This window comes from Myroides sp. LoEW2-1 (assembly GCF_009767705.1).
Taxonomy (GTDB): domain Bacteria; phylum Bacteroidota; class Bacteroidia; order Flavobacteriales; family Flavobacteriaceae; genus Flavobacterium; species Flavobacterium album_A.
In genome coordinates this window covers 1-57671 of sequence record NZ_WSPP01000063.1, presented here as the reverse complement: position 1 = coordinate 57671, position 57671 = coordinate 1, and the positions used below count along the sequence as shown (strand labels likewise).

Below are 57671 nucleotides of genomic sequence, written 5' to 3'. Positions count from 1 at the left end.
TTAACAAAAAACAAGCAATACTACTTAAATACCCTTTTGATAATCAACAATATAACAACCTTATTCTTAAATAATAAGTATCTTTGTACAAAAATTACACTAAATGAAAAAATTAATCTTATTGTGCTTAATATCTATAAGTGCACTATTTACCTCTTGTAATAGTAGTTCCAACGATTATTGGATAGACAATCCAACAGAAGAACCTATCACTGTCTATATCGATGATACTGCTTATGATATTCCACCTGTAACTATGATACAAATTTCCTTGGAATATGGTAAACACCAACTTAAATACAACGATCAAGAAATCACTATTCACAATGGTGGTCGTGTCAATAAAGGACAAGCGATTATCAATCCTACACAGAGCACTTACATATTTTACAAACAACTATTTATAAATGAAAATGATGAACGAGCTACTGAAGAATTCATTGAATGGGCTATAGGAACACAAAGTGACTCTGTTCGTTTAAAAATAAACGATTCTATCGTGACTGTATTTATTCCTTTCAAACCTTGTAATAAGCTAATTATTGACAAACATGACTTTGATTGGAAGTATAATTTAGATGAACCTATGCCTGAAGGTTTAACCTTAACTCCCTCTATTATCACAAGAAGTAACCGCAGTCTATTAAATGACCCTAACTATCAAGCAGGGAAATTCCAAGAGACTGCTTACAAAATATTCAGAGAACAAGAATTTAAAGACTATCTTAAAACGGTGAATGATGCTACAATAGAATTCTTAGTCGAGAAAACACCTTATGCTTCATTACCAAAAGCAAAAATAGATCTAACCTTGCTAAACGATATCTCTGATCCTGAATACAAAAAAGCATTAGAGGCACAAGTACAAAAATTTAATCAATGGTTAGATGCTAAGGGAAGTAAATCTACTGATGGTTTTAAAGAAGTTCTTATGGGAAGTGAACTAAACAAACTAAAATCAGAGTTTGCTAAAAAACACCCTAACGATTTTACTTTCAGTAAAGCAAGTAATGAATTTGAGGAACAAAAAAACATATTCATGAGATATCAACTTAATATTGTAGAATAATACTATATCTCAAAAACAATATTAATAAACTAAGGCTGAGTATAAAACTACTCAGCCTTAGTTTATTCTACTCTATCTGTCTTAATATCCCTGTATCTCTGATACTGCCATCTCTGGATAGAATTAAAGCTTTAGATACAATCTCAATAGTCTTAGGATCATCATCTACAAAAGGTAAGAACAACTTCCCTCTATCCTGTGTATGTACAGGCTCGATATACAAGTGTTTTCCTGGTATCAAGTGAATCACACCACTACCGACATGTAAGCTATAGGTTCCCTTAGTCCCTGTGATAACAAGGTGACGTTCTTTATACACTATGTTTGTTAGTTTCAATAATCGTGCTGTTTCTCTGACAACAGCCATGCGCATCTGTACAGTAGATAGACTCGTCTCTGGATCTACTCCTCCTACATAAGCGACACTTACTACCAAGTCCAGGTCTCTCATTACCTCACTAAAGACAATAGGATTAACCTCTCTTAAGGCAATTACTTCATCCGTAGAAGCTTTAGTGAATAAGATATGTTCTAAGCTGACATAGTCTCCATAATCTGCATTGCTTCCCCCTGAATAGTCAATATAAACTTCAACGCGAATATCCTCATCAAAATACAGCTTACTGTAATTAGCATAATATTCATATTGCCAGTTTCTGGTCTTAAACAATCCTAAAGTCTGATTATCTTTAACCTGATAGCCAGCATAGCGATTAGAACTACCTATACTTGTTTCTTCTGCTTCGTTGTGTAAATACAACTCTCTAAAGACTTGCTTAAAGGGCTGTTCTATTTGTTTATCAAACAAATAGGCCTGTATGTTGACCCACTGCCCACTTTGATATAAATCATAACAATGTGCTATTACGAACTCTTCCTCTCCTTTCACCTCCATTACCTCTCCATCCATAGTAGTAAATACTCCCTCTACAAACAAACCGTAAACCTCACCACACTTAAAAACTAACTTAGCCAAGTGGTGTTTAATAATCGGGTGCAGTAACAACTTCTGCATCTCTGCATAAGAGAACACATCCTGTCTTAGCATGGCCTGCTCTAAGTTCAGACGAGAGCGACTATACTGTTCTTTCAGTGCCTTCTGACGTTCTACTAAATCTATGATTTGTTCATTCTTTTTCAGTTTAGCAGGTATCGCTTTTAAAGGTTTATCCCCTTTACTCTTCACCGTCAACTCTACTTTCCCCTGATCAGATACAGTCAAAGAGAATGTATACTCATCTAATACCAATTCCTTGTAGTTCTCCAGAATAGACTGCACTTGTACACTCTCCATAGACCATTGAAAACGCGTAGCATCAGTATACCCAGCTGCCCTTGCGATGTTCTGCATCGCTACGTTATAGATCTTTAAGTCATTCTCTTGGCGCATAGCTCCATACTTCTTAGAACCTTTTTTAAACTGTTCTAATAACTCATATCTATCCATCAGATCTCCTTCTCTATCTGTCTCAGATAAGGGAAACAAACCACATGCACGTACATAGTTTCTATCGCGTTTAGAGATAACCCTCGTTTTCAAGTCTTTCATAGACACCTTGCCTAACAATACATCTGCATACAGCTTCACACGAGTATGTCCCTCTACTGCCATAAACTTAGTTGAGTCATAAAGCATCTGCCAACGTTCTTCTCCTAATACGTGATAAAAACTAAAGAACCAATCTATATCTACTACACCTGCTTCAAACTCCTCTAACGCTATAGCAGAATAGCGTTGTATCTGTTTTTGTATCTTGTTTCGTTCCTCTTCTTGTTGGTTATCCAGCAGATGAGCGAACAGCCACCATATTGCAGACTCTAATCCTTGCCAGTCTAAGTAAGTCGTGATGTACTTTATCCACTGCGGACATGCTAAAGCCACCTCTATCCATTGTGCTGCACTGAAGTTTATCTCTGCTACTTGTGCATTAAACATCTCTTGAGTATCAGTACTTAGAGGTGTTGTTCTACGAATAAGTTTACTATAGATTTGCCCTAATTCCTTAATCGTGATTTGCATCTCAGCATAGTAATAAATACTTTCTTGTGAAATCCCAGCCGTTTTTACCTTATGCAATAACCCAAAGAAATACTGCATTCCTTCTATCTCCTGAAAGTCAAAGACAATATCAAATACCTTAGTCGTAGGGTTATCCCTATCCATAACCTGTTGTAAATAATACGCTTTAAACTCAACTAAGACTTGCTCTACTTTATCAGTTATAAATCGCTTTGTCAAGGGAGGTAACATTGAACTGAAATAAGTCTTTCTATTATCTATGGCAACTAAATACTGTATAAACTCATCTCGCGTAATTTCATTCTTATCACAGGCAAAAGCCATCAATTCAAAAGGCAACAGATAATAACTATCATCTGCTTTATTACAATTCAATTGACGCCAACGCAATAGTTTGAAATATGCTAAACACTGTTCTTCTGTTAAGTCCTCTATAGATATAAACTCTGCATACCAAGATAAATCTGTATAATCTACCCATGTATAGTTATACTCTTCTCCATAAACACAAGTGCGTATTTCTATATCTAAAACCTCTTGAGTAATACTGTTATAGATTGTTTTTAAACCATCTAAACAATAGGCTGTTTTTTCCCTAAATGGATACTGATAGGTTAGGCAAGTAAACACCGTTCCCATCGCATACCAATAGTTGTCATATTTAGCTGAGAGTTCATTATAAAAATAAGGTAACTTCCCTTCTAATAACGGTTTTACTAAATCTGGAACCTCTGTTTTTAAAGTAGCACAATGCAGTAAGAATAAGTCTAAAGTATCCAACTTACTATCCATGTACCACTGCTGCCATACTTCATACAGTGGGTAATCTTGGAAGTGCTGTTCTGCTGTCCATTCACCATCATCTGCATAACCATGCATCTTCGTGAAGTGCGTTGCTAAGAGTACCTTCTCTGCTTTTCCATAATTAAAATGTTCATATTCATACGTAGCATATTGTTTTATCAACTGCTCAAGACTATCTAACTCATCAACTACCTCCTCCCATTTCTTAGAAAGTCCCCAATTATGTGCAATGCGCTGACTAAATAAAGTATTCTCTTCCACTAAAGGCAATGTGATAGCACTCATCACAGTAGCATCGTATAATGCTATATCTGTATCTTGTCCTTGTTCTGCTTGACGTCCATAGTCGCGCAAGAGTACTAAGTATTCTTCTTCCTGTTTTGAATATTTAATATCCAGAGCATCTAACTGTGCAAGCCAAATACCTAACTGACGATGTATTTCATCTCTCTGAGCAAGCACCAATAGTCCTTCCATTGCGGCTAAGCGTTGATTCACATCTTCACTCAGTATCAATTGCTCTAATAGTCTATCCTTAAAATCATCTTGTCTTGAGATTAATAAACGGATAAAGTGCTGTTGTGCCTTTTTAAACTTTCTTTTAAAGTATGCTACTATTTCTTCTTCGTCTTTACTTGATAAGGTAGCGATTGCTAAAAAGCGCATACAGCCAAAGGCTATTGTTTCTTTGCGCTCTTTCAAATAAGCGAAAGCTAACTCATTTTGTACTTCATAGGTAGACTGTATCTCTCCTGTAAAACTATATCCATATCCCTGAAGCCCATATTCTTTAGCTTCAAACAACAAGACATTTAATAATTCTTCTTTAAACTCTGTAGTAAAAGTGTTTCGCTTATCAATAAACAGTCTCGCCTTTTCTGATGATTCTTCTGTTAGATACAAAAGTGAAGTCAACAACTCTTCTTTATTCAATTCAAAGCTTCTGTAGTAATCTGGTATTACACTACTCTTTAAGATAAGTGTCTCTCCACTTTTATACTGCTTATATAAGTCATAAAATACCTGATAGACCTCCTTATAATTTTCTTGTTGTATAAAATACCTTGAAGATCTGCTTCCTTCCAAATATTGGTTTATTCGGTTTAGAAGCATAGCGATAAACTCTTGATCTCTACTTGCTAATACTTTACTAAATAGAACAGACTCTACCGTATATTCATTAAAGTTAGGTAAGAACTCTAATATTACAAGCTGAAACTTGCGCTTTACTTGCTCAAATGCACTCTCTACAAAGTCAAATGCTATCTCTCTGTGTATCCACAGATAACAGTGCATCAATGCGTAAAACTCTTTTTCGTTGAATGTAGATAATTCTTTATCATCAAAATACTCATGGTGATTTATAGTATAAATCATCAACTCACATAGTCGCTTTACATTATCTTGTTTGTCATCCTCTACATGACTTCTAAAGTGGTATGCTAACTCTGTACGCACTGCTTCATAACGCACTAAGTTATAAGAGAGAATAACTTCTAAAAAATACTTTAAGTTAGCTACCTGTACATGTGATAACAACCTTGTAATATCTTGTCTAATTCCCTCTTCGCGCCCTGCATTTACAAGAATATCTTTTACCTTCTCCCAATACTTTGATTGTTTTGATGCCATTAACATCAATAAAAAAGAAGGTGTCCATCGCCCATACTCATTATCTCCATCACAGATATCCTCAACTGTTTTGCTTAATTCCATATCTCCCTTATCTAAAGCCACTGCCCATAGATAAGGAAGATAGTTAGGTAGCGAGAGGTGCATACTATACTCCACCTGCTTATGAAGTGGCAACTCTACACTATAAGAATCATAATCATAATTATCATAGAACGAAATACCATTTAACAGTCCTGAAATAACATTACATTGCTTTAAGAAAGAATGCTCTTGATTACGCCATGTCGCTTCTTTTATATCATATTGTCCTCCTAAGATATACTGATCCACTCGATCTAATAATTCCTGTACCCAAGGCGCTAACCTCTCTCCAAAAAAGTATACCAATAAAGCGTAATACTCCGTTTCTCTCCACATTCCAACAGAATTACTTACTAATATATCTACAAAACTCTCATCATAACGCGTAAACACCTTAGGGCTATAAATAGAATCTTCTGGATCACTGCTATTGCCAGTAAAATGTAGTCCTAACATAGCAATATGTGGTTCTAATTTCACACCTACATAATCCTCGCTATGCACCATCGCATAAAGCTCTTTATGCATCTCTGCGTAAGTACGGTGATCTACTTGATAGTCTCTTAGTATAGTTACAATATTATTATTCATCGGGGTCTGTTTAAAAACTAGCTTTTAAAAAATTAAGGGGAATAAAGACAAAGGCATCAGTATCATTTAAAACAATGACCTCTTCTAATGACAGCAGCTCTCTCTCTGCATAAAACAATAAGAACAACTGATCTTCATACGCCTGTATCACGCGCTGTACTTCTTCTGCTATATCGATATCTCTGTACTTCTCAGGTGACTTGAAGCGAAGTTTACTACTAAACAAAATAGTATCTAGTGCTTCTTGTGTAGTGCTTAATTGTTCTACAGTATCGCGCTGTTTGAACTTCTGTATGTGTTGCTCTACCTGCTGTATCACTACGGCACTAAGAAACTCTCTTACCGTAACTGCTTCAGTAGGCACTGCTATCACTATCGCCAGTCCCTCTACCTCATCATTTAGTCTATTCAATTGTTTGATCTGTATATTCACTTGCTTTACAGCCATAATCTCTTTCTTTTTCAAAGAGGAAAGATAAGGAATTTGAAATAAAAGTAAAAAGCAATATGTAGTGATAATTTATCACAATAGAATGAATTTCTTAAAGCAAGCAAAGGTTTTAAATCAGATGACAATCTTGCTATTGACAATTTCTACTTTATCAATACTCTCTAACCTTTTAAGAGTTCTAATAACCGTCTCTACCCTAAGACCTGTCATATCAGCAATCTGTTGTCTGGTCAGATCAATTAACAGTCGCTGATTATCATCTCCACTATGTTGGTGTGTCTTTAAATAGTTTAACAAAGTCATGATCCGATTCTCAGAGTCTTGAGTAGCTATATCAGGTGCCATAATAGACTTATAATAAAGGCGCTTTGACAAGCTTTTGTTTATTGCTAAAGAAACCTCATTATTTTCTTGCATCATCACATAGAACTCTGCTTTAGGTAGTTGAATTACTTTGGCTTGGGTAACAGCTATAGCATTAGCAGGATAACATTCGTCTATAAACAAAGGCGGTTCACCAAAACTTTGCCCTGAAGCAAATATATTCTGTATAAACTCTTTGCCATCTGCACTGTAATTATTCATTTTTACTTTTCCCAGAAGTACTTGGTAATAATGACTTGGGTAATGCCCTTCTTGGAATATTACTTCTCCTTTTTTGTATTCTTTAATTTCAGCGCTATACTGAAGTAATAATTCTACACTTATCATGTTTATTTAATTTACTCTTTGTCAAAGCTACTAATAAAGGCTAAACTAATACATTAAAAAAAGCGAAAACACAAAGGGTATTTTCGCTTTCTTAAAGTAAAAAATTAGACTAATGACGCAGGAGAAAACTCTTCATAAAAGATCTGTTGCTCATTTATATTCATGGCTTTTAAATCTCTTAACTGTTTATCTAAAAACGGACGAGGTCCACATAAATAATAATCTGCATTACTGTCAAAAGTATATTCTTTAATAGCAAATAAATCAACTATCCCCGAATAAACGCTTGCTTGAATACTTTCAGTTGGAGTTTGATCATAAAAGTAAATAGGCATTACTTGTGCACAGTTATTACTTATATAATTTAACTTATCCTTGAAGGCTTGAACCTCTTTATTTCTACAGCCGTGAATCCAAACGATATTTTCCTGAGTATTACCACTTAATTCAATTGCCTCTAACATAGATAACAAAGGTGTTTGTCCTATCCCTCCGCTAATAAACACTTTATCTCTATTATTCTCTTGTAAGACAAAATTGCCCGATGGCGAACTAATCATTATAGAATCTGCTTCATTTACATGATCGTGTAAATAATTACTAATCAGCCCATTCATATCCAATTGCTTTCCTACTTCTCTTTTTACAGATATGCGATAGTACTCGTGATTAGGAGCACATGAAATGGAATATTGTCTGATTTGCTCTAAGCCTATTTGCTCTAAAAATACCTTAACACTGATATACTGACCTGGCTGATGTAAAGCAACTAAGGCTCCATCCTTGGGAACTAAATAAAAGGAAGTAATCTCATCTGATTCTTCTACTTTGCTTTTAATGACAAACTCTTTCCATCCTACCCAATTATTCTGCTCATTCTCTTTAGCATGATAAATTTTACGTTCGTGACCTATCATGATATCAGCTAACTGTTGATAAGCTACAGCCCAGGCCTGTACAATTTCAGAAGTAGCAGCACTACCAAGAACTTCTTTAATAGAAGCTAATAGATGCGTTCCTACAATTTCATACTGTTCTGGCTGAATATGTAAACTGGCGTGTTTATGTCCAATCAAATCTACTACAGACATCAACTTTTCGGGTTGCGAAATATTCTCTGCATACCCCAACACAGCCATAGCTAAAGCCATTTGTTGTTTTCCTGCTCGTTGATTTCCCATATTAAATACATTTTTTAACTCAGGATGATGGTCAAACATTCTCAAGTAAAAATGTTTCGTCAACTCTAATCCCCTTTCTCTTAGCAACGGTACTGTTGCTAAGATTAACTGTTTTTGCTCTCCTGTTAACATGTCTTAGTTGTTTTATATTGTAAAATCAAAGTTAGAAGTTATACTACTGCCGTTCTTATGACTATAATCATAAGAAAAGTCAAAATATGTCTTACTTAGCATAAATCCACGAACAAACAATGGAGTTTTCATGACAAAAAGCCTTTAAAAAGACAAGAAAATACCCCTGACTACCATTTTTGCGAATATTTTAATCTCAAAGCCCTTCTTATATAATATATCTAAATAATATAACATTATTTAGAATGAATACAATTAAAAACAAATCAGTATTCTCCCAAATACTCAATATCCAAAATAAAAACAAAAACCTGTATATCAGCAATTTAAACCATCATTGAAAATGCTAATTTTTAACTAAATTTTAAATATTCAGATATTCAATACATTTGCATTTTATTTTAATTAAGTCTAAATAATGAAAACATTATTTCATGTAGTAAAGTCTTTATCTCATTACTTTATTTACATAAGCGTCCTGTTGATTGCAACAAATGTAGTCGCCCAGAGTTCTAAAACATTTACAGGGTTAGTATTAGATGCACATGGTAACCCTTTGGAATTCGCCTCTATCGCTCTTGACAACAACCAAGTGTATTACACTAACAGTACTGGTCACTTTTCTTTTTCAACAAGAAAAGAATTCGAACCTTTTAGTATTCACTATGCCAATAAAAAATCTATTTACATAAAGGATTTAAAAACATATCATTCTTACAATCAATCATTCACTATGATTGACTTATCCATCACCTTAGAGGAAATTAACATCACTGCTCCTATTCACAAAGCTCAATCAGGATCTAACTCTGCCATTATTATTGACAGAGAAAAAATCAGCGAAGCACAAGCTTTCAGTTTAAAAGATGTCTTAAATACTTTACCTGGTCATGCTACAGTAGCTCCTAATCTAAATACAGCACAAACTATCAATTTAAGAGGTGGAAGTTTCGACAAGTTTACAGGAGGTACTTTGCAACAAATGAATAACTCTTTTGGAGTTGCTATCATCATAGACGATGTCACTATCTCTAATGATGCTAATATGCAAACCCGTAGTTTGAATCAATTTGGATTGACTAATGCTTCTAATACAGGAAGTATCGCCAATTTAACCTATCAAGGAGTAGATTTACGCGAAATTCCAGTAGAAAACATCGAAAGCATAGAAGTTGTACAAGGGGTAGCATCAGCCAAATATGGAGAGCTTACCGATGGAGCAATCATCATTAATAAACAAGCAGGAAGAACTCCCTACAGTTTCACTACTAATATAAATAGAGGAGCCACCTCATATAGTTTGTCTAAAGGGTTTGGACTGCCAAACAAATGGGGAGCCATAAACTTATCTGTAAATTACTCCAAGAGTAATAATGACCCTCGAGATAATATCAAAGAATACAATCGCATAAATCAAAGTATACTATGGACAAAATCATTCTCATCCAATGTAAAGAATAACTTAAGTTTTAGCTTTAGTAAGAGGTTAGATGGTGTACGCGAAGATCCAGATGATCAACAAAGTCGAAAACTAAAAGCTACAGACGAATTTTTTAGATGGTCTAATCGTACATCGGTTCAATTCAATTCGCGCATTATTAAATCGTTAAATATTAACCTTAATGGTTCTTATGGAATTAGCAATACATATAATCAAGAGCGAATTAACAAAGGTCCTTTTCCAGTTGCAAACAGAGATACAACAGGGGTATACGAAGGTTATTACGTAGATGGTCGCTATATAGCTGTAGAAGAAATTCAAGGTAGGCCTTTGAGCTTAGGTTCAACACTTAATGTATCCTCTAATACCTTTGGCAACAAATTTGAACACTTAATCACTGCGGGAATTTCTCTTAATTACCACGACAATTTAGGTAAAGGAACAATCTATAAAGCAGATCAACCTCGATGGTTTCAAAACAACAACCAAAATGAACGTCCCTATGATTTCAGGAGAAATGAAGGACAAGCTAACTATGGTATCTATATCATGGACAACTTTAAATCCTATCTCTTTAATAAGCCATTAGATGGTAATATTGGTTTTCGAACAGATATTCAAAATGGAAAAGTTAGCTATCAACCGAGGGTAAATATAGCTTACCAATTAACTCCTAACAGCAGATTGACCTTAGGATATGGTATCGCGAGTAAATCTCCTTCTTTGGCACACCGCTACCCTGCTCCTATTTGGTTAGATTTCCCCCTGTTAAACTTCTTTGATGACTCGAATATTAATAACAGTTTGTACTTGGTTAAGACCGTAAAAATCGAGTCAGACAACAATCATCTTAAACCTTCTACCTCATCACAATTTGAAGTAGGATACACTTTTTCAAACAAATTCTTAACCAATAATTTCTTTGGCTACTTCAAGGATAACAAGAATGGTTTTGGTGTAAAGAAAGAGTATTTCCCAATAGATGTGCCCGAATACAGAGTTATCGGTGAGTTAGAAAAAGGCAAGCCTATCGAATATGAAGCGACTGGTAACTATAATACACTAACGAACTATAGTATACGAAGAATGACCAATAGTGTGCGTTCAAAATCTTTTGGATTTGACTGGACTGTATCTACGCAAAAGATAAAGCCTTTAAATATGTATGTGTCTTTATCTAACAGCCTTTCTTACAGTGAGTATTACGATCAAAATCCAACGTATAATGAAATTTCCGAAGAATCTTACAAACGAGATTACGGTGTGTACTATACTGTCTTTTATCCAGCCAAAACCAAGTCGCTCTCTTTGATGAGTAAACTAAGATTAACCTACCACATTCCTAAAATAGGATTTATCATAACGATGAACAGTGATATCTTTTGGTTTAGAAAAAGTTTAAATACAGAACAGAAATATGCTAATGAATATTTAGATGTTGCTATGCAACCAATTAAAGTCCAACTTCCCGAGGATATTCAACAAACTATTTCTACTGCTGGAAGTAATTATGAACAGCCAACATTCTATGTAATAAACCTCAATGCTACAAAAGAAATACGCAAAAATATAAGAATAGGAATAAACACCTATAACTTCTTTAATATCAGAATAAATAAAGAAAAAAAACTATCTGATGGAACCCGATCAGTGATCAACTACAACGCTCCATTCAGTATAACAGGATCAATATCAATTAAATTTTAACCTAAAATGAGAAACAACGTACTATTAACTTTAGTTCTAATCATTTCAATCTTTACAACAAGTTGTAGTAAAGATGATAACTCAAGTGATTTTGCCAACACACTCAATGTCAAATTTGTTGCATCTGTATCACAAGAACATACAAATTTAACTATTCCATTAGAAGGTACAACAATAGAGTTTACCAATAGAGCTAATGGAAACAAAAACACTGTTACGCTTGACAAAAAAGGGGAAGCAACTGCAAACCTAAGAGTAGGAAACTACAATATCATTGCAAAACAAACAATGAGCAAACAGGCATTTAACCAACTCATTGATGCATCGAAAAGCAAAGAAGATAAAATCGAGGATGACAGCATCACTTTCACAGCGAATATCGACAATCTTGCTGTTAACAATGCTGATGATATTAAAATAGAACTACAAATGAATAAAACCAGTCAATCTGGCTTAATTCTAAAACAAATCTTTTATGCCGGTTCAAGTCTTCAAGATGGTTCTGGATATAGAGATCAATTTATTGAAATCTACAACAATAGTGCAGAAACAAAATATGTAGACGGAATCATGCTTGTCATGCTTCACAATACTACGAATAGTCAAGCAAATGGTCCTGATGATACAAGTTACTTACCTACCCGTCAATACGATTGGACTAAAGCAACTGGTAATACAGGTAAAGGAAACCTAAACAATGACTATGTTTATGCTAAAAAAGTATTGAGATTCCCTGGAACTGGAACTCAATATCCTATTGAAGCAGGTAAAAGCATGATTATTGCATCGACAGCTATAGATCATACCAAAAACTTCATCATCGGTAAACCTTCAGAATTTGTTGACCCAAACAAAACAGTTGATTTAAGCCAAGCTGATTTTGATGTTTACGTCTTAGATTATTTACAAAAAGAATATGGCATAGATATTACTCAAGCAAAATATCGCTACAACCTAAATACTTTAGGTATTGCTAAAATGGAAGTGCTAAGAGTACAACAGAGTGATTTAGCAATGCGATTTGCTACAGATGATGGAATACTATTAGTTCAATTGCCGAAAGAAGTGGCAGTAGAAACCTTCCCTACTATCAAAGCTCCAAAAAATAATGATTCAACACTGTGTTTAAGAATTCCAGTGGAATATGTTTTAGATGGAGTACAAATTAGACATTCGAAAGACAGTCGTGTTGCTCCTCGTAAAGTACCTGAATCTATTGACAGAGGTAGTACTTTTGTTCCAAATGGAACTTATTCAAGTCAATCTCTATTGAGAAAGACAAAATACAAATTAAAAAATGGCCGTCGCGTATTACAAGACACTGACAATTCTACAGAGGATTTTGTAGTCATCGAAAAGCCAATTGTTTCTAAAGGAGAAGACTCTTTCACTAATTAATTCATGAGAACACTATTTATCTTCATCACTCTATTTTTCATTCAAGTACTAAGTGCTCAGAACTATTCTGAGCGCTTAGATCTTTGGCTTATTGAGAAAAACAAACGTTCCTATGTTCCTGAGCACATTCTATTTCTCAATCAACAGACCCAAGAGTATGGTCGTCTATCGATAGATTATACTAAAGAAAAGGGAAATTACAAGAAAAGTCAAGACGCTGAAAGCAATAGAAAATATGCCTTCTCAGCTGAAGGATTTACAGATATAAGTAAATTCAAAGTCTATGGGAAATTCACATATGCCAAAACATTCCATGATAAACTGGCTAATGATCTAAGAGGAGTGAAAGACGAATTTAATCCCTTCTACTTCTATGCCAATCATCCAAACAATTTTCAAAACCAACAATATTTAGCCAACACGTTATTTAGTTATGAGTTAATTAAACAAAGGGTATTTGTAGGATTTGGAATAGACTTTAACTACAATTGGACAACAGGAAATAACGACCCAAGACCCGATGTAGTAAACTACTTCATACGCTATAAAGCAGATATCGCATGGCATATAAACAAACACAAAATAGGAGTAGGATTCGCTTATGGAAAGGTGACGGAGGAAAACAATATTATGTATAAAAACAATGAATACAAAAGCAGTAATAAATACAAAGAACGCTTTTTGAATATCAGTCTTGGATATGGTGATATTGTTTTGAGTGACCAAAATCTCTTATTGGATCGCAAGACCAAAGAGAATTCATACACCTTTGCTCATCATTATAAAGCAAAAAAAGTAGAAACTGCGACTCTTATAAAAATGAGCTATTTTGACCAAAACGCAGAACTAAATAAGTATAAGCAAAGCTTTGATGTCTATAATCAATTTAAAAATGAACAACTTACTGTACAGAGTATACTTACTTTTACTCCTACAGAAAACAATCAATATCAATTAAGCCTAAAATACAACAATTACGACGGTAAAAACCTAAGACAAATAGAAGGTCTTAACTATAAAGTTGATCACTTCAATGCAAATGCTCAATTACTTGCTTCATTTTCTAAACTATGGAAGAATACTGATGTACAAATAGGTATAGATCACACTCTTTACTCTACTATTCGAAAAGATTTCGCCATAGGAGTATACAGCGAAGAAAAGCAATTATTAAACAAGATTATTTTGAATACTATAATTGATCAACCTAATCACTTTTATCAATTTAATATTACTCCCCTATACAGACTCAAGCTTGTTAATGACTTGACCATTCCTGAAACACAATACACTAATTTTACAGATCAAGTAGTCATTCCTAACTACCAATATAACAATGACAATGCCATGGGGCTACAAGGCGAAATTGGCTATGGAAACAAAACTTGGTTAAACCAATACAGTATATACTTGGGATTATCAGGACACTATCTTCAGTCAAAAGGACAAGATCGCAGTAGTATTAATCTTAGCTTAAAACTATATTTATAATGAACAGAGCTATCTATTTAGCTATCTTATTATTTTCTATTTTATTTTTTAGTTTTCATCGAATAGAAAAGCCTTATGCAGAATATCAAACTATTGAAGATTTGCGTCAAGCTTATGAAAAGCCAACGAATTTATGGCCGTCCCCTACATTAGATAGTACGGCAGTTTTCACAGAATTAGGAGCTTTGCTACCTGCTCCAAGACTACGTAAAGAAGATAAGTCAAAAGCAGAATTGGGCAAAATACTCTTTTACGACCCAAGGCTATCCTCATCGAACAAAATAGCTTGTGCTACTTGCCATATTGATACTGCACATTGGGCAGACAAAGAAACCTTAGCAATTGGACATGAAGATTTAGTAGGAACACGAAATACACCAAGCATAGAAAATGTATGGATTCAAAAAGAGCTATTCTGGGACGGAAGAGCTAATAGCCTACAAGAGCAACAAATCATGTCTATCGAAAATCACGTCGAAATGTTTCAAGATATAGATGAACTTCCCAAGAAGATTGCTGCAATAAAAGGATACAAAAAACAATTCAAAAAAGCCTACGGAACTAACAATATCACAAAGGATAAAATACTAAATGCAATTGCCTTATTTCAGCAGACCATTGTTTCTAATCCTACACCTTTTGATAGTTTCATTGACGGTGATTACAAGCAACTATCAGACCAACAAGTTCACGGTCTACACTTGTTTCGAACCAAAGCCAGATGTATCAATTGTCACAGCGGACCTTACTTTACAGATTTACAATATCACAACCAAGGTTTTACATTCTACAAGCGGAAAAGAGAAGACTTAGGGCGATTTAACGTTACACACAAAGCCTCTGATGTTGGCAAAATGAAAACTCCTGGATTGAGAAACGTCATGCATACAGCACCGTGGTTTCACCAAGGTATTTTTCCCAATATAGAAAGCGTCATTGCTATGTATAATGCAGGTATGAATATACCCCACCGCAGAGAAGAATACAAAAATGATACTTTATTTCCTGTTACTTCCCCGTTACTTAAAAGATTGAATTTAACCAAGGAAGAACAGCAAGCAATTATAGCATTTTTAGAAGCATTATCTTCTAAACCTATGCTAATAGAAAAACCAACATTGCCAAAATAAAGTACTGTGAACTAAAAACTCACAGTACTTTATTTTTTTCACTAAGCAATACATTACTAAAACAAAAAACAATACTTCATACCTTTGTGATTACAAAACAAATAACCAATTATTTTTTAATCACAAAGGATTTTTATCATGACCGATATCGAAGATAATTTTGTAATTTAACTCTGTTTTTCAGCACTGTAATATTTTAAATCATGGAAAGAGTTATCAAGCTTGTTTTAGCCATCATGCTATTGTTTTGTTTGTTACAAATGCCTTATGGCTACTATTCTCTATTGCGATTTGCGTGTTTTGCAGGTTTTGGCTTCTTAGCTTATTTAGCTAAAAAGAAGGATAATGATACGGAAATGTTTATTTTTGGAGCCCTTGCGCTATTGTTTCAACCATTTTTTAAAATAGCTTTGGGAAGAGCTCTATGGAATATAGTAGATATAATCGTATCGATTAGCCTTATTTACTCCATCTTAAATCACAAAGAACCAAAAGAAAAATAATATCCAAATGTTCAAAAAACACTTCTTACTTCTCTGTCTTGTCTGTACTTTATCCACTTTTAGCCAAGAAAAAACAGAAAGTGATACTCTAATTGCTTACGAGATAATCTACGTCAATAAAGAGGTGTTTGACAAACAGATTTTTTTGACAAATGTGGAATTGTTTTACACAGAGGAAGGTAAAACTTTTTATTTAGAGGGATTTAATCACACAGGAGAAAAAACTATAATCGCATTGAAATACGCGCAAACAAATAAGGGGATAGATTACTTTGAATTCTTCAACAATGAATATGAATTCATTAACGATGAAGAACAAGCCATTTTTTACTTTAAATCTAAATCTAAGCAAGTCAAAGACACCTCTGACTCCATGTATCGCGTAATACAGATACAAAAAAATTAGTAATCTTCGTACTTACTCTCCTTTTTGTGCTTTCTTGCGTAAAGTATAAAGGTAAAGACTTTCTACTTTCTCTCTGGCCCAAGGAGTCCTTCTCAAAAAAGTAAGTGAGGATTTAATACTTGGATCGTGTGTAAAGCAGCGGATATTAATCTGATCGCCTAACCCTTGAAAACCTCCATAATATTCTACTAATTCCTCTACTATATTTACTAACTTTTTTCCGTGTAAAGGATCTTTAGATTCCTGCATACTTCTTGTTTTTATTCTATGCAAAGATACACTTAATCTTACACCAAAAATCAGTGGCTTCCAATAAAAACCATTGTTGTGACGCACTGTATGTCTCTGAACGGATGCAAGTATTTATCCAAACTACATACACTGTCTATACTTCCCTGCCTCTCAGTTGTGAGCTAAGGGATACTTTCCTACAAACAAACTGGCGATCCAATTAACCATGTTGCAACTAAACACCAAATAAAGAAAAGTTTACATTTAAACAACTAATACAAAAAAGCAATAGCCATCTCCCTAAAAAAGACGTATAGCCAAACATATTAGGCCGGGGTAACTGGTATCGTTATAATAAAATGATATAAACAAGTGTACAGTTAAAATCAGAATTATAAACAATAACTGTACAGCTATAGTAGGACGAGACAGAGATTTTAGGGGGTGGTCGGCTTGTGGTCGCATACTATTGGGCAAAAAACATGCGACCACTATGCAATCAACTTCCCATCACCATGTGACCAATCGCTATCAGAATGCACAAAACCACTGCTCCATTTCTTTTGCCAAACAGCACAGCTTACCAAACAGCAACTTAAAAAAAGTATGAAACATAAAGCCTCCATTTTTCAAACATCAATACGCTGTGTTCAATTAGCTCTCAACAGCACTATAAAAATAAAAGGTCACAAATAGACATCGCCTACTTGTGACCTAACTCATTATATAGAAATGTAGTACTGTTACTACACTTTACATACTTATTTTAAAATGTGTAAATATCCAATGTATTTCCCTGTTCAAATACAACCTCAGCGTGCCCACTTGGTGCATCATAAGGAGCTTTCTCTAAAATAGAAGGGTTAGTTGGATAAGTTCCGTTAGTATACACCATTTTTTTCCACTCTCCACCTGACTTAACATTTAATATTTTCCACTCATTTTCCATAGTTGGCTCAACAAAAACAGCTCCCTCCATCACGGTAAACTTCGTGATCAACTTATACGTTGAATCTAACAACAACATAGTACACCCACCTGAACCACAGAAATATGAACCTGCAAGACTAACAAATATCTCTTTTTTTCCATCGTTGTTTAAATCTACTGGATACATTCTAAACTGGCGATCAGCTTCAGCGACCACTTTTAAATCAGCTTCAGTCAAAAACTCCGTTTTCAAGAAATCACTTACCCCTGTTGCCACTTCTGAAAGTGAAGTTTCAGCTTTTGACTCTTGTTGCTCTGTTACTACCTCTGCAGGAACTACTGTTGCTGCTTTCTGTTCTTTCTTACATGAAACAAACGCTAAACCTCCTAAAAGGATAGCAATCATACTAATTCTTTTCATACTTTAATTTTTTAATACTGACAAAGATGTATATTTAATTGATTGAACAGTGTCTTTTTAACAACAATTTGATAAACTATGCTCTCTTGCAGATTATTGCTTTCGACCTGCTATTCTCAATACATGAGCATTTCCTCTGTGGTAAAGGCCTTCGGTTAGTTCAACCTCTTTTTCCTCTAAGATATAGAAGTCAAAACCTTCAAAATCCTGCATTAATTCCGCTATGCTGTATAGCATTGCAACATTACCTGGACCACCAACATTGGGATTCTCTTTTTGTTTGACTGTATGTTTTTTTTCAAAAGCCTCCACAAGGAGTACCCCACCCTTTTTTAGATAAGTAGCTAATTGGCGATGGTAAGCCCTTCTTCTTTCTTCTGGAAAATGGGCGTAAATTAAAGCTAAGGCATCAAACTGCTCTTCTGTATAACGCAGTTCTTCTATATCACTAACTGTATAATCAATCGATACACTGAATCGCTCTGCTAACTGTAAAGCCTTCTGTTTTGCCTGTTGACTTTGGTCAAAAGCTGTTACTTGCCATCCTTGCTTAGCTGCGTAGACTGCATTTCGTCCCTCCCCTTCAGCGGCCATAAGTATATTTCCCTTAGATTTTATATCCCTTATTACATCACTAAAAAACGCATTAGGTTCAATACCATAGGCATACGTAGCTTCACTATATCTCTTATCCCAAAATTCTTTCATTCTTATTTGCTTTTTGCTTTTGATATCTTGGCTTTTGTTCCACCATTGATGACTTGAGTATATCCTTTGTTTTCTAAAATGCGTTTGGCTTGTCCACTGCGCATACCACTTCTACAAAATACAACAATTTTACTTTGCTGAGGTAATTTGTGTAATTGCCCCTCTAACTTATCCAAAGGAATATTCACTGCACCAGGTACAGAACCACTTTTAAACTCTCCCATTGTACGCACATCTACTAAGATTGCTCCTTCTCGAATATAGTTTGCCAACTGCTCGTTATTCCCGAATCCCAATAATTTATTGATAAAACTGATCATCTCTTTATTGTTTAAAAAGTAAAAATAGAGTTTCTATTCTAGGTTAAGTGTAACTTAGGTTACCCTGCATGAGAATATCTGGTAAAATGAGGCTTTTCAGCAAAAAGTATACGAACCATTTAGATAGGGCTGTGTTTTTGGAGAAGTACTCAAACTTTGGGATTCTGGGTTTTTAAATCAGATAAAAAAAACTTACTTTAGCACAGTTTAAAATTCATATTAATCATATAACAACACGATGAAACAAGTAACTTTAAATCACATACACGAAGGTTTAGGAGCTAAGATGGTTCCTTTTGCAGGTTTTAATATGCCTGTACAATATGAAGGAGTAAATGCGGAACACGAAACCGTAAGAAACGGAGTTGGGGTATTTGATGTATCTCACATGGGAATATTCAAAATCTCAGGACCAAATGCGTTGGCATTAATCCAAAAAGTTACTTCAAATGACGCATCTACTTTAGTAGACGGTAAAGCACAATACTGCTACTTCCCAAATGAAAAAGGTGGTGTTATAGATGATATCATTACGTATAGAGTGAATGAAAGCGAATACTTAATGGTGGTAAACGCGTCTAATATTGAAAAAGATTGGAATTGGGTTACTTCTCACAATGACGTAAATGCGACTTTAGAGAATTTATCAGATGGTTATTCAATTTTAGCTATTCAAGGTCCTAAAGCAATTGAATCAATGCAAAGCTTAACTTCTGTAAACTTAGCTGAGATTAAATTCTACAACTTTGTAGTTGACACTTTCGCTGGAGTAAAAGACGTAGTAATCTCTGCAACTGGATATACAGGTTCTGGAGGGTTTGAAGTTTACGTAAAAAATGAAGATATCGAAACAGTGTGGAACAAAGTGTTTGAAGCTGGTGCAAACTGGGGAATCAAACCAATCGGATTAGCTGCTCGTGATACTCTACGCCTTGAAATGGGGTACTGCTTATACGGAAATGAACTAAATGATGAGATTTCACCATTAGAAGCAGGTTTAGGATGGGTAACGAAGTTTACAAAAGATTTTATCGCATCTGACATTTTAAAAGCAGAAAAAGAAGCTGGTATTAAAAATAGATTAGTTGGTTTTGAATTGATAGGAAAGGGAATCCCAAGACACGACTACGAAATTGTAGATGCACAAGGAAATGTAATTGGAAAAGTTACCTCTGGTACACAATCTCCTTCATTAGGAAAGGGAATTGGTATGGGATATGTTCCTGTAGCATTAGCAACTGAAGGTAGTCAAATCTTTATCCGCATCCGCAAAAACGATGTTGAGGCAAAAGTGGTAAAAACACCTTTTTATAAAAAATAAGACAAAGTAAATGGGAGTTTAAAAATAAGCTCCCATTTTTTTTATGATATATATGAATAATACTATATTTTTGCACTATTAAAATTAAGTAACAATTTATTATGGGAAGAGCGTTTGAATTTAGAAAAGGACGTAAGCTAAAACGTTGGTCTGCTATGGCAAAAACGTTTACAAGAATCGGTAAGGACATTGTAATGGCTGTAAAAGAAGGTGGACCGAATCCCGAAGCTAATGCTCGTCTACGCGCTGTAATACAAAATGCTAAGGCAGCAAATATGCCTAAAGACAACGTAGAACGTGCCATTAAACGTGCTACAGATAAAGATACTGAAAACTATAAAGAAGTAATCTTTGAAGGATACGGTCCTCATGGTATTGCATTCTTGATAGAAACAGCAACTGACAACAATAATCGTACAGTAGCTAATATTAGAAGTTATTTCAATAAGTGCAATGGTACATTAGGTACTCAAGGATCAGTTGAGTTTATGTTTGACCACACTTGTAACTTCCGAATTCCAGCAGAAGAAGGCAGAGATTTAGAGGAATTCGAATTAGAGTTAATTGACTTTGGTATTGATGAAATTTTCGAAGATGAGGATGGAGTAATGATTTATGCTCCTTTTGAAAGTTTTGGTGCTATCCAAAAAGAATTGGAAGGTAGAGGAATTGAGATTTTATCTTCTGGATTTGATAGAATCCCACAAGTAACAAAAGAGCTTTCTGAAGAAGAAATAGCTGATGTGGAAAAACTATTAGAGAAAATCGAAGAAGATGACGACGTACAAAACGTTTTCACTACAATGGCATAATTTTGCGGCTTCGTTTGTATTAAAAAAAGACGAAATACTTATAATAGAGTATTTCGTCTTTTTTTATTCAGTCGTACTTAGTCAAATGAAATCGCTTAGGAGAATATCCAAAGTGCTTCTTAAAAGCTTTAGAGAAAGTTACAGAAGAAGAATAGCCTAAATCAAAAGCTATCTCTGCAATAGTATGATGTGCCTCTTCTAATTTCTTTATAGCGATATTCATTCTTCTATGTTGAGCATATTCAAATAAACCAAAATTGTATAAATGCTTAAACCCTCTCTTTAATTTATATTCATTTATAAAGAATAATTTAGATAGCTCCTCAGTAGTATAAAATTCGCGATAATTATGGTCGATGAAATCTTTTATATTAGATAATACTAATTCGTCTTCTATTGTCAGCTTTACGCCTAATTGTGACTTAGAACACTCCACTCTCCCTTCCTCTTTCTCATGTAATAACACAGATATTACTTCTAACACTTTGCCTTTTATATACACCTCTTTTGCTATCCCTTTGTAACTACATGTTTTAATCTCATTTAGTAATACTAAAAGTTCTTGTGTTACTTTAATATCCTTAATTAATCTACAGGTCTGGTCATTTTTTATCGCAGTAGTAAACTCTATAATAGTCTCATCATGCTGGCTCCATTCATTAAAGAACTCTAAAGGGAGATAGATATCTAGATGTTCATATATAGCATCTTTTTCAAATATAACATCCGCAATAGATCCTGTACTTAAATAAGTTAAATAACAATGAAAAGGCAAATACATATTAGGTATTCCATTTATAACATCTCTGACGATATGTTTGCCGAAAAAGAAACTTAACTCAACATACTCTATTTCTTCAAAGACATAGTGTAAGGCATAATTTTGTGTATATTTCAGATAATATTGGCGAATAACAATATCTGCAGAATCAAAAATATGATAGGTTACAAAAGTTCCTGAGTCATTAATTAATTCTTTTTTACTCTGGTTCATCTCGTTAGTTACCATATTCTCTAACTCAAAAAACTCAACGATCTGGTCACCTTTTTCCATAAAGCTACCTATTGATTACTAAACTGCTAATTTTTACTCCCTTTTGGCTAAGTCATTTCATAATATAGAGTCTACTTTTGCTTCCATATTCAAATTTATTAAATCTAAATTAATTATACGATGAAAAGATTCTTTTTAATCAACACAAGTAATAAACTCTTACTTTCAGGTCTATTATTGATCAACTTAAGTGTTTATGCCCAAGAAAAAGGAAACATCAGAGGAACAATAGTAAGCCATACTCAAGAAAAATTAGCGGGAACTACTGTTTCTTTAAATAACTACTCTTATAAAACAATATCAGATAATAACGGATATTATCTTTTAGAAAACATAGAATCAGGTAAATACCTTATCACTCTACAGTACAAAAATACAATTGCAAAAGACAGTATTATAATATCCGCAAATCAAACTACTACAAAAGATTTCATGCTATTTGATGATAACAGTGAAACTCTTGAGACAGTAGTGATTAATACTAACAAAAATATCCGCTCTTCTTCTTCTTTGCGAACAGCAGCTAACTTATTAGATGTTCCACAAAATATCCAAGTGATTGACAAAGGGTTAATGGATGATCAAATTAGTATGACAATGAGTGATGCTATTGCCCAAAATGTCAGCGGTGTAAGATCAGTATTGCATCAAGAACAGGCAAGTGCAGGAATATATGTACGGGGTTATAGTGCCAGTAACTTAAGAAATGGAATGGATATCTCTGGAAGTTTTGGTCCTATTAGAGAAGACAATACCTTCATAGAACGTGTTGAATTTGTAAAAGGACCTGCAGGCTTCATGATGGGAAATACCCAACCAGGTGGTTTCTATAATATCGTAACCAAAAAGCCAAAGGGTAGTAACAAAACGACTGTTAAAACTATTTTAGGTAGCTTTAATCTATATCGAGCAGAGGTAGATTTGGATACTAAACTAACAAAGGATGAAAAGCTTCTGTTCCGCATTAACGCAATGGCTACCAAAGCAAGTTCTTTCCAACTATATAATAAAAACAACTATTTATCCTTAGCACCTTCATTAAAATACAATATTAGTGATGATACAAATATTACCTTTGAATACATATTCAACTCTAATGAGTTTGAAGGTGGGTTTTCTAAATATGCTTATTCTAAAAAAGAGTTTAAAGAACTACCTCGCAAATTCACTTTTACTGACCCTATCGTAGACCCTACTATAGTTAAAGAACACAATGTATTTATTAATCTGAATCACAGATTAAGTGACGATTGGAATCTTACAGCCAAACTAGGCTATGTTGAAGCTACAATGGAAGGAGAAAGTTTATATTCAATCTACAACTCTATAGATGATAAGGGGAATGTACAAAGAGCTCTTTCAGTCAACGATGCTTATAACTCAGCTAAGGTTGGTCAAGTTTATATGAATGGTAAATTTAATATCACAGATAAGATTAAAAACAATGTGCTATTTGGTCTAGATATGGGACAAAAAGAGCATATGGCAGATTGGTCTCTTGTTTCTGATGCTAAAGGAAAAGCTATTCCTGTAGGTCCTTTATTTAATATCTACAATCCAGTGTATGGTAAACTTACTAAAAAAGATATTCCTACCTATGACCGTTCTCGTTCATTAAGAGAAAGAGCGGCAGGCAATATTCAAGAGTACAGCTATATCTCATTATATGTACAAGATGAGTTACTATTATTAGACGAGAAGCTTAGATTAGGATTTGGCGTACGCTATACCTCAACAGAGAAAACAACAAGTGCTTCTAAGGGAGATGTAGTAAAGAATCAAGCGTATACACCTCGCTTCAGTGTCACTTATAATATCTCCCCATCATTCTCAGCTTATGCCTTATATGATCAAAGCTTCCAAGAACAAGTTGGCCAATTAGAAAACAACAAGACAGCTGATCCTTCCAAAGGAACGAATAAAGAATTTGGATTAAAGAAAACATGGTTTGATAAAAAACTATTTACTTCATTAGCATTCTACCGAGTAGATAAAACAAATATCCTTACCCCACGTGATGCCTCTGCGAATAATCAAATCATGGTACAGAGTGGAAAAGCTACATCTAAAGGAGTAGAGTTTGACTTAAATGGACACATTACAGATGGCTTAACCTTGACAATGAACTATGCTTATACAGATGCTAAGATAACTAAAGATAATAATCCGGCTAAAAAAGGTCAGCTATTACCAGGAACTGCCAAACACAGTACAAATGCATGGCTTACTTATAGAATTCAATCAGGAACATTTGAAGGTTTAGGTTTCTCTCTTGGGTACCAATACCAAAAAGATCGTTCTCAAGCTCCTGTTCAAGCTAAAAAGTTTTTACCAGACGACTATTTCACTCTTGATGGAGGAATATCATACAAAAAAAACAACTATGCATTTAACCTAATTGTAAATAATATCACAGATAGATATAATTATGTAGGTCACTTTCCAGGTGCTTGGGGATATACACACTATGGATGGAGAGCTACTACACCACTCTCCTTTAAACTGAGTTTAGCATATTCATTCTAATAAATACAATCCCTTTCTAACATAGTTTCGAAAGGGATTATTGTTTTAAAAAAGCTATTCATCAATATTCGCAATATTTAAGGTACACTGTTCAATTTTTACTATTTTTGTTCGAAAATATTCTAAGGTATGAAATGGGAAGGCCGACGAGAAAGTAAAAACGTAACGGACAACCGAGGTAAATCAGCAGCAGGAAAAACTGCTATCGGTGGAGGTCTAATTGGTATTATAGCTATGCTATTGTACATTTTTGGAGGAGATACAGGTAAGCAAATTGCACCCGTATTAGAACAATTAAATACAGGCCAACAAACTGAGCAAGTAGAAACCAGAGCACTCTCTCAAGAGGAGGTTGCCATGGGTAAGATGGTTGCTGTTATGTTTGCTGACACAGAAGATGTGTGGCATAAAGTATTCAAGGAAAATGGACTCCAATACCGCGAGCCAAAGATGGAGCTATTTGACGACAAAGTAAATACAAAATGTGGAAGTGCAACAGCTGATGTAGGCCCTTTTTACTGTCCTGCAGATGAAACTGTCTATATGGATCTGCGCTTTTTTGAAGAACTTCACACTCGCTTTGGCGCAGAAAGAGGGAACTTTGCTATTGCTTATGTTATCGCTCACGAAGTAGGTCATCACGTACAAACGCTCCTTGGCACAAATAGTAAAGTACACCAAGCTCAACAAGGCTTAAGCAAGAAAGAAGCTAATAAATTATCGGTTGGTTTAGAATTACAAGCAGACTTCTACGCAGGAGTATGGACTAAGTACAATCAAAAATACCTCGAAGCCAAAGACATCGATATCGCCCTTAGTGCAGCCCAAGCTGTTGGAGATGACGCTATACAAAAAAGAGTAACAGGCCAAGTTAACCCTGACTCATTTACCCATGGTACTTCTAAACAACGCAAAGAATGGTTTATGAAGGGATATCATACTGGCGATATAAAAGAGGGTAACACCTTTGATTATATCAGATAAAAACAATTAATAATTACAAACAACAAATGGCTCTAAGCCAATGCTTTCAATGAATAACTTAAACGATATTTTAAAAAACATAAAAGAAAACGGTTATCAAATTGCTCCTTTTCAGGTAATGGGTGAAGCTTTTACTTATTATAAGCGCACTTTTCTATCTGTTATTGCGACACTGATGTTTATCATCTTTGGAACAATGTTACTTATTTCGAGTATTATCTCCAATAATTATGACTTAAACAAAGAAGATCAAAGTGTCATGCAGGAGCAATTAGCTGAGATCATGAACAACTTTTTAAATCTATTAATTACTACCCCTTATATCTACTATTATTATGTTGCAATGATCTTCTTAACAGCTATTGGAAGTATTGTCATGGCAGGTTTCTTTAAGCTCAATGCCGATGCTTCACATGGGAGGTTACCCCGTTTCTTAGGAGCATTCAAATATTTTTTAAGTATAAAAGGACTTTACGTTTTTATAGCAGCACTAATTGTTACTACAGTTTTTATGGCTATTTCTGTACCTTTTCAATTAATGGGACTAAGCATGGTTGCTCTTGCGATCAATTGGTTAGTACATACACTAACGATCTTTACTATTCCCTTAATTATTTTTGGAAACCGTAATCCGTTAGCCGCTATCAAAGACAGTATCATGGTAGTGAATAAACAACCAATTCCAATCATTTTAACGATTGTCTTGAACTACTTTTTATTGATGAGTAGTTTGTTTATTTTCTTGATTGGAATATTCTTATTTCTACCTTACTTGTTCTCAGTTTACTTTACACTGTACAAACAAGTCATAGGTTATTATCCAGAAGAAGGACAACCGAAACACTAATATAGATTCGCTAACAAATAGATAAACGGATAGAGCAAAAGCTACTATCCGTTTTTCATTATATAAAAACAACCAAACACAGAACTAAATAGTTAACCGAGCCATCCTTCTCTATCTAAACTTCTATACTGAATAGCCTCGCCTATATGGTGAGATAAGATATTACTTTGTTTATCGAATCTCCCAGTAACGAGTATAAAAGAGAGTACTATCTTAAAAAAGAGTAACTCACATGCTCATTGTTTGAGGCGTTTTGAATCAAATGTTCTTAATTAACTAGTTTGAACAACGCATTTAAAAACTATCCAACTAGACTCTACAAATTACTTATCAGCTCTAAGAGCACTTTGTTTATCAAATATCAATTTATCCTCAACAATGCGAGAGGTGTTCTTGTTAGTTACACTCCTAGATAAGCCCACCAAGCAATATCTAATATCTTACTTGTACTGTTTTGCTTCTATTGCCAATACGGCACTGCCAAAAACCTTTGTTAACATACATTTGAATATTATAATAATTTTTTCATAATTAATATAGTAACCCTCGGTAACATGAGCATACTTCAACATATTCGGCAGTTCACAGTGTAGAACTGCTCCACGAAAGGCAACACTTTTTACATTTGAAAATTAAATTTATACCTTTGCCTGCTACAAATAAAAAATATCATTTTAACCAAAGCAACTCATTGTCTTTAAATGAATTACAACAAAGACACCCAATAGTTATATTGTCAAATACTAAAGTTTGGCATTAGTATTGAGTATAATACTGTAGATTAAATCTCACCTTTTAACAATTAAAAGAATTTTTATACAAATGATAACAAATAGAAAAACGGTTTTAGTAGCACTTTCAGCTTTAATCATGATAGGAACTTTGATAGGGATAAACAGCTGTAATATAGGATCTTCAAAAACATTAGATCCTAAAGAAAATGCTCTTGCATTACCTATTATCACTGTTGATACTGCTACTGCTATTACAGTAAAAGACTATATCGGAAATATCGAAGGGAAAGTAAATGTGGAAATCAGACCACAAGTAGAGGGTATTTTGGAAAAAATATTTGTAGATGAAGGATCCTTTGTAAAAGAAGGTCAACCTTTGTTCCAAGTTGATCCACAACCATACCAAGAGGTATTAAACAATATGATCGCTACAGAAAATGTCGAGAAAGCGAAATTAAAGAATGCTAAGCTTGAAATTGACCGATTAAAACCATTAATCGACAATGAAGTAATTGCTGAAGTTCAGTTGGAAACAGCTAAAGCAAATTACGAAATTGCTCGCGCTTCTTTAGCAAAAGCTTCTGCTGCTGTTGCAAGTGCGCAAATCAACTTAAATTACACGATTATCAAAGCGCCTGTAAGTGGGTATATCGGAAGAATGCCTAAGCGTATTGGTAACTTAGTATCTAAAACTGACAAAGAGCCTCTAACTGTTCTTTCAGACGTAAGTGAAGTTTATGTATACTTTGGAATGAGTGAATCAGACTTTTTATACTTCAGTAAAGACAATCCAAATAAGGCAGATTCAACAAGTATCACCAACTCTGGTCTAATGTTGCCTGAGGTTACCTTAATCTTAGCTGATGGACATGAATACGCTGAAAAAGGGAAAGTAGATATGATTAATGGACAGGTAAACCGCACTACTGGTTCTATCTCTATTCGCGCGTCATTTCCAAATTCTAAAGACGTCATGCGTTCTGGAAATACAGGTACTGTAAAAGTGAAAGAAACTAAGCCAAGTGTCATCATGGTACCGCAGGAAGTAACTACTTCTATTCAAGATAAAACATTTGTTTACATCTTAGATAAAGAAGACAAAGTTAAATTACAATCAATCGAAGTAGATGGAGTATCTGGTTCAAACTTTATTGTACCTACAGGTTTAGCAGTAGGAGATCGCGTAATAAGAACAGGTTTTGACAAGTTAACGGAAGGGATGTATGTAAAGCCTATCCAATAATTTAATACACAAAACAAAAACCAAACTCAAACAAATATCACCTTACAAATTAAGATAATATGTTAAAAGCCATTATAAACCGTCCTATACTTGCTACGGTAATATCGATCATGTTCGTATTATTGGGCTTAGTTGGACTTACATTATTGCCTATAACTCGTTTTCCAGAAATTGCTCCACCAAGTGTAACTGTTTCTACATCTTACCCTGGTGCCAATGCGGAAACTGTAGCACAAAGTGTCTTATTACCTATTGAGGAATCAATCAATGGGGTTGATAATATGACTTATATTAGTTCTAAATCAAGTAACAGTGGTTCTGGTACAATCAACGTATTCTTTAAAGCAGGAACAGATCCTGATCAAGCAGCCGTGAATGTGTCAAACCGCGTGAGTAAGGCTTCAAGTGATTTACCTTCGGAAGTAAACGAAAATGGTATTTCAGTAACCCCGCGTCAGAGTGGTAATATTATGACTATAAACTTTTATAGTGACCACCCTGAGGAGGTATATGACGAAACGTTCTTACAGGCCTATACTCAGATTAACATCAACCGTGAGTTACTACGTGTACCTGGAGTTGCTTCTGTAGGTCGTATTGGAGCACGTGACTACTCAATGAGAACTTGGTTAAACCCAGAGAAGCTTGCCTTGTACAGCTTAACACCTCAAGATATTATCGCTGCTATAAAAGATCAAAACTTTGAAATAGCACCTGGTAATTTTGGGGAAACTTCAGACGAAGCTTTTGAAACAGCATTAAAACACAAAGGGAGATTTAGCCTTCCTGAAGAATATGATAATATAGTAATCAAAACCAATAAAGACGGTTCTGTATTAAAGCTTAAAGATGTAGCAAGAGTAGAATTTGGCGCATCGAACGTGGGTAGTGATAACAGTGTAAACGGTTATCCTGGTCTTACCATGAACATCACCCAAACAGCAGGATCTAATGCAAGAGATATTGACATTGCTGTTCGAGAAGTATTAGAACGAGTTTCAAAAGCTTTTCCAAAGGGAATTCACTATGAGATAAGTTATTCTGTGAAGGATCAAATTGACGAGTCAATTAGTCAAGTACAACACACTTTATTTGAAGCTTTCTTCTTAGTATTTATCATTGTTTACATCTTCTTGCAAGATTTTAGATCGACGATAATCCCAGTTATTGCTATCCCGATTTCATTAGTAGGTACTCTATTCTTTATCTATTTGATGGGGTTCTCAATAAACGTGCTTACAATGTTTGCCTTGGTACTTGCCATTGGTATTGTAGTGGATGATGCCATTGTAGTTGTGGAAGCAATCCACGAAAAAATGCATCAAACTGGACTCAAAGCCAAGGAAGCTACCATATCGACGATGAGTGAAATTACTAGAGCGATTATCTCTATTACACTTGTGATGTCTGCCGTGTTTTTACCTGTTGGTTTTATGCAAGGCCCAGCTGGTATCTTCTACAAACAGTTTGCTTATACCTTAGCCTTTGCAATTTTAATTTCAGCTGTAAATGCCTTGACTCTAAGTCCTGCATTATGTGCTTTGTTTTTAAAACAACCATCAGGCGAAGAATATGCAGCTAAGAAAGAACAAAACAAATTTAAACGAGTAAGAGCTAAGTTCTTTTACTCTTTCAATACAGCTTTTGATAGCTTTACTAATAAATATGTCGAGACAATCAAAAAGCTAATTACAAACAAAAAGGTAGCTATCTCAGGTTTAGCCCTAATCATTGGACTTGGTGTATTCTTTTTATACAAAACACCATCTTCATTTATCCCAAGAGAAGATGATAGTTATATCACTTACTCTTTGGCTATGCCTCCTGGAGCATCTCTTGCGCGTACCAAAATAGTATTGGCTAAAGCTGATAGTATCTTGCAAAAGAGAACTGATATCGAAGGAATGACGGCTATCTCAGGATATAACGCTATTGATGGAAATGCCAGCCCGTCTTTCGCCGTAGGCTTTATTAACTTAAAACCTTATAAAGAAAGAGGGAAAGTAAAAAACATCGACAAGATCATGGCAGAGATCCACAGAGATTTATCTGTAATCAACGAAGCGACATTCAACGTATTCCCAAGACCAACAATTCAAGGGTTTGGTGATTTTGGAGGTATTGAATTTGTACTTCAAGACCGTATGGGTGGTGGATTTGATGAGTTTAGTAAAATGGCTGATCAAGTAATCAGTCAACTAAATGAAAGACCTGAAATAGACAATGCGTTTACCTCTTTCAAAGCTAATTTCCCACAATATCTCTTGGAGATTGACTATGTAAAAGCAAAATCACTTGGAGTAAGTGTAAAAGATTTATTAACTACAGTTAAGAACTATTACGGACGTGTAAAAGCAGGGGACTTCAACAGATTTGGTCGTACTTATAGAGTATATATGCAGGCAGACATTGAGTACAGAGAAAGTCCGCAATCATTCAGTTCTATCTATGTGAAAAACAAAGACGGTGAAATGCTTCCTGCCAATACGCTAATCAAATTGAAAAAAGTATTAGGACCACAAACCGTAACAAGATACAACTTGTACAATGCCATTTCAATCAAGACAAATCCTGCACCAGGATATAGTACAGGAGATGCGATGAAGGCTATTGACGAGGTAACTTCTAAGATGCCAGGTAACTATTCGTACGAATACACCGGTATGTCATTGGAAGAAAAAGACTCAGGAAGTCAAGCAGTATTAATTTTTGCATTGAGTATAATCTTTGTTTACTTCTTATTGTGTGCACAATACGAAAGTTATTTATTGCCAATAGCAATTCTATTGACAGTACCAACAGGATTATTAGGAGTTGCTTTATTTGTCAATTTAGCAGGCTTGCAAAACAATATTTACGTTCAAGTTGGATTAATTATGCTAATTGGACTTTTAGCTAAAAACGCCATCTTGATTGTGGAATTTGCATTACAGCAACGCAAAAATGGTTTATCTATCTTTGATGCGGCTGTAGAAGGTGCTAAGATGAGGTTAAGACCAATCTTAATGACTTCGTTTGCCTTCGTAGCGGGATTGATTCCATTGATGTTTACTGTTGGACCTTCTGCTCAAGGTAACCACTCTATTAGTTTCTCTGCTGCAGGTGGAATGTTATTTGGAGTAGTAGCAGGTATTTTTATTATCCCAGTACTATTCTATGTTTTCCAGAATTGGGATGAAAAACTAAAAGCAAAATTTACTAACGACTAACAGAACAAAACAATCATGAATAGCGCAAATAAAATATTAAAATATACATTATACTCAGCAATGGTCACAGGAGGTTTATTAGTAACCTCTTGTGCTCCACAGTCAAAGTATAGAGCTCCTAAATTAGACGTTCCTGATCACTATAGAGGTCAAGATACTCTAACGATGGCAAGTGACTCTACAAGTATCGCAGATATTCCATGGAGAGAGTTCTTTGAAGATGAACAATTAATTGAACTAATTGACAAAGGCTTAGCTCATAACTTCGATATGTTAGATGCTATTAAAAACCTGGAAATTGCCAATCAAAGAGCAAAACAAGCAAAACACGAATGGCTGCCTTCTCTTAATGCCGATTTAGGAAATGTAAATTACCAATATAAATCTAAGAATTACTATGGTTCTGCTTCGGGGAATTACTATGACCACAAAGGCAAAGAAGCTCCTGAGAATATGTATGTAAACTCAGCTCAATATACTTCTGCCCTATCGCTAAGTTGGGAATTAGATATTTGGGGAAAAATTAGAAGTAAGAGTGCTGCAGCATTAGCGGAATACCTACAAACAACAGAGGCTACAAAAGCTGTACAAACAGAGTTAATAGCCAGTATTGTGGAAGGATACTACAACTTACTGCTTTTGGATGCACAAATGGAAGTTGCCCAAACCAACTATGATCTGACTAAAAATACACTGAAGATAGTCGAGCTTCAAAGAGATGCTGGACAAATTACTTCTTTGGCTATTCAACAAACGAAAAACCAGATGTTGGTTGCCAAAGCGTTAATTCCATCTCTAAAACAACAAATTGCCAATCAGGAAAATGCGCTTTCACTTCTAACTGGACAATTGCCAAATGAAATAGAAAGAAATACGAAACTGGCAGATGCCAAGGCGAATGAAACACTTGCTACAGGAGTTCCCTTATATATGCTAAGCCAAAGACCTGATGTTCAATCTGCCGAATTAGACTTAAAAGCGAAGAATGCTTTAGTTGGCGTAGCACAAACAAGTAGATACCCTTCTTTGTCTATTGACGTTACAGGGGGATTAAACAGTATGTTGGGCAAGAACTGGTTCAATATTCCAGGGTCGCTCTTCGGAGGTTTAATAGGTGAAGTGGCTGCTCCTATCTTCAACAAAAGAAAGCTGAAAACTGATTTTAAAGTTGCTAAGATAGAAAGAGAACGATCTGAAATCAACTTACAGAAAACTGTTTACGGTGCAATAGCTGAAGTGACTGATGCTTTGATTAACTTACAGACCATCGACGAACAGATAGACATTGCACAAGAGCAAGTAACTACGTCAAGATTGGGAGTTAAACAATCTAACTTACTATTTAACAGTGGATATGCAACTTATATTGAGGTTATCAATGCACAAAAAAACTTGTTAGACAGTGAATTAAACTTGAATAAATTTAAACAAGCCAAATTACTATCACGTGTGAACTTATACAAAGCACTTGGTGGTGGTTGGAAATAATAAACAGTCTATCCTTTATTTATCATTCAAACAAGATAAATAAAGGCACTGTTAGAATAGCCAAACTCACAAACAACAAAACACGCCTTAAAAGACTGCTATACAGCAGTCTTTTTTTATTAGTCAATATACTAAATACACTCTTTTTTTTAATAATACACAAAGTATATCTCACCCCAAGAAGACTTGGTTGATTGCAACACAATATCGACCAGACGACTGCTATTAGTTTGCCTATCCTCTGATGAAATGCAAAAAAAAGAGAAACTACTTTGGAGCAGTTTCTCTTTTGATTCTCTATGATTCAAGGATACTATCGTATTCCTGCTTGATTCAAATAATTGTGATATCGCGCACTATTAGCATTGTGTTGTGCCAATGTTCTTGCAAACTCATGGTAACCAGGTCTATCAACACTTGCGCAAAAATAGATATAATCGTGCTCTTCTGGATTCAAAACAGCATCTATTGAAGTCTTGTCTGACATGGCAATTGGTCCAGGAGGTAGCCCTGCGTTTCTATATGTATTATATGGAGAGTCTAACTCTTTGTGTTTATTATATACGCGGTATATTTTTTGTTCAAAATCCCCTGTGTGAAGCTTATGTGCATACACAAGTGTAGGGTCAGCCTGTAATGGCATACCAATCTTTAATCTATTTAGATATGCTCCTGCCACTTTAGGTCTTTCATCTGCTTTTACCGTTTCTTTTTGTACAATAGACGCCAAAATAGAAACTTCAATTGGAGTCAACCCTATCGCCTTAGCCTTAGCCAATCGTTCTTCATTCCAAAAGCGAACATATTCACTTTGCAACTTATTTCTCAATTTAATTGGACTAACGTTCCAATAAAACTCATAAGTATCCGGTAAAAAGATAACAAGTGCATTCTCTTGTGTGAATCCGTTGTCAGATAAAAACTTCTTATTCAAAAATGTTTCCAACAAAGCAAGACTATCTGCTTCGATTTGACTCGAAATACGACCTGCCAAATTCTCTATTCGCTCTTGATTATTGAAAGTTACTCGTGTCGGTTTATTATCTCTCAAAGCCTGAATAATGTCGTAGTTATTCATGCCATTTCTCAACTGAAATCGACCATTGATAACAAGTGCATCATAGTTTCTCTGTTCCGCAATAGTCTTGAAACTTTCAACATCTTTCAAATAAGGAGATAGCATACTCACCACTTTTTCAAAGTTGTCAGTTTCTGCAACGTAGATGTATTCCTTCTCGTTCCACCCTTCAAGATTGCTATTAAATGCCTTACCATACCAGATGTACAAATATCCCAAGAGACCAAAGGCTCCTAAAACAGCGATTAAAGTTATAATGTTCTTTACTTTCATTATTCTTGTTAAAAAATTAATTGATATAAACCTTCGTCTTTGTATTGATTTCCTTTGCGAGTCCACGCTTTTTTGATACCTACTAACTCAAAACCAGCACTTTCAAATAGGTTAATACTCGCCTTATTATCAGTAGATATATTTGTATATAACTGATTCAAATATAAGTGATTTTCTCCATATTGAATCATTAAATCTAAAGCCTCTGTACCGATGCCTTTTCCCCTTTCTTGTTCATACTGAATTACAATTCCAACACCAGCGCGGTTATTCTGAGGATCGTAATCGAATAGATCAATTAAGCCCAATGTCTTATGAGTTTCTCGATGGCAAATTACCAATCTAAGTTGTTTGGCTTCGTAAATATCTTGATGGGCATTTTCTAAATATTGCTTAATGAGAAATCGACTATAAGGCGTTTGTGTATTGCTCACTTCCCATAGCTTCACATCGTTTTCAATTAAAAAAATAAACTCCAAATCTTCAGGCTCTAAAGCGCGTAGATAGATCAATTCCCCTTGAATAAACATTGTATATTAATTATTAAAAGTACCTTGGAAAACAAACTCTGCAGGTCCCGTTAAGTAAACATTTGTATAGGTATTGTCGCGTTTGTCAAAACTAATAGACAACTCCCCTCCTTCTACTTCAATGACAATGTCATTTGCATCAGCCTTTCCTTGGTGATACATGGCGATAGCTACTGCAGTGGCACCTGTTCCACACGACAGTGTTTCATCTTCAACTCCGCGTTCAAATGTTCGGATTCTAAAGCGATTCGGACCTTCTTGTTCAACAAAGTTTACATTGGTTCCAAAAGGAGCATACCTTTCGCTTTCTCTTATGGCTTTGCCTTTTACAAAAACGCCATATCTATCTAATTCACGAACCACCTCAACATGATGTGGAGATCCTGTATTTAAAAAGCTGAATTTCTTTTCTACATGAACCTTATCCACATCTATCATTTGCAAAGAAACTAATCCTTCACTACTGATTTTAGCAGTGTGCTCTCCGTCTACTGCAATAAAGCGACATTGGTTTTGAATCACACCTAAGTCCTTTGCAAAAGCGACAATACATCTTCCTCCATTACCACACATACTACTTTGCTTGCCATCCGCATTAAAATATACCATTTTGAAATCAAAATCTCTATCATTCTCCAATAGAATAAGACCATCGGCCCCTATACCAAATCGTCTGTCACACAACAACTCAATTAACTCCTGATTAGCCTTAGGAAAGTGGCTATCTCTGTTATCTATCATAACGAAATCATTACCTGTTCCCTGATATTTATAAAATTTCAACATATACTCTACGGTTTGATAAAAAGCAAATTTACAAATTAAGTTGTTAATCTCACTATGTTAAGTCTTGGTTAAACAACTTCGAAATCACTATTTCCTTTTTTATTTTTACATATCAAATCAATAAGCTTTTAGTTAATTATGAAGAAAACAATCAGTTTATTATTCCTATGCATCTTCAGTGGTGCAATAACCCTTGGAGGTTACAAATACTTTTTTGAAAATAAGTCAATTCCGACTTTAGAACAAACTGCTAATTCAGAGCACACTCTGCCGTTAAAAACCTCTTCCATTGCTGGTAGTGCTGCACCGACAGATTTCACTCAAGCAGCAGAAAACACAGTAAATGCTGTTGTTCACGTTAAGAATTTGAGTTATACACGCACCAGAAGTAATTCGCTACTGGAATTCTTTTACGGATACAAGGGAGAAACACAAGCTCAAGTAGGAATGGGTTCAGGAGTAATCATCACAGAAGATGGCTATATCGTAACCAATAATCACGTAATAGCTAATGCTTCAGAACTTGAGGTGACCTTAAACGACAACCAGACCTATAAAGCAAAGCTTATTGGTACAGACAAACAAATGGACATTGCTTTATTAAAAATAGAAGCAGATAAGAAACTACCGTACTTGGTATTTGGAGATTCGGATAACCTAAGACTTGGAGAATGGGTCATCGCTGTAGGTAATCCATTTAACCTTACCTCTACTGTAACCACGGGTATCGTATCAGCTAAAGCACGTAACCTATCCAAATCAGGTATTCAATCCTTTATACAAACAGATGCAGTAATCAACCCAGGTAATAGTGGTGGTGCCCTTGTTAATACCCGAGGAGAACTTATAGGTATCAATACAATGATTTCTTCCAATACTGGTTCGTACGTCGGATATGCTTTTGCTGTCCCGTCCAATATTACCAAAAAAATAATTGAAGATTTATTAGAATATGGCGATGTGCAACAGGCCGTGTTAGGTGTTTCAGGTTTTGAACTAAACAACCTTATAGCAAAAGATCTAAAGATCGAACAAACGCATGGTTTTTACATACAAGATGTAGTAAAGCAATCCGATGCTGAAAAGGTAGGCTTAACTAAAGGTGATATCATCACGCAGATCAATAGCAAGCCAATCAAAACTTTTGTAGATATAAAATCCATTCTAAACACCAAAAGACCACAAGACAAAGTAGAAGTTACCTACATTAGAAATGGTCAGAGCAAAACAGATATGGTCGCGCTTATCAAAGCACAATCCCAACAAGTAAGTTACAATGGTTTTGAATTTGAAGAAATAACTGAACAAGAAAGAGAAAGACTTAAGATCAATTACGGTCTAAAAATCACTAAAGTAGACAACCCTAATTACGCACCATATAAAGACGAACTTGAACAAGGGATACTCCTATCTATAAATGGGCAAAGAGTACAAAACACTGCCCAAGCTAAAATGCTATTCGACAAAATAGTAAATTCACAAAAAATAAAGCTTGAAGTTATTAGTTCTTCGGGTGAACTAATAAGAATACTACTTTAAATCCAAATAATCATTTAAAAGACTTCGAAAGAGGTCTTTTTATTTTTAACTCTTGATTTATTCGACAAAAAAGCAGACTTTTGCACTAATTTTATACAACACAATCTTATAATGAAAAATACAAGTTTATACGAAAAGGAATTGGCTTTTCAAGCAGATCGCAGAAAAGCATGTGTAGAGTTCATCAAAATCGTTAGCGATTTATGGTATGATAAATCTATTGAACTTTTAATGTTCCGCAATCAACTAATTGACCGTAGTGTTAGCGACATTATTAATCTTCATGAGTATGCTGCAAAATTTGTAGGAAAACCAATTAACATTTTCGACTCTGTAGAAATCGCTAAAGCTATTCAACAAGCTGATTTACCGCCTTCAAGAATAGATATCGGAAGACTGACTTACGAATACCACTTAGAAGACAATAAACACAATAATGCTTTAGGTTTCGTTGTAAGTAAATTAAAAGATGCTAAAGAAACTGAACAAATCGTACCAAAAGATGTTGTATTATATGGATTTGGACGTATTGGTCGTTTATTAGCTCGTGAATTAATGAATAAAATTGGTAAAGGACAACAAATGCGTCTTAGAGCAATTGTAACTCGTGATAAAAACGATCCAATTCTTTTAGAAAAACGCGCTTCTTTACTTAAATATGACTCAGTACACGGTGACTTTGAAGGTTCTGTAATCGCCGATCATGAAAACAATGCTTTAATCATCAATGGTACAACAGTACACATGATTTCTGCAGGTTCTCCAGAAGAAATTGACTATACACAATACGATATTGACAATGCTTTAATCATCGATAATACTGGTGCTTTTAAAACAGATGAAGATCTAAAACGCCACTTGTCATCGAAAGGTGCTTCTAAAGTATTGTTAACTGCTCCTGGTAAAGGTGTTCCAAACATCGTTCACGGAGTAAATCACACAGAATACGATCCAGCTCAAGTAGATATTTGGTCTGCAGCATCTTGTACTACAAATGCTATTACACCTATCTTAAAAGTAATGGAAGACAACTTCGGTGTGGTAAAAGGACACTTAGAGACAATCCACGCTTATACAAATGACCAAAACTTAGTAGACAATATGCACAAAAAATACCGTCGTGGTAGAGCTGCTGCACTAAACATGGTTATTACTGAAACAGGTGCTGGAAGCGCTGTTGCTAAGGCTTTACCTTCTTTAGCTGGTAAATTAACTTCAAATGCTATCCGTGTACCAGTTCCTAACGGATCATTAGTGGTATTAAACTTAGAAGTAGAAAAAAATACTACAGTTGAGGAGTTAAACGAAACAATGCGCAAGGCCGCTCTTAATGGTGATTTAGTAGAGCAAATCAAATATTCAATCAACAACGAACTTGTATCATCTGATATTGTTGGTACTTCGGCTCCATCTATCTTTGATAGTAAAGCTACAATTGTATCAGCAGATGGTAAAAACGTTGTAATGTATGTTTGGTATGATAATGAATATGGTTACAGCCATCAAGTTATTCGCTTAGCTAAATACATCGCTCAAGTTAGACGTTATACTTACTATTAATAGATAGAAGTCATTCTATTACAAAAAATAGTTCAGCTTTTTAGCTGAACTATTTTTTTTTGTTATAAACTGTTTCTAAAAATGGTGTTACTAATCAAAATGAAGTGCATAAAAAAAGTCCTACTTTAAACAGTAGGACTTTGATATTTAATTAAGAATACATCTTTTCTCTTAACTCTTTTACTTTTGGATCATCTAAGTAATCGTCAAAAGTCATATATCTATCAATTACACCATTTGGAGTTAATTCTAAAATACGAGTACCAACCGTCTGAGCAAACTCATGGTCATGCGTCGTTAATAGAATAGTCCCCTTAAAGTTCTTCAACGTATTGTTAAATGCTGTAATAGACTCCAAATCTAAGTGGTTTGTTGGCTCATCTAACATCAATACATTAGCTCTCATCATCATCATACGAGATAACATACAACGTACCTTTTCTCCTCCTGATAACACACGCCCAGTTTTAAGCGCTTCCTCTCCAGAGAAAATCATCTTTCCTAAGAAACCACGTACATAAACCTCATCTCTTTCTTCTTCTGTTTTAGCCCATTGGCGTAACCAGTCTACTAAAGTTAAGTCGTTATCAAAAAACTCGTGGTTTTCAACTGGCAAATAAGATTGAGTAGTAGTAATACCCCATTCAAACTTCCCTGCATCTGCTTGTTTATTTCCATTCAAAATTTCATAAAAAGCGGTTGTAGCACGAGAGTCTTTAGAAATAACAACTAACTTATCTCCTTTAGCCATGTTCAGATTCACATCCTTGAACAATACTTCTCCATCTACAGAAGCAGCAAGTCCTTCGATATTCAAGATTTGATCTCCTGCCTCTCTATCTTGATCAAAAATAATAGCAGGGTATCTTCTTGATGATGGTTTAATATCATCTAATTTTAATTTGTCAATCATTTTCTTACGAGAAGTAGCCTGTTTAGACTTTGCTACGTTCGCACTAAAACGACGAATAAACTCTTCCAATTCAGCCTTTTTCTCCTCTGCTTTCTTGTTTTGTTGAGCTCTTTGTTTAGCCGCTAATTGACTTGACTCGTACCAGAAAGTATAGTTACCAGAATAGTGGTTAATCTTACCAAAGTCAATATCAGATACATGCGTACACACAGCATCTAAAAAGTGACGGTCGTGAGATACAACAAGAACTGTATTTTCGTAATGAGCTAAGAAATTCTCTAACCAACCAATTGTCTCAAAATCCAAGTCGTTGGTAGGCTCATCCATGATCAACACGTCTGGATTACCAAATAAAGCCTGTGCTAATAATACACGTACCTTTAATTTAGCATCCATTTCCGCCATTGTCGTATAGTGAAACTCTTCGTTGATTCCCAAGTTAGATAACATAGTAGCTGCATCAGATTCAGCGTTCCATCCGCCCATCTCATCAAAGCGAATTTGCAACTCACCTATTCTATCAGCATTTTCATCTGTATAGTTTAGGTAAAGCTCATCCATCTCTTTCTTTACATTATACAAATCCTTGTTACCCATCATTACAGTTTCTAAAACTGTATACTCGTCAAACATATTGTGGTTCTGGTTAAGAACAGACATACGCTTTCCTGGTTCTAAAGAAACATGTCCTGATGTAGGATCTATCTCTCCAGATAATATTTTTAAGAATGTAGATTTACCAGCACCATTAGCACCAATAATCCCATAGCAGTTACCTTGTGTAAAAGTTACATTAACTTCGTCAAATAAAACTCGTTTACCAAACTGAACTGACAGATTCGAAACTGTTAACATTATTATCTATTGATTTAAATTGCCGACAAAATTAATAAAATTATCCCACATATAAGATTAATTCTCAATACTTCCTTAATATCGCATTTTAACAGCTTGTTAACGACGATTGCCAACATGAAAACTTACATTTGCTATAGCGCGCATTTTAAAAGACCAATTTAAGAGGCTTTTTATAACAATGAATATTCAAACTATAAGTAAAAATATATTTTTTGCTGTAATACCTATTACACTATCTGTTACTTCTTGTCAACCCAAATTTGACGATAGTGATTACAGTGCCTATTTTCAGGGTGAAATAGTAAACCCCAACAGTGACTATGTCTTATTTTGCAAAGACAATGAGGTCTTAGATACACTCTATTTAGACCAGCACAACAAGTTTTCACATAAGTTTGATTCATTGACTCCTGGGATGTATATCTACAGACACAGACCCGAATTTCAATATGTTTACTTGGACAAGAATGACAGTTTAAACCTTCGTTTGAATACTCGTGATTTTGACCATTCTATTATTTTTTCTGGACGTGGAGCTGAAAAGAATAATTTCTTGATGGCTTTAAACATGAAAAATCTTGTGGACGAAAACTATAAATACGAGAATTACGACTTGGAACCAGGAGTATTTCTTCGCAAGCTTGATTCAACGCACGCAGCAAGAACAACCTATTACCTTAGAAGTAAAACACTCATTGGGTGGTCTAATGACTTTGACATTTATGCTAAAGCAAAATTGGATTTACACTTTTTTGCTCAAAAGGAAATATACCCTTTAGCTCACTACATTAGAACAAATCAAGATATACGTCAAAATTTACCAGAAGATTACTACAGTTTTAGAAAGAAAATCAACTTCAACGAGGAAAGATTGATTAGTTATTCTTCTTATACCCGATACCTATCCATGATGCTCAACTCAGTAACCAATGAAACTGAAATTGATTTTGACGCATCGAGAAAATTTGATAAGAACATTGAAAAACTAAATATAGTAGATACTTTAATCAAGAATAAAAAAGTCAAAAATGCTATTTTAGACAATATTGCCTTTATATACTTATTAGAAGATCAGAACTTAAATAACAATGACAAATTCTTAGACCGATACTTCGAACTTTCTACAGATAAATCACAGCACGGGGAGATTATACAAATCCAAGAAGCTGTTCAAAATCTCAAATACGAAAAACGCTTGCCAAATGTTCCCTTAGTAAATACTGAAGGAATACCGGTAGAGGTAAACAATATAATAAGCAAACCAACCTTAATGTTTGTCTGGACCAAAAACACACTTGGTCACGCAGATGGTGCACACAGAAGAGCAATGCAGTTATTGGATCAAAATCCAGATATACAAATTATCTCTGTTTGCATTGATGGAGAGCACACTGAGTGGGTAAAGTTTGTCAGCAAGTATAAACATGCTAATTTAATTGAATTAAGGAGTACAGATTTTAATCAAATGAAAGACAAGTGGATCATTACAAAAATCCAAAGAAGTATTGTCTTAAACGCAGATGGTACAATTAAAAATGCATTTGTCAATATCTTTGACCGAAATATTGCAACAACGATAAAAGAAAAAAAGGAAGATTAATCTTCCTTTTTTCTTTTATAAACGTTTGATTAACTACTTTTTTTGCCAAAAAAGCTCAAGGGTTTTACTAACTCACTGTTCTGTATTTTGACAAACACAGGATAAATTGAAATACTTTACCCCACAAAAACTCTTTACATCAATGGCTTACCACCAAATTCTCTAAAGTACTCAATCTTACTTAAAAACATAGCTGCCATTTTCTCCGCTCTCCACTTCGCCTCATCGGCTATCTTACCTTCATATAGCTCATCAACTGTACCATTAAAGATTACTTTCCAAGTTTCGAAATGTTCAGTATTTACTGGTAACTGTGCGTGAGGAGGAAAAGGCTTACCTCTATAAGTGTATTCCTCTAATAAAATAGTCTGCCAAAAGCTGTACATTTTCTCTAAGTGCTCTGGCCATTTCCCTTCTAACTTACTATTAAAAATAGGCCCTATCATTTCATTTTCTTGTACTCGTCCATAAAAGGTATCGACAAGTATCTTGATATCTTCTAAAGTTTCTATATCCTTTTTCATCTTAAATTGCTTAATTTTACAAAAATTGTTCCAATTGAAAAAACTGTTTGCTAAGTACTTATTATGATTACAATTTCAATCTTAGGAGCTGGTAAAGTAGCTCATCATCTTATTCTAAATATCTTAGAACAAGACAACCTAACACTGCAACAAGTGTATGCACGAAGCAAAAACAAAGTTAACGACTTAGTTTCTGAGAATCAAATAATAACAGACATCAATTTGCTAAAGCCTGCAGATATTTTTATCATTGCAGTCAGCGATGATGCTATTGCAGAAGTGTCCAATGCCATTCCTTTTGACAATGCCTTTGTAGTTCATACTTCAGGTACACAGTCAATGGATATTATACAGAGAACAAACCGCAAAGGAGTACTTTATATGTTGCAAACCTTTTCGTATGACAAAGAAGTTGACTTTTCCAAAATGCCTTTTTGTTTAGAAGCGGCTAAACCTACTGACTTCAAACTACTGGATAAAATTGCCATTTGTTTCTCTGAAAAAGTATACAAGATTAGCTCTGAACAAAGAAAAGTAATTCATTTAGCGGCAGTATTTGTAAACAACTTTACTAATCACCTATGCACTTTGGCTGAAGACATCTGTAAGAAAAACAGCGTTCCCTTTGACATTCTCAAGCCACTAATAGCGGAAACTGCTGAGAAACTACAAGTACTTTCTCCAAAAGAAGCACAAACAGGACCTGCAGCAAGAAAGGATATAGGCACGATTGACAGTCATCTTCAAATGCTTGAAGGAACAAACGAAAAAGAAATTTATCAATTAATAACTAATTCAATACTAAATAGATAATGTCAAAACACTTCAAAGAAATAATGAATGACATCACTACGTTTATTTTAGACGTAGATGGTGTACTTACAGATGGTTCAGTACACGTAGCACAAGATGGCAACTTACTTAGAGTGATGAGTATCCGAGATGGGTATGCAATCAAAGCAGCAATCGAACACGGTTATAACGTATTTATCATCTCAGGAGGAAATAACGAAGGTGTGCGCATTAGATTGCAAAACTTAGGAGTTAAAGACATACACATGAGTGTATCTAATAAAGTTGAAGTATTCGATCAACTTCTTGCTAAATACAACCTTAACGCTGAAAACGTAATGTATATGGGTGATGACATACCAGACTACCACGTTATGCAAAAAGCGGCTCTACCTACTTGCCCACAAGATGCAGTACCAGAGGTAAAAAGTGTAGCTAAATACATTTCGCATGTCAATGGAGGAAAAGGCGCAGTAAGAGAAGTCATCGAACAAGTGATGAAAACACAACAAAAATGGTTTCAGCACTTTGATGCTAAATACGATTAATTAATTCACGCGAATGTTATCACAAATATTTAAAGATTACAATATTGTACTTGGTTCAAACTCACCAAGGCGAAAACAATATATGCAAGACTTGCAAATTCCTTTTACGGTAAGAGCATCGGATATTGATGAAACGTATCCAAGTACACTGCAAAGGGAAGCTATTACGGACTTTATCGCTAATGCAAAATCTCAAGCGATTCCACTATTGGCTCACAATGAAATAATCATTACCAGTGATACCACGGTTTGGAATAATCATACCTCTTTAGGAAAGCCTGTAGATCGTCAAGAGGCCTACACCATGATAAAGGGGATGTCTGGTAAACAACACGAAGTAATAACATCTGTGTGTCTAAGAAGCAAGAACAAAATCAAGATATTTAATTGTATTACTAAAGTTGATTTTATCGAATTGTCTGATGAGGCTATCTACTTTTATATAGATACATACAAACCCTATGACAAAGCTGGCGCTTATGGTATTCAGGAGTGGATTGGGCTTATAGGAATCTCTAAAATTGACGGTTCATATACCAATATCGTAGGATTACCTACAACAGAATTAGTACAAGAATTGATCGCTTTTATAAAAGAATAATATGCTACACATTTATTATCCGAAAATAGTTATTACAGCAATAATCATTATACTTTATTTTCCTTGTCGAAAATTAGTATCGTATATCATACGCTCCTTTTCTAACAAAGAGAAGCGTAAAGACAACAGAGTTATTTTGGTCATAAGATTATTCAATACACTCTTATTGGTTTTGTTTCTGATACTAATCTTAACCATTTGGGGAGTACAGCCCGAAAACTTTATGCTTACACTGACATCGGTATTTACAGTAATAGGTGTAGCGATGTTTGCTCAATGGTCTTTGCTAAGTAATATAACAGCAGGAATACTCTTATTCTTTTCATTTCCATTTAGAATTGGAGATGTAATACGAATACAAGATAAAGATTTTCCAATTGAAGGAACTATTACAGATATAAAAGCATTCTGTACAATAATAATTTCCAAAGAAAACGAAAAGATCTCTTATCCCAACAGTTTACTGCTACAGAAAGGGATTGTCATTGTTTCAAAAGAAGAATCTGAAGAAAATTTTCCTACAATATAAAATATTGGCATAGAAATTGTTTTTAAGCTAAACGGTTTTAATAGTCAAATGGTAGTGGTTAAGGCTAGTTATGGACCCTTTCTGTAACTAGCTTTTTTTGATTTTTGATTTGAAACTTTTTCATAACAATTTAATATTTATACTGTTTAGAATACCCCCATTATTCTAAAGTAAAAAGCGAAGTTTGTCTTTACATTCTTCGCTTTTTTATTGTTAAAACATAAATACTTAGTAAGGCCCTTACAAATATCAGGTTACCTACACAGAGTAAAGATCAAGCCTAAAGTAATGTTCAACTTACAAAATAGCTTCCTTAAATCCCATTACTTCAATGCGGATTAACTTTAACAGTAAAAGGTTCCACAACAATACGAGCATTTCATTAAAGCAATTCACGATTTAACTATTGTGTATACTAAGTTCATTGATACTCTTAATACGCTTATTTTACATCATCACAAAGTCACTCCTTAAATCTACTTTTTGTTCCTTTAAAAGGGAATAATGTAAAAGTTACACACCGGCATATCAGACGACATCTACTACAAGAATGCCCCAATTAAGTATTTAGGATAGAAAATTGACAACAAGACACACCGTAAAGATTGACAACACTCCTTTTCTAACTTAACAACAAACTTCCCTGTTTTGCCATTGCCTACTAACAATATGCAAAAAAATAGCCCAATCCTTTGGTTAAGGGATTGGGCTATATATTTCTTCAACGATGCATTGCTTTAGTCATGAGCAAATGGCAAACTCCATTTATACTTAACTGATAGCGCACGAATAATCATGATTGTACCAGCCGTAGCAATGTAAATCACATCCTTCTGCAATTGAAAATAATGTAAAAAGTAATACATCCCCCCACCTAAAATACAAGCAGTTGCATATATTTCTTTTCTAAAGATAATTGGAATCTTATTGGCTAAGATATCCCTAATTACCCCACCGAAACAAGCGGTAATTGTCCCTAAAGTAACGCAGATAACGGGGTGTAGCCCAATCCTCATTCCCTTTTCGATACCAATAAGAGTAAAGACAGCTATACCAATAGTGTCAAATAAAAATAGCGAATAGCGAAGCACATTGAATTTCTTGTAAAATACAATAGCCATGGCAACCCCAATAAGTGTAACGTAGAAATAACTCAAGTTAGTCAACCACATCACAGGAGTAAACCCAATCATCATATCCCGAATGGTTCCGCCTCCTATGGCTGTTGCAAATGCCAATATGGTCATTCCAAAAAGATCTAACCTACGTTCACGACCAGCCAATGCGCCGGAAATAGCAAACGCTAAGGTTCCGAGCAAGTCTAAAATCTCGAAAAAACTAAACATTAAATGAATAAAAAATTAAATTCTTGCAGTTAAATAATTGTAGTCTTTCAGTACTACTTCAATAAATTCTTGATTACTGTAGTGCTTAACATCGACAGACATAACCTCTGTTACTTTATTGACTAATTTGCGAAGCAATCGAGAATCTCTGTTTTTCTTATACAAAAGGTAAGTATCTTTGATAATGCGCAAATCATTGTCTGAGAGATTCAAAACTTGATTATAGACAGGAACGTAAGTATCCTCAACTTCTTGAAAGATCGTAGCTGAGAAATCCGTTCTTTCCTTATAAATTATAACGGCAGTACCTGCTAACATATCCCCTAACCTTTGGTTTTTCTTTGAAAAAGACATTGAAACAAGACCAATCAATGCACTAAAACTGTAAATATCAACCAGGTTCATAATCCATCGAATAGCATAATCCATAATTGTGGCTTGATAACCATCTATTTTAATCACACGTATTTTGGCTATCTTTTTACCAGGAGTAAACCCTTGTAACACAATTTCAAAAAATAACGTATAAAAAATTACAGGAGCATATAACACAATAATTATTGCCATCTGTGACCAACTATCCATTACATTCTCAAACAAATAAAAACCATCGAATAACTTTATGATTAGAACAATATAGCACACTTTAAACAAAGTATCTAAAAAAAAAGCCATCACTCGGCTACCAACTTGAGCACTTTTAAACTCTAATTGTATATGTTGTGTTGTATTTATTGTTAAATTAGCCATAATATTTCAAAACATTTTCACTTCATGCGAGAAGTTGCTTTTATAAAACAAAATAAAGATCAATGGTTAGCTTTTGAAAAAACGATATTTTCAAATCAAACTCAAAAACCTGATTTCTTAGCGGACATGTACATTCAGATAATGAATGACTTATCATACGCGCAGACTTTTTACCCTAAAAGTAAAGTTACGCAATATCTAAACAATTTAGCTGCACAAACTTATCAAAAAATTTACAAACTAAAACGCATTGAAGAGAATAGAATTTCATATTTTTTTAAGACAGAAGTTCCATTAACGATATACCAATACAGAAATTACTTAAAATTCTCTGTTTTAGCCTTTTTAATTATTACGGCCATTGGAGTGATTTCTGCGCATTATGATTTAAACTTTAGTAGAGCTATTTTAGGTGATAGTTATGTAAATATGACCCTTAACAATATAGAGAGTGGCGATGTTATGGGGGTTTATAAATCTGGAAGTAATTGGGGGAGTTTTATTAGTATAACTGCAAATAACCTTAACGTTGGACTGCGTTTTTTTGTTTATGGTGTATTTGGCGGAATTGGAACGTTATTTTTTCTATTCCAAAATGCGATCATGCTAGGAACATTCCAATATCTATTTGTACAACACAATGCTTTTATGGATAGCTTCAGAGGTATTTGGTTACATGGAGCGATGGAAATAACAGCGATGGTTATCGAAGCTTTTGCAGGTTTTATTTTTGGTGGAAGTTTACTGTTTCCAAAAACATTTTCGAGAATGAACTCTTTTAAAATCGGCTTTAAAGCTGGGTTCAAAATATTTATAGCGACAATTCCCTTTACTATTGCAGCCGGGTTTATTGAAGGATATATAACAAGATATGCCAAAGAGATGCCCGATATCATTAATTACTTGATTATTTTCGGAACCTTGGCAATAATTGTTTATTACTTTTTTATCTATCCTTACAAAGTACATCGAAAACTTAATCCTCTACACTAACCTAACTATTACAAGATTGAAAATGAAATGTGTGATAACACTGCAGCATAATTAAACTTGTTTGTGAGACACAAAATCATTTAGACTAATACGCAAAGCACAGCACATGAATAGTAAATTAATCAATATATATATCTTTTTTAGTTGTCTTATTCTAACTATACCCTATGGCTATAGTCAGCAAGTAGAAACTTATCTTGATTCCATAGCAGAAAAACCATATGGAGTAATTGGCCAAAAAGAATCAAAACCATGGACATACGACCTACCCCTAACAGTAGATACGGATTCTGCTCTTACTTTAAGGAAATTTAGAAGTGACTACAAAAAGAGATATTTAGAAGATAAGGATTTCCAATATGATGAATCCTTAGTTGTCCGTGACAATTTCTTACAAAAAATATTAAAAGCAATAAATGAGTTCTTCGACAATATTTTTGGAAATAGAACGATCACTCATAACGATGTATCTAACTTTGTAACAGGGATGAGAATATTGGCGATATTAGTATTTTTCCTTATTGTTTACTATGTCATAAGAGCATTTATACAAAAAGATATTTATTGGGGATTCAAACGCAAAGGCAAGGACTTGCAATTTAAACTGCAAAATGCTGAGAATGATATTGAAAATGCTGATTTCCCTACATTGATAAAAGAAATGATTCAGCGAAAGGAATACAGAATTGGTATTCGCTTTTATTATTTATGGCTACTACAACATTTACAAGAACAAAACATCATTCAATGGCATGTGGACAAAACAAATACGGATTACTTACTGGAGATAAAGAATATCGAAACTAAAGAACAGTTTCAATATTTGTCTTATTTATACAATCACATTTGGTATGGAGAACACCTTATCACTGAAGAAGAATTCAACAAAGCCAAAGCAGCTTTTGACTTAACATTAAAACCAGGTAAAAATGAATAGTGCTACTAAAAAATTTATTATAGCAATTGTCGTAGTTATTGGACTGGTTGTAATCTTCAAAAAAAATCAAAAGCCACCCATTAACTGGGAGGAGTCTTATAGTGTTACGGATAAGAATCCATACGGAATGTATATTCTAAATAAAGAAATTGACTTTTTATTTCCCAAGAATAAATTAAAACACGTAGGTCCAAAAACCTATACTTTCTTATCTCAAGAACGCTATGACACCAATGTAAAAACATCATTGATTAGTATCCGAAATCAAACTAATTTTGACGTTTATTTATTGGATCAACTCCTTGATTACGTTGAAAAAGGAAATACAGCTTTAGTATTTGAAAGGCTTGGCTCTGAAAGTTTAGCTGAATCCTTAAAAATTCACATTGTAGCACCCGAAATAAGACAATATAAGAAAGACAATTACACCTTAGAGTTAACAAATAAGAATATTAATACTTCACGCTTTACCTTTGAGAACAATAACAGCAACGTATTTAAAATAAGTGACAGTGTCAAAAACAAAGTAAAAGTATTGGGATATAAAACGTTATTAGACGGCCAAAAACATCCTAATTTGATTGAGTACTCTTATGGAAAAGGTAAAATTATTTTGGGTACTGACTCAACTATCTTTACCAATTACAATATGTTAAAGAGTAATAATCACCTATACATTCAAGGTGTACTTTCTTATCTACCAGAGGATAGAATAACTTACTTTGTTACCGATAAGGACAGTGATTCGCCTTTTAGTGATGATGATTCAATACTGAGCTTTATACTGAGAAACAAAGAACTTAGATGGGCGTGGTACCTTTGTCTAACCACCTTAATTGTCTTTGTCGTCTTTACAGCTAAACGCAAGCAACGAGTAGTACCTATTATAGTACCCTTAACCAATACTACAGTAGATTTTACTAAGACAGTATCTAACCTGTATATTCAAAATAAAGATTATAGCGATATCATAAATAAGAGTATTATCTACAACTTAGAAAAGATCAGAAGGCTATATTGGATAGACACTTCCAAATTAGATGAAAAATTTGTAGAGTCTTATCATATCAAGACAAATAAGGATAGAAAGGATATTGTAGCCTATGTCAATTTTGTCAACGCATTTAGAAAAGCTAAATATGGGGCAAGTGAATCCGATTTAATAAAATTTAATAAACTTACAGAAAAAATAATTGACTAATTACACTATGGAAAACATACAAGAAAATACAGAAAACTTACAGTTTGAATCGCGTTTAGATTTGAGCTTATTGACACAAAAAGTTCAAGCGATCAAGCAAGAAGTTGCAAAAGTAATTGTTGGACAAGACAAGACAATTAATCAAATCTTAGCTTCGCTTTTATCAAATGGCCATATCCTCTTAGAGGGAGTTCCGGGAGTAGCCAAGACATTATCTGCTAAACTTATTTCGCAAACCATTAATATGGGCTTTAGTCGTATTCAGTTTACTCCGGATTTAATGCCTTCAGATATTCTTGGTACTTCGATCTTCAATGTTCAAAACAGTCAATTTGAGTTCAAAAAAGGACCTATTTTTTCCAATATGATTCTGATTGACGAGATTAATCGCGCGCCAGCAAAAACGCAAGCAGCCTTGTTTGAGGTAATGGAAGAAAGACAAGTTACAATTGATAGTCACACCTATAAGATGGACCAACCTTTTATAGTTATTGCAACACAGAACCCTATCGAACAAGAAGGAACCTATCGATTACCCGAAGCACAACTTGACCGTTTCTTGTTTAAAATCAATATTGAATATCCGAATTTGGAAGAAGAAATTCAGATTATTGAAAAAGAACACACATTAGTGGATCAAACAAAATTGGAAAAAATTGACAAGGTAATCCAACCAGAGGAATTAGTAGCGTTTCAGAAATTAGTCAAACAGATTATTATCGAAAAGAACCTCATGGAGTACATTGCAAAAATTATTGCCAATACACGTACTAATCCCCTTTTATATTTGGGAGCATCTCCAAGAGCCTCTATTGCCATTTTAAATGCATCAAAGGCATTTGCAGCCTTAAATAACCGTGACTTTGTCACTCCTGAAGATATTAAAGAAGCAGTATACCCAGTTCTACAGCACAGGATTATTGTTTCTCCAGAAAGAGAGATGGAAGGCATGACAGCCAAAGACATTATTTATCAAATCGTAGAATCGATAGATATTCCAAGATAATTAAAAAGCATTGTATGTTGGATTTACTTAAACGATTATACCTTTTAAAAGGAGTATATATAGGCTTTGGAGTAATTATCTGCCTGTTCGTCATATCCTTTTTTGTACCAGTCCTCTACGATTTGGTATGGATATTACTATGGCTTTTCTTAATTGCAATATTGTCCGATATAATGGCTCTATTTTTAGGTAATAACAAAATAGTAGCTGAGAGAACACTACCTGAACGCCTGTCAAATGGAGATGAAAATCCAATAAAAATAGCTGTACAAAACAAATACACTTTTTCGATAGACTGTCAAATTATTGATGAAATCCCCTTTCAATTTCAAAAGCGAGATTTCACTATAAAACAAAGGATTAAAAGCAATGAAAAACAAAATTTTCAATACGCCTTAATTCCCAAAAAACGCGGAGTTTATCAATTCGGCAAACTTAATATTTTTGTTAATTCACCTTTAAAGTTAGTTGCAAAAAGATACACATTCTCAGACAAACAGAACTTGGCCTGCTATCCTTCTTTCATTCAAATGCAGAAGTACGACTTAATAGCTTTTTCTAAAAACAAATTTGCCTTTGGTTTAAAGAAAATACGCAAAATTGGTCAGACTACGGAATTTGAACAGATAAAGGAATATGTCATCGGAGATGATATACGCACTATCAACTGGAAAGCAACAGCTAAGCGAAATGAGTTAATGGTCAACCAATTTTTGGATGAAAACACAGAGAATGTTTACTGTATCCTGGACAAAGGTCGAACCATGCAAATGCCCTTTAATGGAATGACCTTATTAGATTATGCTATCAATTCAACTTTAGCATTGTCCAATGTCATCATTAAAAAAAATGACCGCATCGGTATGATGACTTTCTCGAATAAAGTAGAAAACAAAATTTTGGCTGAAAACAAAAAAAGTCACTTAACCAAAATAATAGAGCAACTCTACAGTATAGAAACAAACTTTAAGGAAAGTGATTTTGGATTGATTTACAACCAAATAAAATACAATATCACACATCGCAGTTTAATTATCTTATATACAAACTTCGAATCCCTATCGAATTTGAATAGACAGTTAAAGTACCTTAGAGCCATTGCTAAAAGTCATTTGTTATTAGTGGTCTTTTTCGAAAACACAGAGCTTACAAAGCTTGCCAATAAAAAGGCATTAAATACCGATCATATATTTGACAAAGTTATCGCAGAAAAATTTAACTTTGAAAAGCGTTTAATCGTCAATGAACTTACCAAATACGGTATCATGTCTGTCCTAACCAAACCAGATGAATTGTCGATAAACACAATAAACAAATACCTCGAAATCAAGGCAAAAGGAAAGTTATAATATGATTACTAAAAAGATAGAAAGTCCTCAAAACAGCTTTATAAAAAGCATTGTACAACTGCAAGAAAAGTCAAAAAACAGACGACAATCTGGTACATTTTTAATTGAGGGCCTTCGAGAAATAGAATTAGCTACAAAAGGAAACTATCAAATAAACACTATTTTGTATCAAGCTGATATTATTTCTCTTGACCAATTAAAGCCATATCTGAATCAATCTACAGAATTAATAGAGATATCTAAAGAGGTCTATCAAAAACTTGCCTATCGAGATACCACAGAAGGAGTCTTGGCTATTGCACGAACAAAAGAACTGAGCCTATCCGATTTAAAATTGTCAGATAACCCAGTTATTCTTGTAGCTGAAGCTACCGAAAAACCAGGGAATATAGGAGCAATATTGCGCACAGCTGATGCTGCAAATATAGATGCTGTTATCATCGCGAATCCCAGAACGGACCTGTACAATCCAAACGTCATTCGCTCAAGTGTAGGTTGCGTGTTTACCAACCAAATAGCCATGGCAAGTACAGAAGAAGCTATTGCTTTTTTAAAGCAAAAAAATATAGCCATTTATTGTGCTACTCTACAAGATTCGACCAGTTATCACACAAGAGATTACACCTCTGCAACTGCTTTTGTAGTTGGTACTGAAGCTACAGGACTTACACAGCCCTGGAGAGAGGCCAGTACAAAGAATATTATTATCCCTATGAGTGGAGAAATTGACTCCATGAATGTTTCAGTTGCGGCGGCGATTTTATTGTTTGAAGCAAAAAGACAAAGGGACTTTAAATAAAAACAAAAAAGCGATGAAGATCTCATCGCTTTTTTTGTGCCTTTCCAATACTATCACAATGAACTACTCTATAGATAATCTCGATGCAAATTCAGCATCCGAAAAGAGACAATGTAGAATAAGTGCTTATAACCCAAAAGGGACGATAGACCTATAAACGACGACTCATTAAACAAAATAAGTCAGCATTAGTAATACAAACATGCCATAATCCGGTTTTAGAGTTAATGAAGAATCAAAGAAATAGCATTGCGTTGCGATATTGGGCTAACTCGGATTTTGAATTAATGATACTCATTCACAACTATAGACCCGAGGACACTTCAATATACACTATTCTCTAAATCACTAAGATGGTCGAAAAAAGAAAGCAGCCATAAAAAGCAGATTCCCATGCTTAATTAAGGGGGATTCCTTGCGCTTTCTTGGGGATTTCTTGCAGTTTCCTTGGGGTTTACTGGCCAAAAGCGCGGTTTTCTCGAAGAAAGGCGCAAGAAAAGTACCAGATACTCGCAATCTATCTCTTATCAGATGAGCACAAAGTGATAAGTAGCCCTTCCTATTATAAGTGTAAGTAATAGATCATCTACCTACCAGTTTTTAAAAGTGATATTCTGTTTCTTGTCAATTTGATTTTTAATACACGTCGCCATTACTTCACGGATTCTGACAAAAAAGTAAAAATTAAATTACTGCTATTAGTAGGTAAAATACAGTTGAAGAAAAAAGTGCATACGCAAACGATACAAGAGTAAATTAGAGTTTATACGAGAAATAGTATATCCCAAACACAGAGTCCTCCAAGCATACTAATCACAACATCCCAATTAAAGATAGACAACTAACTTAAATCAAACACGTATAACGATAGTACCACAAACATTGCTCACCCTCCCGCTCTATTCCTTCCATTGTAACATCACCTTATTGTACAGACACTTGATCTCAAGTAAAAATCACCAAGAATCATAAGAGAAAAGCTAAATAAAATAATGAAGAAACAGAATTAAAGAGCAATTGCAATTATTTATAACGCAATAGAAATATCTATTGACAATACATAGAAAGTCAAATACAAAATCTTCAATTTAATCTTATATTTGTAAGAAGATTAACAATCTAAAAAAATTGCTACCCCCTATCAAATTACAAACCTACTTTTTCTATTTTCCCTTGGTAAAATAGATTCAAAAGCGTTTTTTTCATTTGGGAGATCAAAAAACTGAAAAAACTACGGCCAGTATAATAACTTTTAACAGTTGTCATACTAAGGCTAATTTGATTTTTTCATATATTTAATACAATATACAAACTCATTTAAGTGCTATTATTTTTATGACAGAGGAAGAGATTGAATTAGAGAACAAAGCGATTGCAAAAGAGTACAAAGAGTTACTGAAAATTAGTTATCAAACACTAAATGATGAAGATAAAAAACTAATTCGCAAAGCATTTGATGTTGCAGTAGAGGCGCACAAAGATCAAAGACGTAAATCAGGTGAAGCATATATCTTCCACCCTATTGCTGTGGCTAAAATAGTTGCCTCAGAGATTGGGTTGGGAGCCACTTCTATTGCCTCTGCATTAATGCATGATGTAGTAGAAGATACGGATATCACAGTCAAGCAAATTGAAGAATGGTTCAATCCTAAAATAGCTAAGATAGTTGAAGGTTTAACTAAAATGGCTTTATTAGAACCAGACCCGCATATTTCTATGCAAGCGGAAAACTACCGCAAGATGCTATTGACTTTAAATGATGATGTTCGCGTTATCCTTATTAAGATTGCCGACCGTTTGCACAATATGCAGACGATGGAGAGCATGGCAGACTACAAGCAAGCTAAGATTGCTTCAGAAACCCTGTATATTTATGCCCCCCTTGCTCATCGTTTGGGGTTATTTAACATCAAAACTAAGTTAGAAGATCTCGGTTTAAAATATACAGAACCCCGTATATACAAGGATATTGTAAACAGAATGCAAGAATCTAATGAGGAGCAGCTTGCCTATATCAAATCAGTAACGGATATACTGAAAGAATCATTAGATGAAGAACAAATCGAGTATTCGATGAAGGGAAGACCTAAGTCGATTTACTCCATACGCAGAAAAATGAAGGCTCAAAATGTAACTTTTGATGAAGTATACGACAAATTTGCCCTTCGAATTATCTATAAATCAACACCACACGATGAAAAATTCATTGCTTGGAAAATATATTCCATTGTAACTGATCACTTTAGACCCAGCCCAAACAGGCTAAGGGATTGGATTTCTGCTCCTAAATCTACTGGTTACGAGGCCTTGCACATTACTGTGATGGGACCAAAAGGTAGATGGGTAGAAATACAGATTAGAAGTGAGCGAATGGATGAAATTGCAGAGAAAGGATATGCAGCTCACTATAAATACAAGCAGGGAATCACAGAAGAAAACAGCTTAGACAAGTGGCTTAACCAATTGAAAGAGGCCCTTGAAAATGCAGAGACAGATGCTGTAGACTTTGTAGAAGACTTCAAATTAAGTTTATACGCAAAAGAAATTTACTTGTTTACGCCAAAAGGAGAGATTAAATCCCTTCCAAAAGGAGCGACTGCTTTAGACTTTGCCTTTTCTATTCACTCAGAAGTAGGCTTGAGAACAAGGGGAACACGCGTAAATGGACGATTGGTTCCTTTGAACCACGTTTTAGTCAGTGGTGATCAAGTAGAAGTTATCACCTCAGAAAGTAAAAAACCAAGTGTCAGCTGGTTAGACTATGTCACAACCTCAAGGGCGAGAAATAAAATAAAAAGTGCTTTAAATGAAGACACTAAGAAGATTGCCGATGATGGAAAAGAGCAACTACAGCGCAAGTTAAAACACCTTAAGGTGAATATGGATGAAAAAGTGATCAACGAAATGGTTGTTCACTTTAAACTAAAAACCAGTCAAGACCTGTTTTATCGCATTGGAGCTGGAGTGATAGACAATACACAGCTAAAAGAATATGCTTCTAACCGAAATAACACACTGTTTAATTTCTTCAAGAAGACTATTAAAAGAGCCCCTTCTATCCCTGCTATCAACAATGAAAGCAGCGATACTAAAACGCCTGACTTATTAGTATTTGGCAAAGAAAAAGAGAAATTAGATTACAAGTTAGCAACCTGTTGTAATCCAATCGCAGGAGATGACGTATTTGGATTTGTAACAATAAATGAAGGAATCAAAGTACATCGTACAGATTGTCCAAATGCCATCAGCATGCGTTCAAATTACGCTTATCGCATCATGAATGCACAATGGGTAGATTCTTCAACAGCAGCCAACTTTGAAGCGACAATTAATATCACAGGATTGGACTCAGCTGGACTTACTACAGAGATTACCAAAATAATCATGGAGAGTAAAGTGAGTAATATCAGAAGTATCTCATTAAGCGAAGATGCAGGAATATTTAAGGGATCAATCACTGTAATTGTACCAAATAATGATATTCTCAAGAAAATGATCAATAATATTAAAAAGATCGAAGGAATAGAAAAAGTAAGTAGAGTCAATCCAAATTAGGCCTTGAACAAGTCTAAACTAAGAG

Annotated in this window: 45 protein-coding genes; 29 read left to right on the top strand and 16 right to left on the bottom strand. The window is 34.5% G+C overall.

Features of this window, described 5'->3' with window-relative positions; all coding sequences use genetic code 11:
• Positions 1-103: 103 nt before the first annotated feature.
• Positions 104-1069 (top strand): hypothetical protein, encoded by a 966-nt coding sequence (locus GOQ24_RS04880; protein WP_155091248.1) that lies wholly within the window; start codon positions 104-106, stop codon positions 1067-1069.
• A 67-nt stretch (positions 1070-1136) separates the two neighbouring features.
• Here the strand turns inward: GOQ24_RS04880 and GOQ24_RS04875 are convergent, their stop codons facing one another.
• From GOQ24_RS04875 to hmpA, 4 genes are all read right to left on the bottom strand, one after another.
• Positions 1137-6200, bottom strand: coding sequence for a DUF4132 domain-containing protein (locus GOQ24_RS04875; protein WP_160339223.1), 5064 nt, complete (start codon positions 6198-6200; stop codon positions 1137-1139).
• 10 nt (positions 6201-6210) lie between these two features.
• Positions 6211-6648, bottom strand: a complete 438-nt coding sequence (locus tag GOQ24_RS04870; RefSeq protein ID WP_160339222.1) for a hypothetical protein — start codon at positions 6646-6648, stop codon at positions 6211-6213.
• A gap of 117 nt (positions 6649-6765) precedes the next feature.
• Positions 6766-7362, bottom strand: coding sequence for a Crp/Fnr family transcriptional regulator (locus GOQ24_RS04865; protein ID WP_155091245.1), 597 nt, complete (start codon positions 7360-7362; stop codon positions 6766-6768).
• A 104-nt stretch (positions 7363-7466) separates the two neighbouring features.
• Positions 7467-8675 carry an NO-inducible flavohemoprotein gene (gene hmpA, locus GOQ24_RS04860; RefSeq protein WP_155091244.1) on the bottom strand — a complete coding sequence of 403 codons (1209 nt, stop codon included), beginning with the start codon at positions 8673-8675 and terminating at the stop codon, positions 7467-7469.
• 418 nt (positions 8676-9093) lie between these two features.
• On the opposite strand from hmpA, the gene GOQ24_RS04855 reads away from it, so the two are divergent.
• From GOQ24_RS04855 to GOQ24_RS04830, 6 genes are all read left to right on the top strand, one after another.
• The gene (locus tag GOQ24_RS04855) at positions 9094-11823 is read left to right on the top strand and encodes a TonB-dependent receptor (protein WP_155091243.1); all 2730 of its coding nucleotides are present in this window, start codon (positions 9094-9096) and stop codon (positions 11821-11823) included.
• Between the two features lie 6 nt (positions 11824-11829).
• Positions 11830-13221 carry a DUF4876 domain-containing protein gene (locus GOQ24_RS04850; protein ID WP_155091242.1) on the top strand — a complete coding sequence of 464 codons (1392 nt, stop codon included), beginning with the start codon at positions 11830-11832 and terminating at the stop codon, positions 13219-13221.
• Between the two features lie 3 nt (positions 13222-13224).
• On the top strand, positions 13225-14712 hold the full coding sequence (locus GOQ24_RS04845; protein WP_155091241.1) for a DUF6850 family outer membrane beta-barrel protein: 1488 nt from the start codon (positions 13225-13227) through the stop codon (positions 14710-14712).
• Positions 14712-15842: a cytochrome-c peroxidase gene (locus GOQ24_RS04840; RefSeq protein ID WP_155091240.1), complete on the top strand. Its 1131-nt coding sequence runs from the start codon at positions 14712-14714 to the stop codon at positions 15840-15842. Before GOQ24_RS04845 ends, GOQ24_RS04840 begins: the two co-directional genes overlap by 1 nt.
• 203 nt (positions 15843-16045) lie before the next feature.
• Positions 16046-16345, top strand: a complete 300-nt coding sequence (locus tag GOQ24_RS04835; protein ID WP_160339221.1) for a DUF6804 family protein — start codon at positions 16046-16048, stop codon at positions 16343-16345.
• Positions 16346-16352: 7 nt separating this feature from the next.
• Positions 16353-16751, top strand: a complete 399-nt coding sequence (locus GOQ24_RS04830) for a hypothetical protein (protein ID WP_155091238.1) — start codon at positions 16353-16355, stop codon at positions 16749-16751.
• A 12-nt stretch (positions 16752-16763) separates the two neighbouring features.
• On the opposite strand, the gene GOQ24_RS04825 is transcribed toward GOQ24_RS04830, so the two are convergent.
• The 4 genes from GOQ24_RS04825 to GOQ24_RS04810 form a co-directional block, all read right to left on the bottom strand.
• Positions 16764-17000 carry a VF530 family DNA-binding protein gene (locus GOQ24_RS04825; protein WP_155091237.1) on the bottom strand — a complete coding sequence of 79 codons (237 nt, stop codon included), beginning with the start codon at positions 16998-17000 and terminating at the stop codon, positions 16764-16766.
• A 748-nt stretch (positions 17001-17748) separates the two neighbouring features.
• On the bottom strand, positions 17749-18333 hold the full coding sequence (locus GOQ24_RS04820) for a hypothetical protein (RefSeq protein ID WP_160339220.1): 585 nt from the start codon (positions 18331-18333) through the stop codon (positions 17749-17751).
• A 93-nt stretch (positions 18334-18426) separates the two neighbouring features.
• The gene (locus GOQ24_RS04815) at positions 18427-19041 is read right to left on the bottom strand and encodes a class I SAM-dependent methyltransferase (RefSeq protein ID WP_155091235.1); all 615 of its coding nucleotides are present in this window, start codon (positions 19039-19041) and stop codon (positions 18427-18429) included.
• A 2-nt stretch (positions 19042-19043) separates the two neighbouring features.
• A complete protein-coding gene (locus GOQ24_RS04810) occupies positions 19044-19361 on the bottom strand; it encodes a rhodanese-like domain-containing protein (RefSeq protein WP_160339219.1) in 318 nt (105 codons plus the stop codon).
• A gap of 238 nt (positions 19362-19599) precedes the next feature.
• Here GOQ24_RS04810 and gcvT point away from each other — a divergent pair, with 238 nt between their 5' ends.
• Both gcvT and GOQ24_RS04800 read left to right on the top strand, forming a co-directional pair.
• Positions 19600-20682 carry a glycine cleavage system aminomethyltransferase GcvT gene (gene gcvT / locus GOQ24_RS04805; RefSeq protein WP_155091233.1) on the top strand — a complete coding sequence of 361 codons (1083 nt, stop codon included), beginning with the start codon at positions 19600-19602 and terminating at the stop codon, positions 20680-20682.
• Positions 20683-20783: 101 nt separating this feature from the next.
• The gene (locus GOQ24_RS04800; protein ID WP_155091232.1) at positions 20784-21494 is read left to right on the top strand and encodes a YebC/PmpR family DNA-binding transcriptional regulator; all 711 of its coding nucleotides are present in this window, start codon (positions 20784-20786) and stop codon (positions 21492-21494) included.
• Between the two features lie 67 nt (positions 21495-21561).
• Here GOQ24_RS04800 and GOQ24_RS04795 read toward each other — a convergent pair whose 3' ends face one another.
• Positions 21562-22548, bottom strand: a complete 987-nt coding sequence (locus tag GOQ24_RS04795) for a helix-turn-helix transcriptional regulator (RefSeq protein WP_160339218.1) — start codon at positions 22546-22548, stop codon at positions 21562-21564.
• A gap of 120 nt (positions 22549-22668) precedes the next feature.
• Here GOQ24_RS04795 and GOQ24_RS04790 point away from each other — a divergent pair, with 120 nt between their 5' ends.
• The 6 genes from GOQ24_RS04790 to GOQ24_RS04760 all read left to right on the top strand — a co-directional run bounded on the left by GOQ24_RS04790 (position 22669) and on the right by GOQ24_RS04760 (position 33579).
• On the top strand, positions 22669-25074 hold the full coding sequence (locus GOQ24_RS04790; RefSeq protein WP_160339217.1) for a TonB-dependent receptor: 2406 nt from the start codon (positions 22669-22671) through the stop codon (positions 25072-25074).
• A 129-nt stretch (positions 25075-25203) separates the two neighbouring features.
• Positions 25204-26058 (top strand): neutral zinc metallopeptidase, encoded by an 855-nt coding sequence (locus GOQ24_RS04785; protein ID WP_155091229.1) that lies wholly within the window; start codon positions 25204-25206, stop codon positions 26056-26058.
• A gap of 49 nt (positions 26059-26107) precedes the next feature.
• Positions 26108-26905 carry a hypothetical protein gene (locus GOQ24_RS04780; RefSeq protein ID WP_155091228.1) on the top strand — a complete coding sequence of 266 codons (798 nt, stop codon included), beginning with the start codon at positions 26108-26110 and terminating at the stop codon, positions 26903-26905.
• Between the two features lie 822 nt (positions 26906-27727).
• Positions 27728-28882 carry an efflux RND transporter periplasmic adaptor subunit gene (locus GOQ24_RS04770; protein WP_155091227.1) on the top strand — a complete coding sequence of 385 codons (1155 nt, stop codon included), beginning with the start codon at positions 27728-27730 and terminating at the stop codon, positions 28880-28882.
• Between the two features lie 59 nt (positions 28883-28941).
• The gene (locus GOQ24_RS04765; protein ID WP_155091226.1) at positions 28942-32091 is read left to right on the top strand and encodes an efflux RND transporter permease subunit; all 3150 of its coding nucleotides are present in this window, start codon (positions 28942-28944) and stop codon (positions 32089-32091) included.
• A gap of 15 nt (positions 32092-32106) precedes the next feature.
• The gene (locus GOQ24_RS04760) at positions 32107-33579 is read left to right on the top strand and encodes an efflux transporter outer membrane subunit (protein ID WP_155091225.1); all 1473 of its coding nucleotides are present in this window, start codon (positions 32107-32109) and stop codon (positions 33577-33579) included.
• Between the two features lie 313 nt (positions 33580-33892).
• On the opposite strand, the gene mltG is transcribed toward GOQ24_RS04760, so the two are convergent.
• Genes mltG through dapF form a run of 3 tightly spaced genes read right to left on the bottom strand, consistent with a single transcriptional unit; the run spans position 33893 to position 36246 of the window.
• Positions 33893-34930, bottom strand: coding sequence for an endolytic transglycosylase MltG (gene mltG / locus GOQ24_RS04755; protein ID WP_155091224.1), 1038 nt, complete (start codon positions 34928-34930; stop codon positions 33893-33895).
• Between the two features lie 8 nt (positions 34931-34938).
• Positions 34939-35460, bottom strand: a complete 522-nt coding sequence (locus GOQ24_RS04750; protein ID WP_160339216.1) for a GNAT family N-acetyltransferase — start codon at positions 35458-35460, stop codon at positions 34939-34941.
• Positions 35461-35466: 6 nt separating this feature from the next.
• A complete protein-coding gene (gene dapF, locus GOQ24_RS04745) occupies positions 35467-36246 on the bottom strand; it encodes a diaminopimelate epimerase (protein ID WP_155091222.1) in 780 nt (259 codons plus the stop codon).
• A gap of 138 nt (positions 36247-36384) precedes the next feature.
• On the opposite strand from dapF, the gene GOQ24_RS04740 reads away from it, so the two are divergent.
• Together GOQ24_RS04740 and GOQ24_RS04735 are read left to right on the top strand one after the other, a co-directional pair.
• Positions 36385-37785, top strand: coding sequence for a trypsin-like peptidase domain-containing protein (locus GOQ24_RS04740; RefSeq protein ID WP_160339215.1), 1401 nt, complete (start codon positions 36385-36387; stop codon positions 37783-37785).
• A gap of 111 nt (positions 37786-37896) precedes the next feature.
• Positions 37897-39345, top strand: coding sequence for a glyceraldehyde-3-phosphate dehydrogenase (locus GOQ24_RS04735; RefSeq protein WP_155091220.1), 1449 nt, complete (start codon positions 37897-37899; stop codon positions 39343-39345).
• Between the two features lie 151 nt (positions 39346-39496).
• Here the strand turns inward: GOQ24_RS04735 and GOQ24_RS04730 are convergent, their stop codons facing one another.
• Positions 39497-41113, bottom strand: coding sequence for an ABC-F family ATP-binding cassette domain-containing protein (locus GOQ24_RS04730; RefSeq protein WP_160339214.1), 1617 nt, complete (start codon positions 41111-41113; stop codon positions 39497-39499).
• 181 nt (positions 41114-41294) lie between these two features.
• On the opposite strand from GOQ24_RS04730, the gene GOQ24_RS04725 reads away from it, so the two are divergent.
• A complete protein-coding gene (locus tag GOQ24_RS04725; protein WP_160339213.1) occupies positions 41295-42716 on the top strand; it encodes a TlpA family protein disulfide reductase in 1422 nt (473 codons plus the stop codon).
• A gap of 134 nt (positions 42717-42850) precedes the next feature.
• Here GOQ24_RS04725 and GOQ24_RS04720 read toward each other — a convergent pair whose 3' ends face one another.
• Positions 42851-43240: a group III truncated hemoglobin gene (locus GOQ24_RS04720; protein WP_155091217.1), complete on the bottom strand. Its 390-nt coding sequence runs from the start codon at positions 43238-43240 to the stop codon at positions 42851-42853.
• 63 nt (positions 43241-43303) lie between these two features.
• Between GOQ24_RS04720 and GOQ24_RS04715 the strand changes: the two genes are divergently transcribed.
• From GOQ24_RS04715 to GOQ24_RS04700, 4 genes are read left to right on the top strand one after another with little or no spacing between them, the layout of a single operon-like run.
• Positions 43304-44053, top strand: a complete 750-nt coding sequence (locus GOQ24_RS04715; RefSeq protein ID WP_160339212.1) for a Rossmann-like and DUF2520 domain-containing protein — start codon at positions 43304-43306, stop codon at positions 44051-44053.
• A complete protein-coding gene (locus GOQ24_RS04710; RefSeq protein ID WP_155091215.1) occupies positions 44053-44580 on the top strand; it encodes a KdsC family phosphatase in 528 nt (175 codons plus the stop codon). Before GOQ24_RS04715 ends, GOQ24_RS04710 begins: the two co-directional genes overlap by 1 nt.
• Positions 44581-44593: 13 nt before the next feature.
• Positions 44594-45181, top strand: a complete 588-nt coding sequence (locus GOQ24_RS04705) for a Maf family nucleotide pyrophosphatase (protein WP_155091214.1) — start codon at positions 44594-44596, stop codon at positions 45179-45181.
• A gap of 1 nt (position 45182) precedes the next feature.
• The gene (locus GOQ24_RS04700) at positions 45183-45710 is read left to right on the top strand and encodes a mechanosensitive ion channel domain-containing protein (RefSeq protein WP_155091213.1); all 528 of its coding nucleotides are present in this window, start codon (positions 45183-45185) and stop codon (positions 45708-45710) included.
• A gap of 737 nt (positions 45711-46447) precedes the next feature.
• Here the strand turns inward: GOQ24_RS04700 and GOQ24_RS04695 are convergent.
• Both GOQ24_RS04695 and GOQ24_RS04690 read right to left on the bottom strand, forming a co-directional pair.
• Positions 46448-47056, bottom strand: coding sequence for a trimeric intracellular cation channel family protein (locus GOQ24_RS04695; RefSeq protein WP_155091212.1), 609 nt, complete (start codon positions 47054-47056; stop codon positions 46448-46450).
• 15 nt (positions 47057-47071) lie between these two features.
• Positions 47072-47806 carry an RDD family protein gene (locus GOQ24_RS04690; RefSeq protein ID WP_155091211.1) on the bottom strand — a complete coding sequence of 245 codons (735 nt, stop codon included), beginning with the start codon at positions 47804-47806 and terminating at the stop codon, positions 47072-47074.
• Positions 47807-47830: 24 nt separating this feature from the next.
• Here GOQ24_RS04690 and GOQ24_RS04685 point away from each other — a divergent pair, with 24 nt between their 5' ends.
• From GOQ24_RS04685 to GOQ24_RS04655, 7 genes are all read left to right on the top strand, one after another.
• Positions 47831-48799: a stage II sporulation protein M gene (locus GOQ24_RS04685; protein ID WP_155091210.1), complete on the top strand. Its 969-nt coding sequence runs from the start codon at positions 47831-47833 to the stop codon at positions 48797-48799.
• A 106-nt stretch (positions 48800-48905) separates the two neighbouring features.
• Positions 48906-49736: a DUF4129 domain-containing protein gene (locus GOQ24_RS04680; RefSeq protein ID WP_160339211.1), complete on the top strand. Its 831-nt coding sequence runs from the start codon at positions 48906-48908 to the stop codon at positions 49734-49736.
• On the top strand, positions 49729-50937 hold the full coding sequence (locus GOQ24_RS04675) for a DUF4350 domain-containing protein (RefSeq protein ID WP_160339210.1): 1209 nt from the start codon (positions 49729-49731) through the stop codon (positions 50935-50937). Before GOQ24_RS04680 ends, GOQ24_RS04675 begins: the two co-directional genes overlap by 8 nt.
• A 7-nt stretch (positions 50938-50944) precedes the next feature.
• Complete coding sequence (locus GOQ24_RS04670) at positions 50945-51943, top strand: AAA family ATPase (protein WP_155091207.1); 999 nt, start codon at positions 50945-50947, stop codon at positions 51941-51943.
• Between the two features lie 14 nt (positions 51944-51957).
• Positions 51958-53292, top strand: coding sequence for a DUF58 domain-containing protein (locus GOQ24_RS04665; protein ID WP_155091206.1), 1335 nt, complete (start codon positions 51958-51960; stop codon positions 53290-53292).
• 1 nt (position 53293) lies between these two features.
• On the top strand, positions 53294-54091 hold the full coding sequence (locus GOQ24_RS04660; RefSeq protein ID WP_160339209.1) for a TrmH family RNA methyltransferase: 798 nt from the start codon (positions 53294-53296) through the stop codon (positions 54089-54091).
• Positions 54092-55426: 1335 nt separating this feature from the next.
• Positions 55427-57646: a RelA/SpoT family protein gene (locus GOQ24_RS04655; RefSeq protein WP_155091204.1), complete on the top strand. Its 2220-nt coding sequence runs from the start codon at positions 55427-55429 to the stop codon at positions 57644-57646.
• Positions 57647-57671: the final 25 nt, after the last annotated feature.

Coding starts and splice junctions, on each gene's coding strand:
- GOQ24_RS04880 (WP_155091248.1), top strand. CDS start 104: ATGAAAAAATTAATCTTATTGTGCTTAATATCTATAAGTGCACTATTT.
- GOQ24_RS04875 (WP_160339223.1), bottom strand. CDS start 6,200: ATGAATAATAATATTGTAACTATACTAAGAGACTATCAAGTAGATCAC.
- GOQ24_RS04870 (WP_160339222.1), bottom strand. CDS start 6,648: ATGGCTGTAAAGCAAGTGAATATACAGATCAAACAATTGAATAGACTA.
- GOQ24_RS04865 (WP_155091245.1), bottom strand. CDS start 7,362: ATGATAAGTGTAGAATTATTACTTCAGTATAGCGCTGAAATTAAAGAA.
- hmpA (WP_155091244.1), bottom strand. CDS start 8,675: ATGTTAACAGGAGAGCAAAAACAGTTAATCTTAGCAACAGTACCGTTG.
- GOQ24_RS04855 (WP_155091243.1), top strand. CDS start 9,094: ATGAAAACATTATTTCATGTAGTAAAGTCTTTATCTCATTACTTTATT.
- GOQ24_RS04850 (WP_155091242.1), top strand. CDS start 11,830: ATGAGAAACAACGTACTATTAACTTTAGTTCTAATCATTTCAATCTTT.
- GOQ24_RS04845 (WP_155091241.1), top strand. CDS start 13,225: ATGAGAACACTATTTATCTTCATCACTCTATTTTTCATTCAAGTACTA.
- GOQ24_RS04840 (WP_155091240.1), top strand. CDS start 14,712: ATGAACAGAGCTATCTATTTAGCTATCTTATTATTTTCTATTTTATTT.
- GOQ24_RS04835 (WP_160339221.1), top strand. CDS start 16,046: ATGGAAAGAGTTATCAAGCTTGTTTTAGCCATCATGCTATTGTTTTGT.
- GOQ24_RS04830 (WP_155091238.1), top strand. CDS start 16,353: ATGTTCAAAAAACACTTCTTACTTCTCTGTCTTGTCTGTACTTTATCC.
- GOQ24_RS04825 (WP_155091237.1), bottom strand. CDS start 17,000: ATGCAGGAATCTAAAGATCCTTTACACGGAAAAAAGTTAGTAAATATA.
- GOQ24_RS04820 (WP_160339220.1), bottom strand. CDS start 18,333: ATGAAAAGAATTAGTATGATTGCTATCCTTTTAGGAGGTTTAGCGTTT.
- GOQ24_RS04815 (WP_155091235.1), bottom strand. CDS start 19,041: ATGAAAGAATTTTGGGATAAGAGATATAGTGAAGCTACGTATGCCTAT.
- GOQ24_RS04810 (WP_160339219.1), bottom strand. CDS start 19,361: ATGATCAGTTTTATCAATAAATTATTGGGATTCGGGAATAACGAGCAG.
- gcvT (WP_155091233.1), top strand. CDS start 19,600: ATGAAACAAGTAACTTTAAATCACATACACGAAGGTTTAGGAGCTAAG.
- GOQ24_RS04800 (WP_155091232.1), top strand. CDS start 20,784: ATGGGAAGAGCGTTTGAATTTAGAAAAGGACGTAAGCTAAAACGTTGG.
- GOQ24_RS04795 (WP_160339218.1), bottom strand. CDS start 22,548: ATGGAAAAAGGTGACCAGATCGTTGAGTTTTTTGAGTTAGAGAATATG.
- GOQ24_RS04790 (WP_160339217.1), top strand. CDS start 22,669: ATGAAAAGATTCTTTTTAATCAACACAAGTAATAAACTCTTACTTTCA.
- GOQ24_RS04785 (WP_155091229.1), top strand. CDS start 25,204: ATGAAATGGGAAGGCCGACGAGAAAGTAAAAACGTAACGGACAACCGA.
- GOQ24_RS04780 (WP_155091228.1), top strand. CDS start 26,108: ATGAATAACTTAAACGATATTTTAAAAAACATAAAAGAAAACGGTTAT.
- GOQ24_RS04770 (WP_155091227.1), top strand. CDS start 27,728: ATGATAACAAATAGAAAAACGGTTTTAGTAGCACTTTCAGCTTTAATC.
- GOQ24_RS04765 (WP_155091226.1), top strand. CDS start 28,942: ATGTTAAAAGCCATTATAAACCGTCCTATACTTGCTACGGTAATATCG.
- GOQ24_RS04760 (WP_155091225.1), top strand. CDS start 32,107: ATGAATAGCGCAAATAAAATATTAAAATATACATTATACTCAGCAATG.
- mltG (WP_155091224.1), bottom strand. CDS start 34,930: ATGAAAGTAAAGAACATTATAACTTTAATCGCTGTTTTAGGAGCCTTT.
- GOQ24_RS04750 (WP_160339216.1), bottom strand. CDS start 35,460: ATGTTTATTCAAGGGGAATTGATCTATCTACGCGCTTTAGAGCCTGAA.
- dapF (WP_155091222.1), bottom strand. CDS start 36,246: ATGTTGAAATTTTATAAATATCAGGGAACAGGTAATGATTTCGTTATG.
- GOQ24_RS04740 (WP_160339215.1), top strand. CDS start 36,385: ATGAAGAAAACAATCAGTTTATTATTCCTATGCATCTTCAGTGGTGCA.
- GOQ24_RS04735 (WP_155091220.1), top strand. CDS start 37,897: ATGAAAAATACAAGTTTATACGAAAAGGAATTGGCTTTTCAAGCAGAT.
- GOQ24_RS04730 (WP_160339214.1), bottom strand. CDS start 41,113: ATGTTAACAGTTTCGAATCTGTCAGTTCAGTTTGGTAAACGAGTTTTA.
- GOQ24_RS04725 (WP_160339213.1), top strand. CDS start 41,295: ATGAATATTCAAACTATAAGTAAAAATATATTTTTTGCTGTAATACCT.
- GOQ24_RS04720 (WP_155091217.1), bottom strand. CDS start 43,240: ATGAAAAAGGATATAGAAACTTTAGAAGATATCAAGATACTTGTCGAT.
- GOQ24_RS04715 (WP_160339212.1), top strand. CDS start 43,304: ATGATTACAATTTCAATCTTAGGAGCTGGTAAAGTAGCTCATCATCTT.
- GOQ24_RS04710 (WP_155091215.1), top strand. CDS start 44,053: ATGTCAAAACACTTCAAAGAAATAATGAATGACATCACTACGTTTATT.
- GOQ24_RS04705 (WP_155091214.1), top strand. CDS start 44,594: ATGTTATCACAAATATTTAAAGATTACAATATTGTACTTGGTTCAAAC.
- GOQ24_RS04700 (WP_155091213.1), top strand. CDS start 45,183: ATGCTACACATTTATTATCCGAAAATAGTTATTACAGCAATAATCATT.
- GOQ24_RS04695 (WP_155091212.1), bottom strand. CDS start 47,056: ATGTTTAGTTTTTTCGAGATTTTAGACTTGCTCGGAACCTTAGCGTTT.
- GOQ24_RS04690 (WP_155091211.1), bottom strand. CDS start 47,806: ATGGCTAATTTAACAATAAATACAACACAACATATACAATTAGAGTTT.
- GOQ24_RS04685 (WP_155091210.1), top strand. CDS start 47,831: ATGCGAGAAGTTGCTTTTATAAAACAAAATAAAGATCAATGGTTAGCT.
- GOQ24_RS04680 (WP_160339211.1), top strand. CDS start 48,906: ATGAATAGTAAATTAATCAATATATATATCTTTTTTAGTTGTCTTATT.
- GOQ24_RS04675 (WP_160339210.1), top strand. CDS start 49,729: ATGAATAGTGCTACTAAAAAATTTATTATAGCAATTGTCGTAGTTATT.
- GOQ24_RS04670 (WP_155091207.1), top strand. CDS start 50,945: ATGGAAAACATACAAGAAAATACAGAAAACTTACAGTTTGAATCGCGT.
- GOQ24_RS04665 (WP_155091206.1), top strand. CDS start 51,958: ATGTTGGATTTACTTAAACGATTATACCTTTTAAAAGGAGTATATATA.
- GOQ24_RS04660 (WP_160339209.1), top strand. CDS start 53,294: ATGATTACTAAAAAGATAGAAAGTCCTCAAAACAGCTTTATAAAAAGC.
- GOQ24_RS04655 (WP_155091204.1), top strand. CDS start 55,427: ATGACAGAGGAAGAGATTGAATTAGAGAACAAAGCGATTGCAAAAGAG.